Origin of the sequence: uncultured Dialister sp. (genome assembly GCA_900314595.1) — a bacterium.
Taxonomy (GTDB): domain Bacteria; phylum Bacillota; class Negativicutes; order Veillonellales; family Dialisteraceae; genus Dialister.
The window spans coordinates 57,348-102,299 of sequence record OMVW01000004.1 but is presented as its reverse complement, the minus strand read 5'-3'; the positions used below and the strand labels follow the sequence as shown (position 1 = coordinate 102,299).

The window sequence follows — 44,952 nt, the reverse complement described above, 5'->3', positions numbered from 1 at the left end:
TCGATTTCTGCCGCTAACCCAATTATACAGAAAAATTGAACTCCCACCGGTTTTATTTACGGTGGCAACGGCGCCGATATGTGTAATTGGGGAGCTGTCGCCGCAGGCAACTGAGGGGTTGTTCTACAGCTGCCCGGAGATAATGTGAGAATTCCCCATAAATACTCGTGCCGCGCGAGCGGCACACCCGCCCGACAGCCCCGATACTCCCGAGATTCCCGACATTCCCGATTCAAAAGTATTTCTTCCTTCAGTTTCCTTTCAGACAAGAATTTTAAATTTCTAAAAAGCGAAATGACTTTCGAGTGAAGAGAATGACTTGAATGAGAAAAACTGTACATTGGAGTTAATGGTTAATTTCTCCGCCTGTGCACAGTCCCATATATAATTCGTGCCGCGTCAGCGGCACACCTGCCCGACAACCCCGACAATCCCGAGATTCCCGACACTCCCGATTCAAAAGTGTTTCTTCCTTTAATATCCTTATATAAACAAATTTTATTTCCCTGTTTCTAAAAAACAGCAATAAAAAAGCAGCCCTCAATGGACTGCTTTTTCTTTTAAAAGTGATAATTGAGACCAAAGCCGATACCGCCTTCGTTATCGATATCATCCCGATCATAGTACGTATAGTTCACGTCCAGATCCAGGGACGTAGGTACCAGATCCAGCTGGAGACCTGCCTTGTACTGCCGTTCCTCGCTGGAAACGAGGAGGCCTGCATAGGCATCGAGGGGTCCCACTACGTTCGCACGGCCTTCTACCATGCCGAACATCTTTGCATCTCTATCATAGTAATTTCTCGAGCCGGCGCCCAGATAAATGCGGCCGATTTTATATTTGGCATACACATCCGTTTCATCGCCCCGGTGATTCCAGTGACGATATTCCGCGCCAATAGCCAGCTTCGGAACCGGCCTGATTTCCAGGTGACCGCCATGAATGCCGTCAGCTGCCGTATTGTAATTATACCCGGCTTCCACATCCATAATCCCGCCAATGGCAAAAGCGCTCCCTGCGCCTGTGAGAACCAGGACGGCTGCCAGGATTAAAATCTTCTTCATAAGGACTCCTCCTTTCTATAATTCTCTCTTGTAACTATTATATACCCAATTTAGGGAAAACGGATAGAAGAATTATAAATTTTCTATAAATAGCGATTCGAGATATTTGGCATATATCGTGGTCCGTGAAGGATATGGACCCTGCGGAAAATCCATTTTTATGGTGTGCTTCGCGCACAGGTTTAGCACGCAATGGGCATGAATACAAACTCATTCTTGTCCGGTATTCCATATAAAATGGCCCGCTTTCATATTTTTATGCGGGCACCTCCACCTATCACTTACCACTCCATTTCAGACACAATTAAAGTCCCGGCCAAAGCCGGGACTTTTTGCTTAAGCGGTCAATCAAAAGTATTACTGCTGGCTCTTCTTTACATTGGCATTCTTATAACGTGCCTGGCGGGAGAGGACCATCTTTCTCATGCGGAGGCTCTTCGGGGTAACTTCGACCAGTTCATCATCGTTGATCCATTCGAGTGCGGATTCAAGGGTGAATTTGCGGCAAGGCGGCAGCTTGATTGCATCATCGGAGCCGGCTGCACGGGTATTGGTGAGGTGTTTCTTCTTGCAGGGGTTGACGTCCATATCCTGGTCGCGGGCATTTTCACCGACAATCATACCTTCGTATACTTCAACGCCCGGTTCGAGGAAAAGATCACCGCGGTCGAGTACGGAGTTCAGGCCGTATGCAGTGGTGGTGCCTGCTTCGAAAGCAACGAGGGAGCCTCTTGTTCTTTCCGGAATATCTCCCTTGTAAGGAGCATAGCCCTGGAATACATGGTACATAATACCGGTTCCGCGGGTGGTAGTGAGCAGTTCATTTCTGAAACCGATGAGTCCGCGGGCAGGAATGGAGAATTCCATCTTCATGTAGCCGGCCAGTTCATCCATGGAAATCATTTCTGCTCTTCTCGGTCCAAGACCTTCCATAACAGCACCCATGAATTCCTGCGGAACTTCAATGGTCAGTCTTTCGAGCGGTTCACATTTTTTGCCATCGATGGTTTTGTAAATAACCTGGGGTTTGGAAACTTCCAGTTCAAAGCCTTCACGGCGCATGGTTTCGATAAGTACGGAGAGATGAAGTTCGCCGCGGCCGGAAACCTTGAATGCATCGGAAGTATCAGTATCTTCTACGCGGAGAGCCACGTTTGTTTCAATTTCTTTATAGAGACGGGCACGAATGTGACGGGAAGTGACGAAATCGCCTTCTCTGCCGGCAAAGGGGCTCTTGTTGACATGGAATACCATGGACAGGGTCGGTTCGTCGATATGAATGGTGGGGAGAGCTTCCGGATTCACTGCATCAGTTACGGTTTCACCGATATTGATATCTTTGAAACCTGCCATTGCGCAGATATCGCCTGCTTTGACTTCAGCAGCCGGAGTCCGTTTCATTCCCTGCCAGGAGAAGAGGGAACCGATATGGTCGGTGCGGGTTTTTTCTCCATCCGTAATGGCAACGGTCATGCCCTGTTTTGCGGTACCTCTGGTGACACGGCCGATAGCGACCTTGCCCAGGTAATCATCGGCTTCCAGTGTGGTAGCCATGATCTGCAGTCCACCTTCCGGATCCACATCCGGGCAGGGGCAGTATTTCAGGATAGTATCAAAGAGGGGTCCCAGATCTTTGCCTTCATCTTCCATATGAAGTTTGGCAATACCGTTTCTGGCAGAAGCATAAATCAGCGGGAAATCGAGCTGGTCATCATCTGCTTCCAGTTCGATGAAGAGGTCCAGGATTTCGCCTTCCACGTCAGAAATACGCTGGTCAGGACGGTCGATCTTATTGATGACAACGATTGGTTTCAGCTTATGTTCCAGAGCCTTGCGGAGTACGTACTTGGTCTGGGGCATCGGGCCTTCATGAGCATCGACCAGCAGCAGAACGCCGTCTACCATATTGAGGATACGTTCTACTTCACCGCCGAAATCCGCATGCCCTGGGGTATCAACGATGTTGATTTTTACACCATTGTGCATGACAGAGGTATTCTTGGCCAGAATGGTAATGCCTCGCTCTCTTTCCAGCGGGTTGGAGTCCATGACACGTTCTTCCACTTTCTGGTTTTCTCTGAATACATGGCTCTGTTTCAACATAGCGTCCACAAGAGTCGTCTTGCCATGGTCGACGTGAGCGATAATGGCAATATTGCGGATATCTTCTCTTTTCATTTCTTTCTTTTTCTCCCTCGGGTATACAGCAAAAAATTCAATGCATCTTGGTTATTATACCATATAAAGGCAAAGATGTTTATAGAAATTGTCAATACGGTTTATTATAGCATGGTTTATCTGCCAATACAATAATTATGTAAGGGAAACTTTCAACCGGGACAGTTTTTGTCTCGGGGCAATCGGGGGGTATCGGGGCGGTCGGGGCAGTCGGGAAGGATATGGTTCGCTGCGCGAACCAATTTTTATAGTGCGCTCTGCGCACAGCCTTTGGCATACTTAAAATAAAGGAAATAAGGTTTTCTGGAATCATATCTGTTTTGAAATACAAAAAACTCTTTCCTCAATACTTCAAGGTTCAGTGGTCCAACGATTTTAATAAAAATTCATGTTCATTCAGGTTCCTCAAAATCAAAACTCTGCGCCCTTATAATTTTAAGGCGCCGCCTTCCCGAATCCCCGACACCCCGAGTTACCCGACATCCCCGATTCAAAAGTAACATCAAATTCAGTTTCCTTTCTATCCTCATGTTATAATAAAGAATACCTTATATATGTAAAATTTAAATTGAGTCGCCTGTAAAGGAAATAAAAAATGCCAGAATCCATCTATGGAGCCCATAAAGACACACTTCCGAAGATACTTGACGGGCTTGTTTCAAAAATCAAAGCGTTCAGCGATGATTATAAGGAAAAAACCGGTGAGGCTGCTTATGAGCACCTCATTTACCGGGTGAAGTCAGAGGAAAGCATGCGGGAGAAATGCCGTCGGAAAGGGCTTCCCGAGACAGCCAGATCCGCACTGGTGGATATACATGATGCCATAGGCATACGCATTGTCTGCTGCTTCCTCAATGATGTATATGACAATATCGAATTCATTTCCTCCCTTCCGGATGTGGAAATTGTAAACCGCAAGGATTATATCCGGAATTCCAAGCCCAGCGGATACAGGAGCTACCATCTCATTCTCCGCCTTACCGCCCCATTTGAAGATGAGGAAGGAAATAATCCGGGAAAATTTTATGTGGAAGTCCAGCTCAGAACCATTGCCCAGGACTCCTGGGCCAGCCTGGAACACCAGATGAAGTACAAAAAGGATATCAAAAATCCGGAAATGATTACAAGGGAACTCAAGCGCTGCGCCGATGAACTGGCCTCCTGCGACCTATCCATGCAGACGATACGGAACTTAATCAGACAGGAGCATTAAGGGTTAGAGTCATCAGGTGTATTCGTTCTTCGTTGTTCGTGATTCGTGATTCGTTGTGGATATGGTTCCCTTCGGGAACCAATCTTATAAAAAGTAATCTCAGAACTGTCAACAAAATACCGATTCAAACAAGCTGAATCATTTGAGAGATCTTATAAATCTTTTAATAAAAGCTTTTTTCACCCTGGATGAGGGCCGAAGGCTTTAATCAATAAAATTGGTTCCGCAATGCGGAACCATATCCTTCACGAACAACGAACAACGAATAACGAAAAACGATACGGACAGATGACTTGATCCATTGACCAGTTATAAAGGAGAAATTATGAAGCTTTTATACGCCGAAGATGAAAAAGACATGGCAAAGGTAGTCGTGGCCATTATGAAGCACCAGGGGTATGAGGTGGACTGGGCGGAGAATGGAAAGATTGCCGTAGACTTCGCATCAAAGAAGAATTACGATTGTATGATATTTGATATTATGATGCCTGTGATGGACGGAATCGAAGCTTTGAAGGAAATCCGCGCATCCGGCGATGTGACACCTGTCATCATGCTCACGGCAAAGTCGGAAATCGACGACCGTATTTCCGGCCTGGATTCGGGGGCTGATGATTATCTCACAAAGCCTTTTGCCATTGGAGAACTGCTCGCCCGGGTCCGTTCCCTCACAAGAAGGGTGAAAGATTTTACCCCTTCCACTTTAACTGTCGGTTCCACTTCTCTCGATACGGAGGAGCAGGAACTTTCCGCCCACAATGCCATCCGCCTTTCCGGAAAGGAAACAAAGCTTCTGAAGCTTTTCATGCTGAACGAAGGAAAACTTCTTTCCACGAATTATATTTTTGAAAAAATCTGGGAAGACGAAAAAGATGTAGACGAAAGTGTGGTGTGGATTTATATTTCCTACCTTCGTGAGAAACTTTCCGCCATCAATTCGGACCTTGCCATTGAAGGAGAGGAGGGGAAAGATTTCCGCCTCACCCTGAGGAAGGAGGACGCATGAATCCTATCCGCAAACTTCGCCGCCGGTTCATTGCGCTTGCTACCCTGGCCGTCTGCATTATACTCATCGGGGCACTTGGTCTCATCAATGGTATCGGCTACTATACCATGAAGAACCACTGCCTGGATACGATGGCATTTATTTCCGAAAACGGTGGGACCATGCCCTCCCGGTACCACAGGAATCCCTCCCTCTGGATTGAAGATATCCTTCCCGGGTTCACCTGGGCGGAAGATACGCCGGAATTCGCCTTCCAGACCCGGTATTTCTCCATTCATCTCAACGAGAACAGGGAAATTACTGCGGTCAATGTAAAGAATATCTATGCCTTTTCCGAAAAGCAGGCCGTGGAATTCGTAAAAACCGCCCTCCGGGAAGATGATGTGAGCGGTTTCATCACGAAAAACAAGACCCACTATGGATACATGAAAACGCCTCTTGAAGACGGAGGTTCCCTGATCGTCATTATGGACTGCACGAGAGAATTCTCCGATGTTCATACTTTCATGTCCTATTCCATGTGGTTCGGTCTGCTCTGTGTCATCCTTTACGTCATCATTCTGGCGGCTCTTTCTAAAAAAGCCATCGAGCCTTTTGTACGAAATGCGGAAAACCAGAAACGGTTCATCACCAATGCCAGCCATGAGCTGAAGACGCCGCTGGCCATTATTTCCGTCAATGCGGAAGCCATGGAAATGATGGAAGGGAAAAATGAATTCACCGAAGGAATCAGAAAGCAAGTGCGCCGCATGTCCGGCCTCATCAGCCATCTCATCCTCCTCTCCAAAGCAGGAGAAAGCACGAAAGCAGAGCTGAAGCCGGAAGTTTTTAATCTGAAAGATGTGCTGAAACGGAATGTGGAGGAATTTGATGTCCTGGCCCAGGACCAGCAGAAAAAGCTCACTCTTTCCTGCAGCGAAGATTTCAAAGTGAAAACGGATGAAAAATTTCTTTCCGAAATCCTTCATATCCTTCTGGATAACGGAATCAAGTACTGTGACGATGAAGGAACCATCACGGTAAAGGCCGTTCGGAGCAATAAAAAGGAAATAGAACTTTCCGTTTCCAACGATTACAAAGATGGAAAGGACGTGGACTACAAACGGTTCTTCGAACGGTTCTACCGGAATGATGAATCCCATAACAGCAAAAAGTCCGGCTACGGCATAGGTCTCTCCATCGCCAGGGAACTTTCGGGCCTCCTCTCGCTCCCCCTTAACGTCAGCTGGAAAGAGGGAAGGATATATTTTACTCTCATCATCAGGGAAGAAACCTGACCGGTCATTTAGTGCTGAATCGTTGTTCGTTGTTCTTTCTTCGTGATTCGTGATCATGGGCGCCTTAATAATACAGGGCGCCCTTTTTTATATTTTGAAAAAATCTCCCTGTCGGGTCAAATACGTAAAAGGCAAAATCTTCGGCGCTCATAAATTTGCGCCGCACCTTCACTTACCACTTACCACTTTTCACTTATCACTTATTTGTTATAAGGATTTTCTTTTTCAAATGTTTTCTTAATCATTTCATCTTGACAAAAGGTTCCTGCCGCGGTATTCTTTCCCTTGGATGACATGGCAGGCGTCCAATTCACAGGGGCATCCCGGAGGGAGCTTAAAGTGATGAGGATTCCGCGTTGCATGGGAAAGTTTCCCGGGCATCCGCGCAGTAACCGTCCCGGAGCTGCAGCGGGTAAAGAGAGAGAAACCGACCGCAGATGTTTCCAAAAATTTCATATCGCTTGGATTGTAATAACCGAGACGAATGCAGTGATTTCAAAAATACGGGCATCTTTCGGATGCCCTTTTCCTGGTCACCACGTGGCAAAGCAGGCGCTGACGCATTCTCTTTGGAGTGCGTCTTTTTTATTGAAATCCTGTCCCGTTGTTGCAGAAAAGCAGTAGGGAAAGCTGATTTCCCAGGAAAGGATGTCAAAAAATGATTATTGCTCACAAGATCAGCGAACTGAAGGAATTCGTTCACAAGTGCAAGAAGGAAGGCAAATCCATCGGCCTCGTAACAACCATGGGCGCCCTTCATGAAGGCCACGCTTCCCTGATCAAAGCTGCAAGGGCTGAAAACGATATCGTCATTACCACGGTATTCGTCAACCCAACCCAGTTCGGACCAAACGAAGACTATGCAAAGTATCCGAGAACCCTGGAAGCTGATGCAAAAGTTGCTGAAGCTGCCGGCGCAGATTTCCTCTTCAACCCGGCTCCGGAAGAAATGTACCCCCACAAGGACCCCACCTGGGTTGAAGTAGAAGGACCGATTACCAAAGTCCTCTGCGGCCGTACCAGACCGATTCATTTCAGAGGTGTTGCTACGGTATGCACGAAATTCTTCAACCTCACCGAATGTGACCGCGCTTACTATGGCCTGAAAGATGCCCAGCAGACCCAGGTCCTCCAGCGTATGGTAGAAGACCTCTTCATGAACCTCGAACTCCGCATCTGCCCGATCGTCCGTGAAGCAGACGGCCTCGCAAAGAGTTCCAGAAACATTTACCTCTCTGCTGAAGAACATAAAGCAGCCCTCGTTCTTTCCCGTTCCCTGAAGCATGCTAAAGAAGCTTTTGAAAAAGGTGAAAGAAATAAACAGAAACTCATCGACCAGGTAACTGAAGAAATCAAAACTGAACCGATGAGCGACATCGATTATGTAGAAATGTACGGCATGCCGGGCCTGACTGAAATGGGCGAAACCATTGAAGGAAAAGCGCTCCTGGCACTGGCCGTCAAATTCGGCAAGACTAGACTCATTGATAACGTAGTACTGGAGGCATAAGCAATGACTTACACAATGATGCATGGAAAGCTTCACAGGGCAACCGTGACAGAAGCCAACCTGAATTACATGGGAAGCATCACCATCGATCAGGATCTTCTGGATGCTGCAGGCATCCTCCCGGGTGAACTTGTACAGATCACCAACAACAATAATGGCGCCCGTCTGGAAACCTATACCATCCCGGGCAAACGGGGAAGCGGCGTAGTCTGCCTCAATGGCGCAGCTGCCCGCTGCACCCAGGTAGGTGATATCGTCATCATCATGGCCTATGCCCAGATGGATGAAAAAGAAGCCCGCGCTCTTCAGCCGAAAGTCGTCATGCTGGACGAACACAACCGTCCCATGAAGGTCAGAGGCCAGGAAAAGGAAAGAGAAATCGGCTGATTCCCGCATCATTGTGAAACGCCACAATATTTTCAGGGGTCATCAAAAGGACTGGCATGCAGGGTGCATACGAGCCCTTGCATTGCTTTCTCCTCCCCTTTTCTCAAGGAGAATGTAAATGTTACAAAAGATCGTCCGTTTCTGTACGAAATATATGTCCGTCGGCGTTGTGCTGATCGGTATCTTCAGCGTATTCTTCCCGAATGTCCTGAAACCTCTTGCAAAATATATTCCAATCATGCTGGGTGTCATCATGTTCGGTATGGGCATGAGCCTTACGCCAAAGGATTTCAAAAACGTTTTCAAGCAGCCAAAGAATGTAGCTCTGGGGACCCTTCTCCAGTTCATCATCATGCCGGCTCTGGCATTTATCCTGATTAAAGTTTTCGCACTGCCCCCGGCTATCGCTATCGGCGTAGTCCTGGTCGGCTGCTGCCCCGGCGGCACCGCGTCCAATGTCATTTCCTACATTGCCCATGCAGACGTTGCCCTTTCCGTTTCCATGACCATGGTGAATACCATCCTGGCGCCTTTCGTTACCCCATTCCTCATCTGGCTCATTGCCGGTGCCTGGGTTGATATTTCCTTCACTTCCATGATGATGTCTATCGTGAAGATGGTCCTCCTGCCGCTCCTGATCGGCGTAGGGTTCAACTATTTCTTCCCGAAGCAGGTAGAGAAAGTCACCACTGTGACCCCGCTCCTTTCTGCTCTCGTCATCATCTTCACCGTAGGCTGCGTAGTCTCTCTCTCCGGTCATACGATTATTGATAACGGACTTATCATCCTGGCAGTCGTTATCCTTCACAACCTCTTTGGTATGGCTCTCGGCTACTTCTGCGCAAAGAAATTCGGCATGAACAGAGCCCAGATCCGCGCCATGTCCATCGAAGTAGGCATGCAGAACTCCGGCCTCGCTTCCACCCTGGCTCTCATGTACTTCACTGCAGCCGGCGGAATCGCAGGCGCTATCTTCTCCGTATGGCACAATGTGTCCGGCTCCCTCTTTGCTTCCTGGTGTGTCGGCCGGGATGAAGAAGAAGAGATGGAAAACAAGTCTTTTGCCGGTGAAGCTGCGAAGTAAGATTTTAGTTTTTGGTTCTTAGTTATCAGTTATCTCATAGCAGCTGACAAACTAATAAAAAAGCCTTTCAGACGCTGTCAATTCTGAAAGGCTTTTTTGATGAGGAAATATGAAATTGCAGCCTTCTCATCCCCTTTCCCGCCTGCCCCAATCCCCGATTCCTGATTCTCAATCCCTCTTCCGCCAATATAAAAAGTGCCCTTATGCAGGCACTTTTACGAGCAGCGGTTCATTCCGCTTTTTCAACTCCCAGATACTTGTCTCTTCGTTCTGCCGTCTCATTCCAGGTCACAATGATTTCTCCCCCTGCGATAATGACCATGGCAGCCAGGCGGAACCAGATGAAGAGGACAATCAAACCGATGAGGGAGCCATAAGTAATGCCCATGGAGGAAATATGAAGGATATAATATCCATAAGCAGCAGTGAGTCCCAACCAGATGAGGGTCACAAGAAATGAAGCGACAAGTACCCGCTTCCAGCTCGACCGCCTCCCGTCAGGCGCATACTGATAGAAAAACCCCAGAGAAAAAGCGACAATATTGAAAGGAATACCAAATTTCACCACAGTCCACAAATCAAGGAACAGCGCAGGTACCTTAAAATAATAAGCAATAGCATAAACCACGGCATTTCCAAAAACGATGAGCCCCAGAGACAGGATCATGGCAAAGGAAATAAAAAGCGTAAAAATAATGGATTTCGCATTGACCATGATATAGGACTGCCGGTTTCTGTCCCCCAGGAACGCTGCGTCCATGGCGCGAATCAACGTATCCACCCCCTGGGAAGAAGTCCACAGGGCACCGGCAAGACCGACGATCAGCCAGATGGAGCTTCGGGCCTGCAGGATGCGGATAATATTCTGCTCCATCGTGGCCGCCACATCGGCGGGAAGATAGGTCAGAAGACGCAGAATCAGGCTCATCTGGGGAGCTGCAAAGAAAAGAATGGCATTCACCATGAAAATCAGGAAAGGAACAAGGCCCAGGATGAAATAATAGGTGGATTCCGCCGCCAGGGCCGTCACATTGTCATCATTAAACCGCTGGAAGAAACGCTTGAGGAAGAACATCTTCGTCCCGTCCGTTTCCTTTGGATAGAAGTCCTCGATTGTCATGGCCTTCCCTCCCTTCGTACTCTCTCTTAATAAATTCATTATACCTTTTTTCAGAGCTGTTGGCTAATGGGGAAATAGGGGACAGAAGTCAGCAGTCAGCCATTAGCCGTTGGCAGTTAGCGGTTATTGCTCAGTGATAAGTGAAGGTGGCACGGAAGCGCGCCAAATAAAAAAAGAAAACCCATCAGATTCTTCTTGAACCTGATGGGTTTATTTTACGGAATAGCAAGGAATACGTTTCACGCAGGAATTGCGGGCCAAAGACCCGAAGGACCGTTATATAAGATTGGTTTCCGAAGGTCCATATCCTTCACGAATCACGAATCACGATTACGATAAAAGCCGCTGAACCTTTCCTGTCGAAAGTGAATTAACCCCGGAAATACTTCACGCCTGCTTCAATAAGGGGCTGGTATTTATTTCCTGAAATATTCTTTGCAATATTAGTGCCTCTTCTTTCGGTATGGCCCATCTTGCCGAGAACTCTGCCGTCCGGGGAAGTAATGCCTTCGATGGACCAGCAGGAACCATTCGGATTGTACCGGCTGTCGTAAGTGGCATTGCCTTCAAGGTCCGTATACTGGGTGGCAATCTGCCCATTTTCGGCAAGGGCTCTGATCTGTTCATCGGAAGCGATGAACCGGCCTTCGCCATGGCTGATGGCAATGCTGTAGAGATCTCCCGGTTTGCAGAGGGAAAGCCAGGGGGATTTCGTGGAAACCACTTTCGTGGTGACATAACGGGAAAGATGGCGTCCGATGGTATTGAAAGTCAAAGTCGGCGCATCATCGGTCAAAGGCTTGAATTCACCATAAGGTACAAGACCCAGCTTGATGAGTGCCTGGAAACCGTTGCAGATACCAAGGACAAGTCCGTCTCTTTCATGGAGAAGTTTTTCCATGGCATTTTTCAGTGCATCATTTCTGAAAACGGCTGCAATGAACTTGCCAGATCCATCCGGTTCATCGCCTGCAGAGAAGCCGCCCGGGAACATGACAATCTGGGCATGGCGGATGCGTTCTGCCATTTCTTCCACTGCTTCCTTCAGTTCAGCGGAATCCCTGTTCCTGAATACAAATACATCGGCCACGGCCCCTGCCCTTTCAAAGGCCCGGGCACTGTCCACTTCGCAGTTCGTGCCGGGCATGGTGGGGATGAAGACTCTCGGTCTTGCGATATTTGTATGAACGTAGAAGAGAGGATGGAATTTCTTGTCCGGAATGGCCGGCACCTTTTCATCGCTCCCCTTTGCACGGCGCGGGAAAATGGGATCCAGCGGTTCTTCATAGGCTTTGAGGAGATCGGCGAGAAGAATGGTTTCTCCATAGGCCTCCATGGTATTTCCGCCTACGGTGCCAAGGAGTTTCGTATGGGGCTGTTTCGTAAATTCTTTCGCCAGTTCCGGTGTCGTTTCCACGACGATAGCTCCATAGAAGTTGCCAAAGAATTTGGCAAGCGGAAGATTTCCTGTAAATTTCACGCCCAGCTTGTTGCCGAAAGCCATCTTGGCCACAGTGACTGCCACTCCGCCATGGTCTACGGCCTTCATGGCTGCGATATGGCCGGCCTGCACTTCTTTATAGAGGAAATCAGCATGTGCTTTGAATACATCCAGATTCGGCATGCCTTCTTTGTCTTTCGGCATTCCGAAGAGGACAAGGGCATCTCCTTCCTTCTTCAGTTCCTGGCTTACGGCTTCAGAAGCTTTGCCCGGAGCCACTGCGAAGGAGACGAGTGTCGGCGGTACATGAAGATCATTGAAAGTGCCGCTCATGGAGTCCTTGCCGCCGATAGCACCAAGACCCAGGGCTTCCTGCATATGGAAAGCGCCAAGAAGGGCAGCTGCCGGTTTGCCCCAGCTTGTTTTATCGGTCAGTTTTTCGAAATATTCCTGCAGGGTAAGATAAGCTTTTCTCCAGTCAGCGCCAAGGGATACGAGGCGGGTCACAGAGAGAAGCACTGCATAAACAGCTCCATGGAACGGGGACCAGGTAGCAAGGGCAGGGTCAAATCCGTGGGTCATGAAGGATGCGCTGTCCGTTTCGCCCTTCCGTACCGGGAATTTAGCCACCATGCCATCGGTCGGCGTCTTCTGGTACTTGCCGCCAAAGGGCATGAGCACCGTACCGGCACCGACAGTGGAGTCGAACCGTTCAGAAAGTCCCTGCTGGGAACAGTTATTGAGATCTTCCATGGCTTTGAGCCAGGTTTCTTTCACGGATTTTGTTTCTACAGGATGGAAATAGCCTGTTTCATCAGGCTTTGCGATGTAGGCGGATTTCACCTGCTGTGCGCCGTTCGTATCCAGGAAAGCTCTGGAAATATCAACGATCGGTGTACCTCTCCATTTCATGACGAGGCGCTTTGTATCAGTTACATCGGCAATCACGGTAGCTTCCAGGTTTTCTTCTGCTGCATAACGAATGAACTGGTCAGCATCTGCTTTTCTGACAACCACTGCCATTCGTTCCTGGGATTCGGAAATAGCCAGTTCCGTCCCGTCAAGGCCTTCATATTTCTTCGGGACTTTATCCAGGTTAATATCGAGGCCGTCAGTGAGTTCGCCTACAGCTACAGATACGCCGCCGGCACCGAAATCATTGCACCGCTTGATGAGGCGGGTCACTTCACCCCGGCGGAAGAGACACTGGATTTTTCTTTCGGTCAGAGGATTGCCCTTCTGCACTTCAGCGCCGCAGGTTTCGATAGATTCCGTATTCAGTTCCTTGGAAGAGCCCGTTGCACCGCCCATACCGTCACGACCGGTGCGTCCGCCTACAAGAATGACTACATCCCCCGGCTCGGGAGCAAGGCGGATGACGTGGTCTTCCGGAGCTGCGGCTACCAGCGCACCGATTTCCATGCGTTTTGCCACAAATCCCGGATGATAATATTCTTTGACTTCTCCTGTGGCCAGACCAATCTGGTTGCCATAGGAGCTGTACCCTTTGGCTGCCTCGATGGTGATTTTTCTCTGGGGCAGTTTGCCCGGAAGAGTTTCTGAAAGAGGCACTCTGGGGTCACCGGCACCAGTGACACGCATGGCCTGATATACATAAGAACGGCCGGAAAGAGGATCGCGGATACAGCCGCCAAGACAGGTGGCTGCGCCGCCGAACGGTTCGATTTCCGTCGGATGATTGTGGGTTTCATTTTTGAAGAGGAGAAGCCAGTCCTGTACTCCTTCCTCCGTATCCACTTTGACCTTGATGGTGCAGGCATTGATTTCTTCGGACTGATCCAGATTGGCCAGTTTTCCTTCCTTGCGAAGGGCTTTGACTGCAGCGGTAGCCATATCCATAAGGGTCACGGGACGGGTCGTATCTTTCCCGTAAATATGGATTCTTGTTTCTTTATATTCATCCAGAGCTCTGGCGATTGGTGCGCTGTAAGTGCCTTCTTCCACGCCGATATCGGTGAGTTTCGTGGAGAACGTGGTATGGCGGCAGTGATCGGACCAGTAGGTATCGAGCACCTTGACTTCAGTGACAGTAGGATCTCTTTTTTCTTCATCCCGGAAATAATCGCGGATCATGGCCAGGTCATCATGGCTCATGGCAAGGCCCATGGATGCGATGAGATCATCAATTCCTCTATCATCCAGCTTTGTGAGTCCTTCCACTGTGGGAACAGGCTTCGGTTCTTCGATGGGAAGGTCCAGAGTATCTGCCGGAAGAAGAGAAGCTTCTCTCGATTCCACCGGGTTCACCAGGAATTTCAGGATTTTCTCACGATCCCCGTCGATGAAGGAACCCTCAAATACATAAACCAGGGCACAGCGCACTCTGGCACTGTCTTTACCGGTGACAATAGCCAAGCACTGCTCAGCAGAATCTGCTCTCTGGTCATACTGTCCGGGCAGAAACTCCACGCCCAGCACAAAATCTCCTTTCGGAAGCTCAGTGGTCGTGCTGTCTACCGGCGGTTCAGAAAATACAGTGGCTACTGCCTTTTCATAATCTTCATCAGTAAGTCCGTCTACATCATAACGATGGTAAATGGCAGAGCCTGCAATGCGGTCCCCCAGTACCTCGCGGAGCTGGCTCGTCAGGCTTTCTTCACCCTGGCGGAAACCTTCTTTCTTTCGTACATACAAACGTCTGATATCAGACACCTTCAACACTCCTTCCCCAACGCGGGCAGAGCCCGCAACGCTCAAGAAATGGCGAAAAGTTCATGGTCATACATCATTATATTACCACAAAACCTATCTTTTCTGCGATAAAAATATAGGGCGGACCATCAGGCAGATTGGAGAAATAGTGGATGGCAATCGGTAGTCAGTTTTTAGTTTTTAACAGCCAGGCAGAGGAGATTCACAGCCCCGGCCCGATTACAGTAAGAATATGGATTTTCCCATTCTTTATTTGGAAATTCCATATTTCAAAAAGTTCGGAAACAGGAAATAAAAAAGCCGAACCTTTTCCTGCAGCAAGATTCAGCTTTTAATTATTTCCATTAAATCAGAATGTATCCCCTACACTCCTGCCTCTTTTCCATAGAGCCTTTCCATGCCTGATCTCGTAATGAGCCAGACCCTGCCGGACTGACGGCTTTCTTCTCTCGAAAATCTTGGCGGATATCCCTTCTGGCCCCGGCAGGCGGATTTCAGGGTATTGGGTGAGACATGCCACCGCCCGGCCGCTTCCGCAATCGTCATGACCTCGTCTATAACCATAGTCCTCCTTCGGCTTCAGCCTTATCCTTTTTCAACCGTGCTTTCTCTCCTCTTAAGTCCTCCTCCCAGGCCATTGACGGCGTTATACAGATTGATGATGGACAAGATCAGCGCCGCCAGGGAAATGATAAATGATGCTTTTTTCATTGACTCCCCTTCCTTTGACTACCGGAAATCCGCTTCTATTGTTTTTACTCCCTCCTTTGCCTTTTACGGTCATAGTATATCACCCACCTGAGACAACATCTGTCATGATGAATGATATTTCTTGAAAATTCCAATAAAAAATCAGGTTATCCGGAAAACCGGTTAACCTGATGAAATCCATATTTCTCACTATTTACTTTCCGATGCCTGCTTTTCCCGCTCTGCCCTTCTCTTCTGACTGTCACCCAGGATTTCTCCCAGATCCATGTACTGGCGCTTGCCAAGCAGTTCCTCTTTAGCAGCAATTTTTGCCAGGTCGTCAATGGCATAAATAAGGGGTCCTTTGCCTTCATCCGGAGTGAACAGCATGAGCACATCCAGATATTTCCTGTCCTCGCTCGGGAAGAGATAGGCTCTCGTATACATAGGAAGGATAAGTCCTTCTTCGTTATAAATGACCCGGGCGCCGGCAGTCAGTACGTAAGATTCATTGCCTGCAAGACGGCGGAGAGGCTCTTCACTGGATATTTCCACTGTTACGTTCTTTTCAGCCAGAGGACCCATGGCATTGATGGCAAGGCCCATCATGGTCTTTTCCATATCTTTGCGAAGAGTTGATTCCGGATCCAGAAAAGCGCGATTAACCTCAGTAAGGACTTTCCACTGCTCTTCTCCCAGATTCATGGCAAAAAATGGCATCATCATTTTGGCTGACTTCTGGGGAAGCCGGGTCCGGATGATGTAACCGGAAGAGAACTTTTTCGCGCTGTTCAGATTAACCGCAAGCTGCCCCAGCTGGTAAGGCACTTCTCCTCCTGCAAAGGGAATCGTCTGCGTACCAGGAATATCTTTATAGGTAAACCGGTCCGGCAGGTTCTTTTCTGCCAGTGCCTGAAAATCATAGGCCGCAGCGCTTGCGCCCATGAAAAGGACCGCCGTCATAAGGAGGGATGCTATTTTTTTCATCAGCCTTCACTCCTTTTCAATTGATAATATCCATAAAGCAGAACTTTTTCCATTTCCTCAGCAGTGGCATGGCTGCCGATAGTAAGAATGAGGAAATAATTGTCCTTTTCTTTGAAAAGCGCTGAATAAATCCACATGGGGAACGAAAGCCCCTTTTCATTGGTCATGACAATGCGTGCCTCCTGCGCCCAGTGGTATGTGCCATCATCCGCTTTATAGGCGCGCCAGGGCTCGAAAGCCTGAATCCGCACATGCCCCTTGCCGCCCTTTTCTTCCATTACATGGTCAAGGAGATCCTGAAATTCGGACAGCTGAATCTTTGGCAGGCCAAAGAGGGATGTAGGACGTCCTGCATCTTCCCGGAATGCATTTTTCCAGAAAGATGCATTCCTTTTCTTTCCCTCATGAAAGAATTCTTCTTCTGTCCCCCGGATAACAAAAAGGGATGCTGTGTAAAGTCCTTTCACTTTCGATTTTTTCAGCTGGTAAATATGAAGTGAATCATAAGGATATGGCGGTTTTTCGGGATAGAGCTGCATCCCCGGCGGCACCGTAAGGACCGACCACATGGCAGCATTGGCCGTCTTCCCGTAGTCCTTTTGATGAGAGCTGTCTATGAAGAACCGATTGATGGCCGTATGCCCCCCGTCGGTGACCGTGACCTCCCGCCCGAAAGGGATCGTGCCAAGGCCATCGATGGTGAGGTCCTCTGCCGCAGCAAGTGCCACTGCCCCCGCTGCAAGTGCCAGGGCAAGCGTAATATTTCGAAGAGTATGAAGCATACAAACTCCTTCCATGAATCCAGCTTGTTATTTCTTTTATTGTAGAAAAAATTGAAGAATCCCGCAAGTAGGATTTACACCGGACGGAAATATGGAATCCGTATTCTCCACCGCGGAGCGGGCCGGCTGCATTCATGGCTTCCGACGTCATGCCGCCGCAGCATCGTTCTGCAGGATTGTGCTTCATATGACAACATATCGGTCCGGTTCCATAAAACCGGCCTTTGATCCGGGCCATACCATCCCTTTTCCATTCCTTTTCTCCCCTGTATTTGAAAAAAGACAAAAAAACATCGGACAAATTGTCCGATGTTTTTTATTTACGACTGAATCATTCCGCACTTTCTGCAGATGCTGCAGCGGGTTCATCGTTGTGAACCACATTGAGCTTGCGGTAACGGCTCATGCCGGTACCGGCAGGAATGAGTTTGCCGATAATAACGTTTTCTTTCAGGCCCAGCAGCGGATCTTCCTTGCCTTTAATAGCGGCTTCAGTAAGTACGCGGGTGGTTTCCTGGAAGGATGCGGCAGAGAGGAAGGAATCTGTAGCGAGAGCTGCCTTGGTAGTACCGAGAAGCAGATTTTCACCGACAGCTTTCTTCCTGCCTTCGTCTTCAAGACGTCCATTGGTAGCGCGATATGCCACGATATCCACGGTCTCGCCCGGAAGCCAGCCGGAATCGCCCGGTTCAATGATTTTGATCTTGCGGAGCATCTGGTGAACGATGATTTCAATGTGTTTATCATTGATTTCAACGCCCTGGCTGCGATAAACCTTCTGGACTTCTTTAACGATATAGTTCTGGGTGGCCTGTACGCCGAGGACTGCCAGGATATCATGAGGATTGATATTACCTTCAAAGAGGCGGGTGCCTGATTCGATGTGCTGACCTTCAGTGACGGAAATCTTCTTGGCTACCGGAATCTTTTCGCTCTCTGTTTCTTCATCATTGGTAATAGTGATGACCTTGACGTTCGGGTTATCTTCCGCGTTGGTGATGGAAACAGTGCCGGCAATTCTGGAAATAATGGCATTGCCCTTCGGTTTACGTGCTTCGAACAATTCTTCGACACGTGGAAGACCCTGGGTAATATCTTCTGCCGATGCTACGCCGCCGGTATGGAAGGTACGCATGGTCAGCTGGGTACCAGGTTCACCGATGGACTGGGCAGCGATGATTCCCACCGCTTCACCGATTTCCACGTGACGGCCGGTTGCCAGGTTTCTGCCATAGCACTTGGCGCAGACGCCATGAGCGGAGTGGCAGGTCAGGATGGAGCGAACGGTAAGCTTATCATAATATTTCTGGATTTCTTCTGCCTGGTCGTCAGTGATTTCTTCATTCTTCTTAGCAATCACTTCGCCAGTATCCGGATTGACCACATCTTCCAGCGGGCAGCGGCCTGCAATGCGGTCTGCCAGAGATTCGATAGGCTGTCCATTATCATCAATCTTGGTGACTTCTACGCCTTCCATCTGATCCATACGGACACGGATGACCGGAATGTCAGAGGAAAGGATTTTTTCAGCAGCTTCTGCATCGATTACAGTACCAGCAGGAAGGACTACACGGCCTTCACGGTCAAGAGCATCGTCTTCCAGCTTCTTGCCTGCGAAATGGACAGTAAGGTGATGGCGCATAGCACGGTTGTATTCTTTGACTGCGTCAGCTGTACCGAGATCAAAGGTTTGCGGTTTTTCCGCTTCATCCCCCTCCTCGGCAGACGGGATAACGACAGTGATGGATTCCACAAGATGATGGTTGAGAAGGGTCACATCATCGGCATCCAGTGTCTTGCCCTTGACGAGAAGGATATTGCCGTTTCTCCGGTCAATCACATCTTCATCGAGTACTGCACCGAGGAGTTTCGGTTTCAGGCGGAAAATAGTATTCTTGACTTCCGGCTGGGAAGCAATAATGCTCTGTTCCCTGTCGAAGTTCAAAACCTGTACATCACAGTCTTCTTCGCGAACGATGACATCCTGGGATACATCGACCAGACGACGGGTCAGATAGCCGGAGTCTGCGGTACGGAGTGCCGTATCTGCCAGACCTTTACGGGCGCCGTGGGAGGAGGTGAAGTAATCAAGGACTGTCAGGCCTTCACGGAAGTTTGCCTTAACCGGCAGTTCTACTGTCTTACCTGAGGTATCGGCAATCAGGCCGCGCATGCCTGCCAGCTGACGGATCTGGTTATCGTTACCACGGGCACCGGATTGGGCCATCATGGTCAGCGGGTTGAACTTCACCATGGAGCTCTTCATCTTCGCACCGACTTCATCGGTCTTTCTAGACCAGACGGAAACGACCTGCTTGTATCTTTCATCGTTGGTCATGAAGCCGCGGCGGTAAGACTTTTTAATGGCTTCGACCTGTTTGTCCCCATCTGCCAGAATGGCATTCTTTTCCGGAGGTACAGCGACATCGTAAATGCCGATGGAAATACCGGAAACGAGAGCATAATGGAAGCCAAGTGCCTTGACGGAGTCCAGAAGGTCGCCGGTTGCTTTGAATCCCAGTTTCTTGAAGCAGTCGTTGACGAGCTTGCCCATCTGCTTCTTGCCGATTGTAACACCGAGGCCGTTATTCACGACTTCATAATTGTTTCCGTTTTCATCTGTTCTCTTTTCATGACGCTTATAGAAGAAGCGGAGTTCTCTTGGGATGGCATAGTTGAAAATCAGGCGGCCCGGAGTGGTAATGACGAGATCTTTGTCATCATCATTGAAACCATCCGGACGATCTTCTTTCGGAATGCGCACTTTAATGAAATCATGGATGCGGATTTCATGGAGTGCATAAGCCAGCATGACTTCGTCATAACCGATGTAGGCATGGAGACGGGAAGTATCCATTTCGTCTTCTGCCTTTTTCCATTCTTTCATGGGATCGAATTTTGCATGAGGATTAGCTTTCTTTTCCTCTTCTGTAAATTCGACCTTTTTATCATTGGCGGTTTCTACAATGGTAAGGTAGTAGGAACCGAGGATCATATCCTGAGAAGGAATAGCGACAGGTTTGCCATCCTTGGTAGAAAGGATGTTATTGATGGAAAGCATGAGGGTTCTTGCTTCCGCCTGCGCTTCCACGGACAGCGGCAGATGGCAGGCCATCTGGTCACCATCGAAGTCCGCATTGTAGCCGGGGCATACGAGCGGATGCAGCTTGATGGCACGGCCTTCCCAAAGAATCGGTTCGAAGGCCTGAATGCCCAGTCTGTGAAGGGTCGGTGCGCGGTTCAGGAGTACCGGGTGTTCCTTAATGACATCGCCCAGGACATCCCAGACTTCAGGCGCCAGTTTATCGACTTTCTTTCTGGCAGCTTTCAGGTTATTGGCTACGCCTCTCTTAATCAGTTCATGCATGATGAAAGGTTTGAAGAGTTCGATAGCCATAGCCTTCGGCAGGCCGCACTGGTACATTTTCAGTTCCGGACCGACAACGATTACGGAACGGCCGGAATAGTCAACGCGTTTGCCGAGAAGGTTCTGACGGAAACGGCCCTGTTTGCCCTTCAGCATATCGGAGAGGGATTTCAGCGGTCTGTTTCCCGGGCCGGATACGGCGCGTCCCCTGCGGCCGTTGTCGATGAGGGCATCGACGGCTTCCTGGAGCATACGCTTTTCATTTCTGATGATGATTTCCGGTGCACCCAGTTCCATCAGTCTCTTCAGACGGTTGTTTCTGTTGATGACACGGCGATAAAGGTCATTCAGATCGGAGGTAGCGAAACGGCCGCCATCGAGCTGGACCATAGGACGCAGTTCCGGTGGAATGACCGGAAGGACGGTAAGGATCATCCATTCCGGTTTGTTTCCGGAATGAAGGAAAGCTTCGACTTCTTCAAGACGGCGAATGCATTTCACTCTGCGCTGGCCGCTGCCTTCTTCAATTTCTTTCTTCAAAGCAGCTTCGAGTTCTTTCAGATCAAGTTCTTTCAGGAGCTTCTGGATGGCTTCTGCACCCATCTGTGCCTTGAAGGAACCTTTGCCATAGGTGGCAAGGGCTTCCTGGTATTCCTGTTCATTGAGGACCTGCTTTTTCAGAAGGTTCGTTTCACCCGGATCGATAACGATATAGGCTGCGAAATAGAGGACTCTTTCAAGCTGTCTGGGGGAAATTTCAAGGATCAGACCAATCCGGGACGGGGTACCTTTGAAGTACCAGATATGAGATACCGGGCAGGCAAGCTGAATGTGACCCATCCTCTCACGACGTACTTTGGAAGAGGTGACTTCGACACCGCACTTGTCGCAGACGGTGCCTCTGTAACGCATCTTCTTGTATTTGCCGCATTTGCATTCCCAGTCTTTGGTCGGTCCAAAAATCTTTTCACAGAAGAGCCCGTCAGTTTCTGCCTTCAGGGTCCTGTAATTGATTGTTTCCGGCTTCGTTACTTCACCATGAGACCATTCAAGGATCTTTTCCGGAGAGGCGATGCCGATTTTCATGGAATCAAATTCGTTTACATCTAACAATTGAGTAGTCTCCTTTCCGGTTATTCGTCCTGGCCGTCAGTACGGCTCATTTCCATATTCATGTCTTCTTCACCAAAGCCGGCTTCTTCATCCATGGGAGCGTTGACTTCTGCTTCCAGTGTATCATTGAAGGAAGCGACATCATCACTGCCTGCTTCTTCGCCGCCGTTCATGGAGCTTTCCATAGCGTTTCTGGATTCGGTCACAGCAGATTCGCCTTCCATAGCTTCTTTGACGTCTTCTCTGCGCCAGCGTTCTCCGCCACCGCCATAGCCCTGTTCAAGGTCGCTTTCATCCAGTTCTTTCAGGACGACTTCGTCGCCATTTTCGTTGAGGATACGGACATCGAGGCCAATGGACTGGAGTTCCTTCATCAGTACTTTGAAAGATTCCGGAACGCCCGGGCTCGGAATATTTTCGCCCTTGACGATCTTTTCATATGCCTTTACACGACCAATGACATCATCGGACTTCACGGTCAGGATTTCCTGCAGGGTGTAAGCCGCGCCGTATGCTTCCAGTGCCCAGACTTCCATTTCACCGAAGCGCTGGCCGCCGAACTGTGCCTTGCCGCCCAGAGGCTGCTGGGTAACGAGGGAGTATGGACCGGTAGAACGGGCATGAATCTTATCATCGACAAGGTGATGGAGTTTCAGCATGTATTTCCAGCCGATAGTGACCTGATTGTCCAGTTTTTCACCGGTACGTCCGTCATAAAGGTCGGTCTTTGCGTTTGCCGGGAGGCCTGCTGCCTTAAGTGTAGCTGCCAGGTCTTCATCGCGGCAGCCATCGAATACCGGGGTCGCGATGTGGATGCCCGATTCGGTCGGTTCAGGCATGCCGTATTTATCGAAATCATAGCCGCAGTCGATGAGGCGCTGCTTCATTTCTTCATATTTATCCTGGTCTTTCATGGCTTCGTGAATTTCTTCACCCAGCATGTGGCAGGCCCAGGAGAGATGAATTTCCAGGATCTGGCCGATATTCATTCGGGATGGTACGCCCAGAGGATTGAGTACGAGGTCTACCGGACGTCCATCGGGAGTAAACGGCATATCTTCTACAGGAAGGATTCTGGAGCATACGCACTTGTTTCCGTGACGACCGGCCATTTTATCGCCTTCACGAATCTTTCGTTTCTGTGCGATGTATACGACGATCTGCTGGTTGACGCCCGGAGGAAGTTCGTTTCCATTCGGATCTCCGCGGGTGAATCTCTTGACTTCAATGACTTTGCCAAATTCGCCATGAGGAACACGCAGGGAGGTATCGCGGACTTCTCTTTCCTTATCACCAAAGATAGCGCGCAGAAGTCTTTCTTCAGGAGTGAGCTCGGTTTCACCTTTCGGGGTGACTTTGCCGACAAGGATATCTCCCGGTCTGACATCGGCACCTACCATGATGACTCCGTCTTCATCCAGGTATTTCACTGCATCTTCAGAAACGGATGGAAGTTCACGGGTAATGGATTCTTCACCCAGTTTTGTATCGCGGGCATCGCATTGATGTTCTTCAATGTGGATGGAGGTATAAAGGTCATCCTTGCAGAGACGTTCAGAAATCAGAACAGCATCTTCGTGGTTGTACCCTTCCCAGGATACAAAGGCAACGAGCACATTATGGCCGAGGGCCAGTTCTCCCTGGTCGGTAGCCATGCCATCAGCCAGAGTAGCTCCTGCTTCGACACGTTCACCGTTGGATACGCATGGACGCTGGTTAATACAGGTCGACTGGTTGGAGCGCTTGAATTTAATCAGTTCATAAGTATCCAGTTCACCATTATCTGCGCGGACAAGAATCTTATTTCCTGTGACGTGTTCAACAATACCACCGCGTTTGGCAAGGATGCAGACTCCGGAGTCCTGTCCGGCTACCCATTCCATACCGGTTCCGACAAGCGGTGCTTCCGGGCGGAGCAGCGGCACCGCCTGGCGCTGCATATTCGCACCCATGAGGGCACGGTTTGTGTCATCGTGTTCGAGGAACGGGATAAGGGATGTACCGATGGAAACGACCTGTTTTGGAGATACGTCCATGAGGTCTACTTCTTCCGGTTCTGCTTCCAGTACATCCGGACCTCTACGGCTCGCTACATTCTTATGTACGAAATGTCCGTCTTCATCCAGCGGTTCAGAGGCCTGCGCAATGATTTTATCTTCTTCAATATCAGCGGTTACGTACTTGCATTCATCACTAACTGCATGGGTGTCTTTATTGATCAGGCGGTACGGAGTTTCAATCAGGCCGTACTTGTTGATGATACCGTAGTTGGACAGGGAGGAAATCAGGCCGATGTTCGGACCTTCAGGGGTTTCTACCGGACACATACGGCCGTAATGGGAGTAATGAACGTCGCGAACTTCAAACCCTGCGCGTTCACGGGAAAGGCCGCCGGGGCCGAGAGCGGAAAGACGGCGCTTATGGGTCAGTTCAGCCAGCGGATTCGTCTGGTCCATGAACTGTGACAGCTGGGAGGAACCAAAGAATTCCTTGATGGCTGCCACTACGGGGCGGATATTAACGAGGGCCTGCGGGGTCATCTTGTCCTGGTCCTGGGTGGTCATTCTTTCACGAACGACACGTTCCATACGGGTCAGGCCGATACGGAACTGGTTCTGGAGCAGTTCTCCCACGCAGCGGACACGGCGGTTGCCGAGATGATCGATGTCGTCGCTCTTGCCGTAGCCCTGCATCATGTTCAGCAGGTAATCGATGCAGGCAATGATGTCGCACCGTTCAAGAATTCTGTAATTATCTTCACGATTGCCGGAAGAACAGATGACTTTGACCGGGGTACTGTCATCTTTCTGGGTCATCACTTCCACCTGGTCGAAGGAAGAGAATACGCCGCTTTCCTCAATCTTTGCAATGGCTTCATCATCGATGGTGGCATTACCCTCGATGACAACTTCACCGGTTTCCTGATTAACAATGGGTCCTTCAGTCTTGTGGCCGCGGAGGCGGTTCTTCCAGGCCAGCTTCTTGTTCAGCTTGTAGCGGCCTACCTTTGCCAGATCGTAACGGCGGGGATCATAGAAGAAATTATTCAGGAGTGTAGTACCGCTTTCTTCGGTAGCCGGTTCGCCCGGGCGCAGCTTATGGTAAATTTCAATAAGCGCGGTCTTGCGGTCAGTAGTATTATCCTTCTTCAGAGTTTCAATGATGTGGATATCGTGGTTAAAAAGTTCCAGAATTTCATCATTGGAGGAATATCCGAGCGCGCGGACAAGCACGGTAACCGGCATCTTGCGGTTACGATCGATGCGGACGGAAATGGAGCCGGACGGATCAGACTCCAGTTCGATCCAGGCGCCGCGGTTCGGAATCAGCTGGGCACTGTAGATTTCCTTATCAAAGGCATCTCTTTCTTTTTTGTAGTACACGCCGGGAGAACGGACCAGCTGGGATACGATGACACGTTCTGCACCATTGATAACGAACGTACCGGTATCGGTCATAATCGGGAAGTCTCCCATGAAGAGATCCTGTTCCTTTAGTTCACCGGTTTCCTTGTTCTGGAGGCAGACATTGACATAGAGAGGCGCAGAATAAGTCATATCCTTCTCTTTGCATCTTTCGATGCTGTATTTGCCTTCGCGGAACTCATAATTGCCAAAGTAAAGTGCCCACTTATGTGCACCATCTTCAATTGGCGAAATATCCGCAAATACATCCTTCAACCCTTCCTGGCAGAACCATTCGTAGGATTTGGTCTGCAGGTCGAGCAAATGCGGCATTTTCAGAACTTCCTGTGATCTGGCATAGGTGTATCTTTTCTTCTTACCAATCTGCACAGGTCTGAACATTTTGCTTTTGGGCATTCCTCGCCTCACCCTTTCGTAAAAAAATGACTTTCCGAAAGCTGCAGGGACCTGCATCTTTCTTTCAGCCTATTATATAAATAAATAAAAGAAGGAACGTTGCAAAATAAAATTTTACTACAAGTATAAAATAATTGCAATTGTTTCTTCTTGTTTAACATAAAGAAATATTGAATATCTGTATAACAATATTTTCTTTTATAAAATATTTTATTTGAGCTATAGAAATATTTTTGCGTCAAAAAATCTATTGATTTTTTCATACGCTTTGTTCCAGCGTATTGTAGCATGGTTCGTTTCAAATTGCAAGAGAAGATGAAGTCCTTTATGCCCAATCGGTAATTTTGTAAAGTGAAATCAAAAAAAGATTCATTGTAAGTGATAGAAGAAATATAATAAAAAAGGATATCCGTGCGGGGATATCCTTTTTTATTACATACTACTGGTCATTTATTCAATAACCATCAGCAGATCGCCGGATTCGATTCTCTGGCCCGCCTTGACATGAATTTCAGAAATAATACCGTCAATCGGTGCGGTGATGGTGGTTTCCATCTTCATGGCTTCGGTAACGATGACCGGCTGGCCCTTCTTCACGGAAGCGCCCTTGTCTGCCAGGAGTTTCACTACGGATCCGGAAAGGGTTGCGCCGACTTCCCCCGGTACATCCTTGTCCGCTTTTCTGGAAGTGGTAGCAGATTCAGCTACATGCTTGTCATGAATTTTCAGCTCACGGGGCATACCATTCAGTTCGAACTGGATTTCTCTATTTCCATCGCCGTCCGGCTTGGTGATATTGTCCAGTCTGACAAGAAGCATCTTGCCCGGTTCCACGTTGACCCGGATTTCTTCACCCGGTTTCATGCCGAAGAAGTAAGTCGGGGTATCGAGGATGGAAAGATCGCCATACTTGTGGTAACGTTCTACATAGTCGCTGAACACTTTCGGATAGATGCAATAGGAGGAAACGTCTTCTTCCCTGGTGGGAAGGTGTTTTTCCTTCATTTCCATCTTGACCTGTTCAAAATCTACATTGGCCGGTTTGCTTTCAAGATGAGGTTTCTTGCCGCGAAGAATGATCTGCTGCAGCTTTTCCGGGAAGCCGCCATAGGGGATGCCGAGCTTGCCATCGAAGAATTCAACCACAGACTGCGGGAAATCCAGGGTATCGCCCTTTTCATAAATATCTTCTTCCGTCAGATGGTTCTGCACCATAAAGAGCGTCATATCACCCACCACTTTGGAGGAAGGAGTAACCTTGATCATATCGCCAAAGAGCATGTTGACTCTGGAATACATATGGCATACTTCCGGCCACTGATCGCCAAGACCTACAGCGGTTGCCTGCTGGCGGAGGTTCGAATACTGGCCGCCGGGCATTTCATGCTGATACAGGGTGGTATTCGGGGAAGCCATCTTGGAGTCAACGCCCGCATAGTACGGACGAACGCCCTGCCAATAACGATCGATCGTTTCGAGAGCCTCAATATCAAGTTTCGGCTGGCGCGGATTATTCTGGAGTGCATAGTACATGGCAGTCATGGACGGCTGGCTCGTGCCGTTGGAGAAAGCAGAAGTTGCCACGTCCACGATATCCACACCTGCTTCGGCTGCCTTTGCATAGGTATAAAGGGTGCAGCCGCCGCCTTCATGGCTGTGAAGGTGAACCGGCAGATCCACCGCATCCTTCAGAGCGGATACAAGGACATAGGCCGCTTCCGGTTTCAGAAGGCCTGCCATATCCTTGATGGCAATGATGTTGGCGCCGGCGTTTTTCATTTCTTTTGCCAGGTCAGTGTAATATTTCAGAGAATATTTCTGGCGCTTCGGATCCATGATATCACCGGTATAGCAGAAGCAGGCCTCGGCGATTTTGCCCTTCTTGCGGACTTCATCAATGGATACGATCATGTGAGAAAGCTGGTTCAGGCAGTCAAAGATTCTAAATACGTCAATGCCGTTATCCGCTGCCTGGTCGATGAAGTGACGGACTACATTTTCTGCATAGTTGGTGTAACCGACGGTATTGGCGCCGCGGGTAAGCATCTGGAAGAGGATATTCGGAGCCGCTTCCCTCATCTGGCGCAGGCGGTTCCATGGAGATTCATCAAGGAAACGGTATGCCACGTCGAAAGTCGCGCCGCCCCAGTTTTCGAAGGAGAAAAGCTGCGGCACATGAACGGCGGTATAGTGAATGGCGTTCATGATATCGTGAGTCCTGACACGGGTAGCCAAAAGGGACTGATGAGCATCACGGTAGGTGGTATCCATGAACATGAGCTCTTTCTGATCCATTACCCATTTTGCGAATTTTTCCGGTCCCAGTTCATCAAGGAGCTGTTTGGTACCCCGGGGAGCTTCTTCTTTAGAAGCGTCGAGAGCCGGGAGAGGAACAAAATCCGGTTTATCCTGATGACCGGTACCTGCGTAACCGTTGACAGTGATATCAGCAATGTAGGACAGAAGACGGGTACCGCGGTCAGAAATGAGGTCCGGTTCCTGCAGGAGCCACGGGTTCCTGTCGATGTAGTTGACGTCGCACTTGCCTTCCTGGAAGTCACGGGTGCGAAGCATATTCTGGAGGAAATAAATATTTGTCTTTACGCCGGAAATGCGGAATTCATCAAGGCAGCGGAGCATCTTGTGGATGGTATCCTTCGGATGAAGCGCATGGGCAGTGACTTTGACGAGGAGGGAGTCATAGTATGGGGTGATAACTGCGCCCGTATAAGCGGTGCCTGCATCGAGACGGATACCCGGGCCGCCGCCGCTGCGGTAAGCGATAATCTTGCCGGTATCCGGCATGAAGTTATTCTGCGGATCTTCGGTGGTGATACGGCACTGGATAGCCACGCCTTTGTACCAGATTTCATTCTGCTGCCCGATGGCGATTTTCGGCCCATCGATAGCGTACCCTTCAGCGATAAGGATCTGGCTCTTGACGATATCAACGTCCGTAATCATTTCGGTAACGGTGTGTTCTACCTGGACGCGGGGGTTGACTTCGATGAAATAGAAATCCTTTTCATTCTGGTCTACCAGGAATTCGACAGTACCTGCATTCACATAATGAACATGCTTCATCAGCTTGACAGCCGCATTGCAGATGCGCTGGCGAAGTTCTGCCGGCAGAGACCAGGCCGGAGCCATTTCGATGACCTTCTGGTGGCGGCGCTGAATGGAGCAGTCACGTTCAAAAAGATGAACCACATTGCCATGTTCATCCCCCATAATCTGCACTTCGATGTGCTTTGGATTCATGATGCACTTTTCTACATACAGTTCTTCATCACCAAAAGCCATCTTGGCTTCAGACTTTGCGCGGTCATAGGCATCACGGAGATCTTCCATGCGGTCCACGTTTCTGATGCCGCGTCCGCCGCCGCCATTGACAGCCTTAATCATGATCGGGAATCCGTTCTTTTCGGCAAATTCCTTCACTTCTTCGAAATTCTTTACTGCGCCGTTGGTACCCGGAATCATGGGGATACCGGCTTTGGAAGCAGCGATACGGGAATTCACCTTATCGCCGAACATGATAAGATGTTCCACTTTCGGTCCGATGAATGTGATACCTTCTTCTTCGCAGCGCTTTGCAAGCTTTGCGTTTTCAGCGAGGAACCCGTAACCCGGATGGATGGCATCTACATTATGTTCCTTGCAGATGCGGATGATGTCTTCGATATCCAGATAAGCATCAACCGGCTTATCCCCGGCACCTACCAGGTATGCTTCATCCGCCTTATTGCGGTGAAGGGAAAGAATATCTTCCTTGGAATAAATGGCAACGGTGCGGATGCCCATTTCGTTACAGGCCCGGAAAATACGGATGGCGATTTCGCCTCTGTTGGCCACAAGGACCTTGCGGATGTGTTTCATAAAATCCTCCCTCAAGTTTTCATTGAACTGCCTTCAGGATGTACCGAAAGCGGTAATTCTTATAAACAACACGACATGGTGCCGCGGATGATTTCATTTTACAAAGGGAAATCTGAAAAATCAATAGCCTTTTCTGAATAAGTATAAATTTACCCACCGATTCATAAAAGTAATAGGTACATATTTTGAGATAAAATAATAAGAATTCATTTTATACGATTGTTTATCTATCATTTCGTATATTCATTTATTTTTATTTATTATTTTTCGCCGCAAAGATATCATTTTACCTTTAAATTTATTTATTTTATTTTATTATTTCAAATAATATAAATAAAATTATCGATGTGTAGAATTCATATATTTTTAAATAATTCGATATATTGGGGTATATGAGTTCTCTTTTCCCTGTTTCAATAAAAAAAGCCGCACCGGGAGGTGCAGCTCTTTTCAGGATTCCTTATTCTCCAAGAATCTTGTCGCCTTTTGCAATATTTACGCGGACAGTAGCGATGCATTCTTTGAAGCGCTTCATTTCATTTTCCGGAAGGTTGTATTCCATGACTTCTTCAACGCCATTGATGCCGATCACAGCAGGTACGCCGACAAATACATCCTTTTCGCCATATTCCCCATCCAGCTGGACTGAGCAGGGAAGAATTCTCTTTTCATCATGAAGGATGGTACGTACAAGAGTGGCTCCGGCCGAAGCGATGCCATATTCAGTGCAGAATTTGCCGGAGTAAGTCACCCAGCCGCCTTTAATAGCCTTCTGCTGAATCAGGTCTTTATCGAAAACGAAACGCGGATCTTCTTCCATTTCTGCCAGTGGTTTGCCATAGAAACTCATCTGGGACCATGCCACCATCTGGGCATTGCCATGTTCACCCATCATGAATGCGAAGAATCCGCGGCTGTCGAGGCCGGTAGCTGCAGAAATTTCATGGATGAGACGGGAAGAATCGAGAAGAGTACCGGTACCCATGACGCGTCCTCTCGGAAGTCCGGATTTACGCTGGATCAGGTTGGCAATGACATCGCAGGGATTGGTGATATTAACGAAGATGCCGTTGAAGCCGCCGGCCATCACCTTCGGTACATAATCGGCCACCTGCTTCACGCTGTTTTCCAGTTCATCATCCCGGTTGCCCGTAGCGCAGAGAGTGATATCGCCTACCGCATTGACAATGACATCGCAGTCTTTCAGTCCTGCATAATCTGCCACTTTATATACCGTATGATTCGGCATGTACATCACAGCATCATTCAGATCCTGACACTCACTGATTACCTTGGATTCTTTCAGATCGCAGAGAAGGACTTCGTCGGCAATCCCCATCATTCCCAGACAAAATGCCACGTGAGCGCCTACATGGCCCAATCCTACTACGCCTACTATTCTTTTCTTAGCCATAATTTATCCTCCTTCGACTAAATCACCCATTTTTTTAGAGGGTATTGTCAATACATATAACACATCCTTTATTTCCCTGTCAATCCCCCTGGGGAGGTGGCAGGAAATAGAAGATCATCCTGCGAAATCGTCTTTTACAGCTCTTCGTCGGAAATAAACTTGAAACACCCCTGTCCTGCATGAATGAAGCCCTGTCGACATAAAAGAGACACGCCCTCAGCAGGCCTTTTTCATTCCCCCGCAGTCTGCAGTGCGGAGAAGGGACTCAAAGTCAAGTCTCATTTCATGCCTCAGCTCAAAAAGTAATTTTATACTTTTTCAAAAAGTAGTTGAGTACTCAATAGGAAATATGGTATATTGATATAAATAAAATATTTCTTTTTATAAATAAGAGAAAGGAGTCTTCCCTCATGGGTATGCTCAAAGAATTCAAAGATTTCGCTCTCCGCGGCAACGTGGTAGACATGGCAGTCGGCGTAGTTATCGGCGCTGCTTTCGGTAAAATCGTATCCTCCCTCGTCAGCGACATCATTATGCCGCCGATTGGCGCCGTTCTGGGCGGGATTGATTTCTCCAACCTCTTCATTCCCCTCTCTTCCATTCCGGTAAGCACCCTGGCGGAAGCGAAAGAAGCAGGCGTACCGGTCATTGCTTATGGCTCCTTCATCAATAACGTCATCGACTTCCTCATCGTCGCATTTGCAATTTTCCTCTGCATCAAGCAGATCAACCACTTCTTCCCGAAAGCACCGGCCAAAGAACCGAGAAAATGCCCCTACTGCAAAGAAGTCATTGCTGATGATGCTACCCGCTGCCCGCACTGCACCGCAGAACTGAAGTAAGAATTGAGGCAATTGACGAATTAACGGTCTTTCCCATTCAGGATTTTCGTTATTCGTGATTCGTTGTTCGATAACGATTGCCCGCCAAAAACAGGAAAAGACGCCCCTCATCGGACGTCTTTTTTTGATTATTACTTTCAGAAATACGAATCCCCCAGTCTGTGCAAAGTCCCCATACAAAAATTGCGGTTCAACAGAGCCGCCACCTTCACGAAGAACGAACAACGAATCACGAAGAACGATTACCACAAATGACAATAACCGATAAAACGCTGAATGCGCCCATATAAAATGCGGCTCGCCAGAGCAGCAACCTTTACGGACCACGGACCACGATTCACGAATCACGAGCAGCACTATGTCTGCTCTATCATAAGAATGCCGGTTGACACAAGCCCCACGTCTAAAGCCTCCCTTGCGGGAGGCTTCTTTTGGAGACGTTGGATTGTGTAGAAAGATTGGTAACAATGAGCGGAATCACCACGGCCAATGGTGATTTCCTTTTTGTTTACGACTATAGGATACACCTTTGTTCTTATATTGTCAAGCTGTTTTCTTTTGAAAAATAACAATTATTTACAATCATTTTTCCTATTATGTCCTTCAACAGATTCCTGTAATCCATATCTCCTGCCTCTACAGAATCCCGGGATATCGGCTTCACATCAGTGATACATCGTCCTGCATGCATCAGGGTGATATCCGCTTTCTGTTTTCGTCAAAAGAAAAACCGGCCTGAAAGCCGGCTTTTCGATTACGGATTATTCTTCAAGGACTTCGAATTCCTCTTTCGGAGCGCCGCACATGGGGCAGATGTAATCTTCCGGAAGATCTTCAAATTTGGTGCCCGGTTCGATGCCGTTATCCGGATCACCTAAGGCTTCATCATAAATCCATCCACAGATTTTGCATACGTATTTTTTCATAACACGCCTCCATTTGCCTGCATGGCAGGACTTAATATGGCTTGCTGCCATTGATTTTCTCCATTATATCATATTTATCACCGAGTGCCGCTTCAGATTGGAAATTTTCGATTCTCATTCTTTATTAATGTTTGCTATTGATTTCAGGTATAGATATTACCGAATTTTTACTATATGCATTTTAGTTATTTCTAATCTTTACCTATATCAAACAGGAATGAGTCTACCCTTCTTCGAGAAATTACGATATAATATAGATGGAAAAAGTCAATAAGGAAAGACCCTGAAGTCCTGGGGAGCAGGCCGCTCTTTCCCGAATTTATTTTAAAGAAGGAGGAGATTCGAATGTTCCGTTTTACATTGCCCAGAGATATTTACGTCGGTTATGGAGCTATTGAAAAACTTTCAGTCCTGAAGGGCCATAAAAAGGCTTTCATCTGCACCGGCGGCCATTCCATGCGCCGCGGCGGTTTCCTGGATAAGGTAGAAAACACTTTGCACAGCGCGGGTATTGAGACCCGCACCATGGAAGGCATCGAACCGGACCCGTCCATCGAGAAGGTCAGGGAAGGTGCCGCCCTCATGGATGAATTCAAGCCCGATGTGATTGTGGCCATCGGCGGCGGTTCTCCGATTGATGCAGCCAAGGCCATGTGGATTTTCTATGAATATCCGGAAATCACTTTCGATGAAATCAAGACTCCCTTCTCTCTCCCGCCTCTCAGAAATAAGGCAATTTTCGTAGCCATCCCTTCTACTTCGGGGACTGCTACTGAGGTGACTGCTTTCTCTGTCATCACCGATTATTCTACCGGCATCAAGTATCCGCTGGCCGATTTCAATCTCACCCCGGACCTTGCCATCCTGGACCTGGATATCCCGCTCACCATGCCTCCCAAGCTTACTGCCCATACCGGTATGGATGCCCTGACCCATGCGACTGAAGCCTATGTTTCCACGGAAGCCAATGGTTTCACGGATCCTCTGGCCAAGCAGGCGGTGTCCGATATTTTCGACAATATTCTTGAATCCTATCATGGTGACAAAGAGGCCAGAGGCAAAATGCACATCGCCCAGTGCCTGGCAGGTATGGCCTTCTCCAACGGTCTCCTCGGTATCACGCATTCCCTGGCCCACAAGATTGGCGCAGTCTTCCACATCCCCCACGGCTGTGCAAATGCCATCCTCCTGCCTTATGTCATCCAGTTCAATAAGAAAGCCTGCATGACACGCTATGCCGATCTGGCCAGAGTCGCCGGCCTTCCGGGCCGCACCGATGCCCAGCTGGTGCTCTCTTATGAAGAGGCCATCCGCGAACTGGACAGGAAGCTTTCCATCCCGCTGTCCCTGAAAGATTACGGTATCGATGAAAAGCTTTATCTTGAACACAAAGATGCCATTGCCGCCAATGCGGAGCTCGATGCGTGCACGCCGGAAAATCCGAGAAAAGCGGATGCCGAAGCTCTCGGAAAGATTCTTGAATGCGCTTACTATGGGAAGACTGTTAATTTCTGAACGTTTGGCAATTAGCAGTCAGCCGTTAGCAGTTAGATAAGAAGGAGCAGCAGGACCCATTTTCTGCTGCTCTTTTCATTGAAATAAAAATTCACCAGTAGACTGTATCTCTATAAAAACCCGCGGCCCGTCAGGCCGCCTCCTTCACTTACCACTTTCCACTTATCACTTTTACGAAATATAAAAGACCGCAAAACAGCGTCTGTTCCGCGGTCAGCATGGTGCGAGCGAAGGGACTCGAACCCTTATGCATAAAGCGCAGGATCCTAAATCCTGTGCGTCTACCAGTTCCGCCACGCTCGCATGATTATTTTATTATATAAGACCGAATGGGGATGGTCAATAGGGGTATTCAGGGTTATGTTTCGGAAACGGCAGCCCGGATTTCAAAACCCGAAAAATAAATTTCTCTCAGATATGATTATTTCCATCAAAAAAGACATCCCGTCAGGAGATGTCTTTTTATCAACGAAAAGAATTATTCTTCTTCGTCTTCCGGAAGTTCTGCGTTGGTGTACACTTCCTGTACATCGTCCAGTTCTTCCAGTTCGCCGGTGAGGTGATTCATGGTTTCTGCTGCATCGCCTTCCAGCTTGACGTAGGTATCCGGAACCATAGCGACTTCAGATGCTTCTGCTTCGATGCCTTCTTTTTCGAGGGCTTCGGAAACGGTGAGGAAGTCTTCCGGAGTGGTGGTGATTTCGTAGCTGTCTTCGTTGGATGCCACGTCTTCAGCACCTGCGTCGAGAGCTACCATCATGACGGTATCTTCGTCGGCAGCTTCTTTGCTGACGATGATGGAGCCTTTTTTCTTGAACATCCAGGATACGCAGCCCGGGGTTCCTACGGAACCGCCGTGATGAGTAAATGCGTGACGGATGGCAGCGGCTGCCCTGTTTCTGTTATCGGTGTTGCATTCTACGATGACTGCCGCACCACCGGGGCCGTAGCCTTCATAGGTCACTTCATCGAAACCGGCGCCGGATGCTGCGCCTACGCCTTTGGCGATGGCTCTCTGAATATTTTCCTTCGGTACGTTGTTCTGCTTAGCCTTGGTGAGGGCCAGTTTCAGACGCATGTTGCCGACAGGATCTCCGCCGCCCATACGGGCAGCGATGGTAATTTCTTTGGAAATCTTAGTGGTGATTCTTGCGCGGATGGCATCAGTCTTGCCCTTTTTGCGCTTAATGTTTTCCCACTTGGAATGTCCGGACATATTATTCCTCCTTAGTATTCCACCAGGGTTCGCCGAGAAGGCGATCGAGGATGATGGCCACAGCGCTTCTCACGCAGAGGTGATTGTAAGTGCCTGCGCCATAAATTGGTTCCACGATATAATCAAACTGTTTCATCATTTCTTTGGTCATGCCGAAGCCTGTACCGAAGAGGATGAATATGGGTGTATCTTCCTCGTGGATTTTCCTGCGCATTTCTTTGTAGGTAACTGTATTTGGATACACTCTGGCGTCGGTGGTGACAATGGCCGGTTTCTTTCCCGTCTCTTTTTCAATCAGGGAAATGGCGTCTTCAAGGGCCGGGACAAGTTCCGTCTCTTCAAAGGCTTCTTTCCGGTTGGCATTGTAATGAACGCCGCCGCCTGTTTTCCAGTGTGTCATGATGCGGAGAGCCATTTCTCTCTGTGCTTTTACGGGATGCACGATGAAATATTTCTTCACGTCGTAGGTTTTTGCCGTTCTGGCAATATCATGGAGGTCATAATTGGTAAGCGCCGTAGTGACCACTTCCATGTGCTTGTTGTAAATGGGATAGTGGATAAGCCCTATGTATACAGGTGCCAAACTACTCGCCCCTCTCTTCTTCCAATATTTCCGCCATCAGTTTTTTATCTTCTTTGGAAAATTCCTGCCCGTTGAGCAGGTCGGGCCTGCATTTCAAGGTCCGCCGGAGAGCTTCTTTTCTCCTCCATCTGGCAATATTTGCGTGATGGCCGGAAAGGAGCACGTCCGGTACTTTCCACCCATTATATTCAGCCGGTTTCGTGTACTGGGGATACTCGAGAATCGGTTCGTAAAAGGAGTCGGAAGAGGCGCTGCCCGCGTCTCCCAGAACTCCCGGTACCATCCTGGCTACTGCGTCGGATATGACCATGGCGCCCAGTTCGCCGCCGGTCAGGACGTAGTCCCCGATGGAAATCAGTTCATCCGCCAGGTATTCTTCCACCCGGTGGTCCACCCCTTCATAGTGGCCGCAAATCAGGACAAGATGATCATAATCGCGGTAAAGCTCTTTCGCTTTATCCTGATTGAAAGTCTTTCCGGCGGGAGAAAGGAAGATCACCCGGTCTCTTTGACCCTTTTCGGGAAGCACATGATGGCAGGCGTCAAAAAGAGGCTGACACATCATGAGCATGCCTGCTCCGCCCCCGTAGATGGTGTCGTCTACCTGGCGGTGCCGGCTCTTTGTGAAGTCCCTGGGATTGGTAACCGCCATTTCGAGAAGGTTTCCCTCGAGAGCTCTTTTGATGATGCTCTGGTTGAAGAAAGCTTCCAGAAATTCTGGAAACAGGGACAGGATATCAATCTTCACGATGGGCTCCTTTGAATGGGAATCATTCCCACTCCGGCAGGCGCACCGTCATGCGTCCTGCATCGATATCTGTGGAGAGAACGCATGACGGTATGGCCGGAATCAGGATTTCCTTGTGATCTTCGCCTTCAATGACATAGACATTGTTGGCGCCGGTCTCCATGATTTCCTTCAAAGTTCCTACCTTCGTACCGTCTTCCGTAACTACGGCAAGGCCGATGAGCTGGAAATAATAATACGTTCCTTCCGGTCTCTTCGGGAGTTCGCTGAAGGGGACTTCCACGATTTTAGAGACCAGTGTTTCCGCCGTATTCCTGTCATCCACGCCTTCCACATGAAGGATGTAGACATTCTTGTGGGGACGGGCGGATTTCAGGGTATACGGTTTTTCTCCGATATAGATGGTTTTGAGTTTTTTAAAAATCTCCGGCCTGTCCGTATCGGGTAAAATACGCAAATCACCCCGCACACCATGCGGGGCTACGATTCGGCCGACGATTATTTTTTCATCGGGTTTCATATCAGTTACGGAAAGCGATGATCTTTCCGTCTTCAACCAGAATTTCGCCGCCGGTTAAAGCATTCATGTCATCCCCCACATGGATGGTGACAAGGCGGTTCATGGGCTGACGGTTGAGTTCAGCGCCGATGGCAAGTCTTTCGAGGTGATCCTTATCGGAAAGCAGCTTGTCCTTCACCTGCTGCATGCGGGCTTTCTGGGCCTCATACTGCGCGCGAAGGGGTGCTACTGCCTGGATATTGATCTTTGCCTGTTCAGCCAGTTTACCGTTGGCTTCAAATTCCAGCTGTGCCATATCATGTTCGACACGGCTGATATTCTGCCCGATTTCATTGAGCAGAGTGGTCTTCAGCGTCTCGGTGAGCTTGGATTTAACAGCCACCGGTACGAGAATCTGCATTTCTTCCATTGCTGCACCTCTCACATAATATCCACAGCCACTTTGCGGTTTTCACGCAGAGCGCCTGCTTTCACAACCGTGCGGATTGCATTGGCAATGCGGCCTTTTCTGCCGATGACTTTACCCATGTCTTCCGGAGCGACGCGTACCTGGTAAATTTCCAGGCTGCCCTTCTGGACGACAGTGACAGTCACGGCGTCAGGGTTCCTTACGAGAGCCTTGACAAGTGTTTCCACTAATTCTTTCATAGAGGGCCCCCATTATTTCTTTGCTTCTGCAAACTTGGCAAGGATGCCGTTCTTCTTCAGGATGGAACGAACGGTGTCGGTCGGCTGTGCGCCTTTGCCCAGCCAGGAAAGAACCTTTTCTTCATCAATCTTTACCGGAGCATCCAGTTTAGCCGGGTCATACCAGCCGATGGTATCGGTGGGAGCGCCGTTTCTTGCTTCTCTGGAATCGATAACTACGATGCGGTAGAACGGATTCTTCTTTGCGCCCATACGGGTCAGACGAATTTTTAACATTGAAATTTCACCTCCTTGAAATGATCTCGATTATTTATTGAACATCCCGGGGAAACCGGCAAGGCTTCCCAATTTGGATGGATCTAACTTTTTTCCGCCTTTGCCGCCCATTTTGCCTTTCATTTTCTTCATGGTTTTCTGCATTTCGGCAAACTGTTTCATCATGCGGTTTACATCCTGGATCTTCACACCTGCCCCGTTGGCTATACGCTTGCGGCGGCTGCCGTTCAGTATCCTTACGTCCGCCCTTTCTTCAGGGGTCATGGAAAGGATGATGGCTTCTATATGTTTAATTTCTTTTCCGTCAAGGTCAATATCTTTCAGCTGATCCTTGAACTTGCCCATGCCCGGCAGCATGCCGAGAATGGACTGGAAAGAACCGAGTTTTCGTATCTGTTTGAGCTGTTTCAGGAAATCATCCAGCGTGAACTCCCCTTTGCGGAGCTTGCTGGCTGCATCTTTCATAGAGTCTGCATCCATATTCCTCTGGGCTGTCTCGATCAATGTTTCGAGGTCCCCGAGGTCCAGGATTCTTCCTGCCATGCGGTCCGGATGGAAATCTTCCAGTCCGCCGTCCAGTTTTTCAGATACACCGATCATCTTGATCGGCTTGCCGGTGACTGTCTTGATGGAAAGGGCAGCACCGCCTCTGGCATCGCCGTCCATCTTTGTAAGGATGGTCCCGTCAATGCCAAGGTTGTCATCAAAGGCTTTGGCTGTAGTCACTGCATCCTGGCCGGTCATGGAATCCAGGACCAGGAGGATTTCGTGAGGATGAACTTCAGCCTTGATATTTCTAAGTTCCGCCATCAGCTTCTCATCAATGGTGAGACGGCCGGCGGTATCGAGAATCAGCACATCCCGGTTGTAGGCCTTTGCGGTATCTACTGCATAACTTGCGATATGGACAGGGTCCACATTGGGAGGCATGCGGTAAACAGGGACATCGGTCTGCTGGCCGAGGACTTCCAGCTGTTTAATAGCTGCCGGACGGTATACGTCGCAGGCTGCCATAATGGGACGATGGCCTTTTTTCTTGAACATCAGTGCCAGCTTGCCAGCGGTCGTCGTCTTACCGGCGCCCTGAAGGCCTACCAGCATGATGATGGTCAGTCCCGAAGGAGAAAGAGTGATCTTGCTCTGGATACCGCCCAGGAGCTCGGTCAGTTCTTCTTTAACGATTTTGATAACGGTCTGGTCCGGCTTCAGGCTGCCAAATACTTCCTCACCCATTGCCTTTTCGCGGACATGGGCGATGAAATCCTTGGCCACCTTGAAGTTGACATCGGCTTCCAGAAGGGCCCGCCGTACTTCACGGAGCGCTCCATCGATATCACTTTCGGAAAGCTTGCCTTTCCCCCGGAGATCCTTGAACGCGGACTGCAGTTTATCGCCTAAACTTTCAAACGGCATATGGTCACCTTCATTCCGACAAAACCTGTAACAACGTTTCGGCCTCTCCCTGCTTTTCAACAGGGATGAGACTCATGAGCTCCCTGGCGGCCTCTTCTTTCTTTTCCCTGAAAGAGACAAGATGAAGGGCTGCCTCATAGGCGAGGAGCGCCTCCTCGCCATGGCGCATGGCATCATGCACCGCCTGACGGGAAATATGGAAATGCTGGGCGATTTCCGCCAGCGTCAGATTTTCATTATAGTATAAGTCAAGGCAGTCTCTCTGCCTTTCCGTCAGAAGTGCTCCGTAACAGTCCAGGAGCTCTCCCTTCCAAACGATATTTTCTATAGACATAGCATCACCACGACGTGAAATATTATACTAGAACTTCAGATGCTTGTCAAGTGACTTTGCTTTACATAATTTTCTGAACTATATTTCCTGTTTTATATGGCAGTTTACCACGTACAGTCCGAAACAGGAAAGGATTTCATATCCGCCATTTGAAATTTTAAAAAATAAAAACAGGAAAACCACCGGTGCGATGGTTTCCCTGTTTCTTATTTTTACCTTATGATCATACCTGTCCAAGGAATGTCAGGATGACCTGCGCGATAACGGCAGAGCCCAGGTAGGTGCCGATGAAGACTACGCAGCTGATGAGCACGATACGCCAGGAGCTGTCTTTGAAGACGTCCAGATCTTTGCAGATGGAGATGCCCGCATAAGCGAGAATCGGTGTACAGAGCTGGAGGAAACCTACATGTTTAACGACAGAATTGACGAAATCAGCGCCGGGGAAGCCCGGGAAGCTGACGATGGTACCCAGGGTAACGACATAAGCTACGGCAGGAATATTTCCCGGAAGGACTTTGGCAAGGACGATCCCCGCAAGAGCAATAAAGACAAGGACGACCATGCCCAGAGCCCCGTCTACCAGGGTATTTTTTGTGCCAATAACATTGGCCACGAGGGAGAGGAGGCCTGTAATGATGAGGGCCAGTGTGATATCAGACAGTTTTGTCATTTTTTATCCCCCTTTTCTTCTGGATTTTCAACTGCATCGGCTGCTTCGCCTTTGCTGAGATCTCTGGTAACCGGAGCCGGCGGATTTTCGCCATATTTAATGCGATAGCATTTCTTGTAGAGCCATTCAGATACCGGCAGGCCCATCCAGATACTCATGTAAAGACCGTCAAGACCGGAGAGCATGTTGGATGCAGCGCCGAAGGCAGCCATATCTCCTGCCATATTCGGATAGAGGGCAGTAAGAGCGCCCACGGAAGCAGTCATCATGGAAGCAGAGCCTACACCGCTGGCCATGGCAAGGGCGAGTGGAGAAAGAGGTGTATAGGTAGCAATGACAGAAGCCATGAGGCCGAAGAAGATGGTGCCGATAACGGTACCGGAAATATATACGCCCATAACGCCCCGGCCTTCGGCAGAGTCAAGGCCGTATCTTTCGCCGATGAGGGCTACGTTCGGTTCACGGGCAATGGAGTGGGCAGCACCGATGGCTTCCCGCTTCAGACCGAGGAATACGGCCAGCGGAATGCCCAGGAAAATGGTACCCAGGTTGCCGAATTCCTGAAGGATCAGGGCCGGGGATGCGGCGAGAATCTTCGGAAGGGTCGGTCCTACAAGAGTACCGTAGCGGGCCATGAGGAGCATCAGGGTAACACCCAGTAGACTCCCGGCTGCCTTGATTTCTTTATCTGTGGAAATTTTTGTGAAACGGGGCGCAGTGAGTACGCCGAGGATAAGCGCATACATCATAGGCAGGAGGACGATTTTCCCAATGCCTACGTTGAATACGTAGGTGCCGATAAATTCGGATACGATGACCAGCACCAGGACTGTGATATGAAGCCTGAGGTCTTTCATAATTTTTCTCCTTGAATCCGGAAATCCGGAGATTTCCATTTCTACTCTTCTACTATTCTTCTGAACCGCTGAAGTAGCTGTCCATCTTTGCCAGATATTCTTCCTTGGTGAGGATATTCTTGTGTTCGGCAAGAACTTTCTTTCCTAATTTTGCATCATCGTAAAGCAGGTCGATGATGGTCATAGCAAAAGCTTTGCCCGGTGAAAGGAATGCTGCTTCATAATCGGTCACCACGAAGTCCTTTGTATGAAGGCCTCCGTCTGCGCCTCCGATGTATGGATGAATGGCAGGCATGAGATGGGAAATATCGCCCATGTCCGTGGATGCACTGAAGTGGCCGGCATTTTTGATTTCCGTTCCCGGCGCTTCTTCCAGAATATTATCAACGAAGAGTTTGTTCAGATTTTCATCGCAGGAAAGCGGAAGCATGCCCGGAAGGGTATCGATTTCCACTTTGGCTCCGATGGCATCTCCTCCTGCCTTGAGAGCTGCATCTACCCGGTGATGGGTGCGGTCAATGGCATCCATGGTTGCTGCACGAACATAAAGTTCCATGCGCACATCTGCCGGTACGCTGTTTACAAAATCGCCGCCTTTGGTGATGATAGGATGTACCCGCACATGATCTTCATCCTTAAAGGTCTCGCGCAGGGAATTGATGCCCATGATGCCGAGGCATGCCGCATTGAGCGCATTGATTCCATCAAAAGGCGCATTGGCCGCATGGGCCTGTTTTCCGATGTAGCGGACGGTCTTGCCTACAAAGCCGTTGCTGGATTGTCCGATGTACACGGATTTTTCCGGAGCATTGCCCTGGGAGTGCATCATCATGGCCATATCCACATCATCGAAACAGCCGCGGTATACGAGTTCGCTCTTGCCGCCGAGGAAATGAATCTTCCCTTCTTTGCGGAGTTTCTTGCGATAGTCGATTTCGATGTATTCTTCCGCCGGAACAGCAAAGAATACGGCAGTACCTGCCAGTTCCTTCATAACGCCTGCTTTGGCAATACCTGTAAGAGCTGCCAGCATGGCACCCATCTGCAGGAAATGGCCGCAGGTGTGGGCAGCGCCGGTCAAAGGATCCGCCTTTGGGCTGTCCGGCGTGCCTACTGCATCCAGTTCTGCCAGGATGGCTACTGCCGGGCCGTCTTTAGCCCCGTGAATTTCCCCCTTCACTCCATTAATGGCGAGGCCCGTTTCAGGGTCAAGTCCCATTTTTCTCATGTAGGCAGCCATCTTTGCAGCGGTTTTCGTTTCCTTCCAGCCCAGTTCCGGCTCTGCTTCTACGGAAAGTATTTCCCGGATCAGATCGTCTCTCGACGTATCAATGGCTGCACATACAGCTTTTTTCATTTCTTCTTTTGTCATATAAGCCCTCCCCTGAATCAGAAGAAGCCACCCCCTGTGTCTTTTCATCCCCTCCCCATTGACCGGTCTAACGGTTTTGCCGGAGATGTCCCTTCCTTCTGATTTAAAAATCCGCTAAAGTAAAAAGAGCACAAAAAAACGTGGAGTGCACCTTCGCACTTTAGCGTATTAAATTCTGTTTTAATTATACTACTATGAATAATTACATTCAATGGGTACACATTGATAATGGTACTTTCTAAATGAAATAAAAAGGACCGGGGTACTCTGCCCGAACCGGCAAAAGGCCTCCCGCCGCACCATAGAAGGAAAATCCGGTGCCGGGAGGTTCATTTTATGGAAATACCCTGAGTTTTATCAGATTTCCTGCTGTACCCGTTTCGAATAGCCGACTCTCTTTATTTCCATTTTCTTATCCGGTTTCAGGGTAAAAGCGAATACGGCTCCCGGAATGGCCACGACCCATAGAATCTGGAGAGCAGGGACAAGGCCAAAAGTATTGGCAGCCCGGCCGATAACGGGAGTGACGAGTCCGCTGAAGGTGGTAGAAAGGCCAAGGGTAATGCCCGAAGCAAAGGCCACATTCTTTCCCGGGTAATCCTGCCCCAGCACTACGCTTGCACTGAAAGGTGCAAAAAGGGCAAAGGCTGCAGGAAACAGAAAAATCATAGCTGCCGCAATATTTTCGGTATTGATGAGGAGGAACATGGCAGGAATCATAGAGAGGAAAGAGATGCGGAGCATCCGGACACATCCGAGGCGGTCCGCCAGAAGGCCGCCGAACCAGGTGATCACCGTTCCCAGGGAGAAAAGGATGGTGAGGATGAAACTTCCTTCCGAAGGGGAAGCATGCAGGACCTGAATCCAGAAAATAGGAATGAATGTATTGCACACAGTGAAACCGATAGACCGTGCAAAGATGAGGACCGTGAGCTTTCCAAAAGAATTCCAGTTCATTTATGCTGCCTCGGGAAGCCTCACCGTACACACCCTTTCAGAAACCCTGCAGCTTTCAGAAGGGGAAGCTTTATACCTGGGGCCGGAAATCATTCACCGCATCGAAGCTTCGGTAGACACCCATTATTACAATTTCCTTTTTCCTGCCGGAATGCTCCGTTTCTACCCTTCCTGTCCGGCCAATGAAGATCTTTCCAGCTTTTTTGCTGAAAACTCTTTTTCCTTTGCCCACTTGTCCCCGAAGGTTCCCTGGGCTCAAGAATCACTGGAAATATTGAAAGACCTCTCCCGCTTTGAAGAGGACAAGCCCCATTTCTATGCTTATGAAGTACTTCTGCGCCTGTTCAAGCTTCTTCTCCTGAAAAAGCACTCGACCGGCAAAGAGACTCCCCGGCAAGGCGCCAATGCAGAAAAAGCAAAAATCATCCTGAAGTTCATCGCAGACCATTATGACGAAGATATTTCCCTTAAAGATATGGCAGAGAGCACACATCTTAGCGAGTCCGGATGCCTTCGGGCTTTCCGCCTTTCCATGCATACCACCCCCTATCAATACCTGCTCGAATACCGTTTGCAGAAGGCGGCTGAAAAACTCCTTGCCACCGATCTTTCCATAGGGCAAATCGCCCTGGACACCGGTTTTCGTCAGGTCAGCCTCTTTGGAAAATATTTCAAAGCAAAAACAGGCTTCACTCCGAAAGAATACCGGGCCGCCCGGTCATGAAAATCATCCGCACGGAAAATACGAACCGCTCTATTTCTTATAAGGAGACAGGTTATTTTCACATAAAAAAATTTTATAAATAAAAAGAGAAAATAAAATAAGCTTTTTGTACTATATAGATGAAGGGACGGAAAGGGCCCCTGGGAAATCCTTCATAAACCTGTGTGCACAATCGATCGAAACGGGCGGAAGGACGGAACAGATTAATTTCCTCTCTTCTTTGCCGGCAAAACAAAAAATTCCCCCGGTCGAAAGTGAGCGGGAACCAGAAAGCAATCCATCACGACATGAAAAACTTGTAGACCACCTCCGTTCATACGGCAGCTCCGTCCCTGCGTGTAC

At 49.0% G+C, this 44,952-nt stretch carries 36 protein-coding genes and 1 tRNA gene; 10 read left to right on the top strand and 27 right to left on the bottom strand.

Annotation, left to right across the window (positions count from 1 at the left end; all coding sequences use genetic code 11):
* Positions 1 to 560: 560 nt before the first annotated feature.
* Positions 561 to 1,064, bottom strand: a complete 504-nt coding sequence (locus QZN42_RS03080) for a transporter (protein WP_296954262.1) — start codon at positions 1,062 to 1,064, stop codon at positions 561 to 563.
* A 357-nt stretch (positions 1,065 to 1,421) separates the two neighbouring features.
* A complete protein-coding gene (typA, locus tag QZN42_RS03075) occupies positions 1,422 to 3,242 on the bottom strand; it encodes a translational GTPase TypA (RefSeq protein WP_296954261.1) in 1,821 nt (606 codons plus the stop codon).
* Positions 3,243 to 3,837: 595 nt separating this feature from the next.
* Here typA and QZN42_RS03070 point away from each other — a divergent pair.
* From QZN42_RS03070 to QZN42_RS03045, 6 genes are all read left to right on the top strand, one after another.
* Positions 3,838 to 4,455, top strand: a complete 618-nt coding sequence (locus QZN42_RS03070) for a GTP pyrophosphokinase family protein (RefSeq protein ID WP_296954260.1) — start codon at positions 3,838 to 3,840, stop codon at positions 4,453 to 4,455.
* Between the two features lie 325 nt (positions 4,456 to 4,780).
* Entirely contained in the window at positions 4,781 to 5,461 is a 681-nt protein-coding gene (locus tag QZN42_RS03065; protein WP_296954259.1) for a response regulator transcription factor, read from the top strand.
* The gene (locus QZN42_RS03060) at positions 5,458 to 6,738 is read left to right on the top strand and encodes a cell wall metabolism sensor histidine kinase WalK (RefSeq protein ID WP_296954258.1); all 1,281 of its coding nucleotides are present in this window, start codon (positions 5,458 to 5,460) and stop codon (positions 6,736 to 6,738) included. The genes QZN42_RS03065 and QZN42_RS03060 overlap by 4 nt, the downstream gene beginning before the upstream one ends.
* 658 nt (positions 6,739 to 7,396) lie before the next feature.
* Complete coding sequence (panC, locus tag QZN42_RS03055; protein WP_296954257.1) at positions 7,397 to 8,248, top strand: pantoate--beta-alanine ligase; 852 nt, start codon at positions 7,397 to 7,399, stop codon at positions 8,246 to 8,248.
* A 3-nt stretch (positions 8,249 to 8,251) separates the two neighbouring features.
* Positions 8,252 to 8,635, top strand: coding sequence for an aspartate 1-decarboxylase (gene panD, locus QZN42_RS03050; RefSeq protein ID WP_296954256.1), 384 nt, complete (start codon positions 8,252 to 8,254; stop codon positions 8,633 to 8,635).
* A gap of 118 nt (positions 8,636 to 8,753) precedes the next feature.
* Positions 8,754 to 9,719: a bile acid:sodium symporter family protein gene (locus QZN42_RS03045; RefSeq protein ID WP_296954255.1), complete on the top strand. Its 966-nt coding sequence runs from the start codon at positions 8,754 to 8,756 to the stop codon at positions 9,717 to 9,719.
* Positions 9,720 to 9,948: 229 nt separating this feature from the next.
* On the opposite strand, the gene QZN42_RS03040 is transcribed toward QZN42_RS03045, so the two are convergent.
* Positions 9,949 to 10,839: a YihY/virulence factor BrkB family protein gene (locus tag QZN42_RS03040; protein ID WP_296954254.1), complete on the bottom strand. Its 891-nt coding sequence runs from the start codon at positions 10,837 to 10,839 to the stop codon at positions 9,949 to 9,951.
* 370 nt (positions 10,840 to 11,209) lie between these two features.
* A complete protein-coding gene (locus QZN42_RS03035; RefSeq protein ID WP_296954253.1) occupies positions 11,210 to 14,953 on the bottom strand; it encodes a phosphoribosylformylglycinamidine synthase in 3,744 nt (1,247 codons plus the stop codon).
* 152 nt (positions 14,954 to 15,105) lie between these two features.
* Between QZN42_RS03035 and QZN42_RS03030 the strand changes: the two genes are divergently transcribed.
* Positions 15,106 to 15,288 (top strand): hypothetical protein, encoded by a 183-nt coding sequence (locus QZN42_RS03030; protein WP_296954252.1) that lies wholly within the window; start codon positions 15,106 to 15,108, stop codon positions 15,286 to 15,288.
* Between the two features lie 28 nt (positions 15,289 to 15,316).
* Here QZN42_RS03030 and QZN42_RS03025 read toward each other — a convergent pair whose 3' ends face one another.
* The 8 genes from QZN42_RS03025 to QZN42_RS02990 form a co-directional block, all read right to left on the bottom strand.
* Positions 15,317 to 15,517 carry a helix-turn-helix domain-containing protein gene (locus QZN42_RS03025; RefSeq protein WP_296954251.1) on the bottom strand — a complete coding sequence of 67 codons (201 nt, stop codon included), beginning with the start codon at positions 15,515 to 15,517 and terminating at the stop codon, positions 15,317 to 15,319.
* A gap of 21 nt (positions 15,518 to 15,538) precedes the next feature.
* On the bottom strand, positions 15,539 to 15,664 hold the full coding sequence (locus QZN42_RS03020; RefSeq protein WP_296954250.1) for a hypothetical protein: 126 nt from the start codon (positions 15,662 to 15,664) through the stop codon (positions 15,539 to 15,541).
* Positions 15,665 to 15,853: 189 nt separating this feature from the next.
* Positions 15,854 to 16,630 carry a hypothetical protein gene (locus QZN42_RS03015; protein WP_296954249.1) on the bottom strand — a complete coding sequence of 259 codons (777 nt, stop codon included), beginning with the start codon at positions 16,628 to 16,630 and terminating at the stop codon, positions 15,854 to 15,856.
* A complete protein-coding gene (locus QZN42_RS03010; protein ID WP_296954248.1) occupies positions 16,630 to 17,412 on the bottom strand; it encodes a hypothetical protein in 783 nt (260 codons plus the stop codon). Before QZN42_RS03010 ends, QZN42_RS03015 begins: the two co-directional genes overlap by 1 nt.
* Positions 17,413 to 17,743: 331 nt before the next feature.
* Positions 17,744 to 21,892 (bottom strand): DNA-directed RNA polymerase subunit beta', encoded by a 4,149-nt coding sequence (rpoC, locus tag QZN42_RS03005; RefSeq protein ID WP_296954247.1) that lies wholly within the window; start codon positions 21,890 to 21,892, stop codon positions 17,744 to 17,746.
* Positions 21,893 to 21,912: 20 nt separating this feature from the next.
* Positions 21,913 to 25,713 (bottom strand): DNA-directed RNA polymerase subunit beta, encoded by a 3,801-nt coding sequence (gene rpoB, locus QZN42_RS03000; RefSeq protein ID WP_296954246.1) that lies wholly within the window; start codon positions 25,711 to 25,713, stop codon positions 21,913 to 21,915.
* A gap of 450 nt (positions 25,714 to 26,163) precedes the next feature.
* Positions 26,164 to 29,592, bottom strand: a complete 3,429-nt coding sequence (locus QZN42_RS02995) for a pyruvate carboxylase (protein WP_296954245.1) — start codon at positions 29,590 to 29,592, stop codon at positions 26,164 to 26,166.
* Between the two features lie 460 nt (positions 29,593 to 30,052).
* Positions 30,053 to 31,009 carry a lactate/malate family dehydrogenase gene (locus QZN42_RS02990; RefSeq protein ID WP_296954264.1) on the bottom strand — a complete coding sequence of 319 codons (957 nt, stop codon included), beginning with the start codon at positions 31,007 to 31,009 and terminating at the stop codon, positions 30,053 to 30,055.
* 407 nt (positions 31,010 to 31,416) lie between these two features.
* On the opposite strand from QZN42_RS02990, the gene mscL reads away from it, so the two are divergent.
* Positions 31,417 to 31,848, top strand: a complete 432-nt coding sequence (gene mscL / locus QZN42_RS02985) for a large conductance mechanosensitive channel protein MscL (RefSeq protein WP_296954244.1) — start codon at positions 31,417 to 31,419, stop codon at positions 31,846 to 31,848.
* Between the two features lie 761 nt (positions 31,849 to 32,609).
* Here the strand turns inward: mscL and rd are convergent.
* Positions 32,610 to 32,774: a rubredoxin gene (gene rd, locus QZN42_RS02980; protein WP_296954243.1), complete on the bottom strand. Its 165-nt coding sequence runs from the start codon at positions 32,772 to 32,774 to the stop codon at positions 32,610 to 32,612.
* A 345-nt stretch (positions 32,775 to 33,119) separates the two neighbouring features.
* Between rd and QZN42_RS02975 the strand changes: the two genes are divergently transcribed.
* Positions 33,120 to 34,289, top strand: a complete 1,170-nt coding sequence (locus tag QZN42_RS02975) for an iron-containing alcohol dehydrogenase (RefSeq protein WP_296954242.1) — start codon at positions 33,120 to 33,122, stop codon at positions 34,287 to 34,289.
* A 219-nt stretch (positions 34,290 to 34,508) separates the two neighbouring features.
* On the opposite strand, the gene QZN42_RS02970 is transcribed toward QZN42_RS02975, so the two are convergent.
* The 14 genes from QZN42_RS02970 to QZN42_RS02905 form a co-directional block, all read right to left on the bottom strand.
* Positions 34,509 to 34,592, bottom strand: a tRNA-Leu gene (locus tag QZN42_RS02970).
* Positions 34,593 to 34,767: 175 nt separating this feature from the next.
* A complete protein-coding gene (locus QZN42_RS02965; RefSeq protein ID WP_296954241.1) occupies positions 34,768 to 35,505 on the bottom strand; it encodes a YebC/PmpR family DNA-binding transcriptional regulator in 738 nt (245 codons plus the stop codon).
* A gap of 1 nt (position 35,506) precedes the next feature.
* The gene (locus QZN42_RS02960) at positions 35,507 to 36,088 is read right to left on the bottom strand and encodes an RNA methyltransferase (protein WP_296954240.1); all 582 of its coding nucleotides are present in this window, start codon (positions 36,086 to 36,088) and stop codon (positions 35,507 to 35,509) included.
* A gap of 1 nt (position 36,089) precedes the next feature.
* Positions 36,090 to 36,836 carry a tRNA (guanosine(37)-N1)-methyltransferase TrmD gene (trmD, locus tag QZN42_RS02955; RefSeq protein WP_296954239.1) on the bottom strand — a complete coding sequence of 249 codons (747 nt, stop codon included), beginning with the start codon at positions 36,834 to 36,836 and terminating at the stop codon, positions 36,090 to 36,092.
* 22 nt (positions 36,837 to 36,858) lie between these two features.
* A complete protein-coding gene (gene rimM / locus QZN42_RS02950; RefSeq protein ID WP_296954263.1) occupies positions 36,859 to 37,356 on the bottom strand; it encodes a ribosome maturation factor RimM in 498 nt (165 codons plus the stop codon).
* 1 nt (position 37,357) lies between these two features.
* Positions 37,358 to 37,765: a YlqD family protein gene (locus QZN42_RS02945; protein ID WP_296954238.1), complete on the bottom strand. Its 408-nt coding sequence runs from the start codon at positions 37,763 to 37,765 to the stop codon at positions 37,358 to 37,360.
* Between the two features lie 11 nt (positions 37,766 to 37,776).
* Positions 37,777 to 38,004 carry a KH domain-containing protein gene (locus QZN42_RS02940; protein ID WP_296954237.1) on the bottom strand — a complete coding sequence of 76 codons (228 nt, stop codon included), beginning with the start codon at positions 38,002 to 38,004 and terminating at the stop codon, positions 37,777 to 37,779.
* A gap of 12 nt (positions 38,005 to 38,016) precedes the next feature.
* The gene (gene rpsP, locus QZN42_RS02935; protein WP_296954236.1) at positions 38,017 to 38,280 is read right to left on the bottom strand and encodes a 30S ribosomal protein S16; all 264 of its coding nucleotides are present in this window, start codon (positions 38,278 to 38,280) and stop codon (positions 38,017 to 38,019) included.
* A gap of 30 nt (positions 38,281 to 38,310) precedes the next feature.
* Positions 38,311 to 39,693, bottom strand: coding sequence for a signal recognition particle protein (ffh, locus tag QZN42_RS02930; protein WP_296954235.1), 1,383 nt, complete (start codon positions 39,691 to 39,693; stop codon positions 38,311 to 38,313).
* A gap of 10 nt (positions 39,694 to 39,703) precedes the next feature.
* On the bottom strand, positions 39,704 to 40,027 hold the full coding sequence (ylxM, locus tag QZN42_RS02925; RefSeq protein WP_296954234.1) for a YlxM family DNA-binding protein: 324 nt from the start codon (positions 40,025 to 40,027) through the stop codon (positions 39,704 to 39,706).
* A gap of 223 nt (positions 40,028 to 40,250) precedes the next feature.
* Positions 40,251 to 40,700, bottom strand: coding sequence for a DUF340 domain-containing protein (locus QZN42_RS02920; RefSeq protein WP_296954233.1), 450 nt, complete (start codon positions 40,698 to 40,700; stop codon positions 40,251 to 40,253).
* Positions 40,697 to 41,557, bottom strand: a complete 861-nt coding sequence (locus tag QZN42_RS02915; protein ID WP_296954232.1) for a DUF3100 domain-containing protein — start codon at positions 41,555 to 41,557, stop codon at positions 40,697 to 40,699. Before QZN42_RS02915 ends, QZN42_RS02920 begins: the two co-directional genes overlap by 4 nt.
* Positions 41,558 to 41,609: 52 nt before the next feature.
* A complete protein-coding gene (locus QZN42_RS02910; protein ID WP_296954231.1) occupies positions 41,610 to 42,929 on the bottom strand; it encodes an amidohydrolase in 1,320 nt (439 codons plus the stop codon).
* Positions 42,930 to 43,286: 357 nt separating this feature from the next.
* Complete coding sequence (locus QZN42_RS02905; protein ID WP_296954230.1) at positions 43,287 to 43,886, bottom strand: MFS transporter; 600 nt, start codon at positions 43,884 to 43,886, stop codon at positions 43,287 to 43,289.
* On the opposite strand from QZN42_RS02905, the gene QZN42_RS02900 reads away from it, so the two are divergent.
* Entirely contained in the window at positions 43,858 to 44,610 is a 753-nt protein-coding gene (locus QZN42_RS02900; protein ID WP_296954229.1) for a helix-turn-helix domain-containing protein, read from the top strand. The genes QZN42_RS02905 and QZN42_RS02900 overlap by 29 nt on opposite strands.
* Positions 44,611 to 44,952: the final 342 nt, after the last annotated feature.

Bases quoted from the DNA above. Each gene is read 5' to 3' on its own strand.
- QZN42_RS03080 (WP_296954262.1), bottom strand. From the start codon at position 1,064: ATGAAGAAGATTTTAATCCTGGCAGCCGTCCTGGTTCTCACAGGCGCA.
- typA (WP_296954261.1), bottom strand. From the start codon at position 3,242: ATGAAAAGAGAAGATATCCGCAATATTGCCATTATCGCTCACGTCGAC.
- QZN42_RS03070 (WP_296954260.1), top strand. From the start codon at position 3,838: ATGCCAGAATCCATCTATGGAGCCCATAAAGACACACTTCCGAAGATA.
- QZN42_RS03065 (WP_296954259.1), top strand. From the start codon at position 4,781: ATGAAGCTTTTATACGCCGAAGATGAAAAAGACATGGCAAAGGTAGTC.
- QZN42_RS03060 (WP_296954258.1), top strand. From the start codon at position 5,458: ATGAATCCTATCCGCAAACTTCGCCGCCGGTTCATTGCGCTTGCTACC.
- panC (WP_296954257.1), top strand. From the start codon at position 7,397: ATGATTATTGCTCACAAGATCAGCGAACTGAAGGAATTCGTTCACAAG.
- panD (WP_296954256.1), top strand. From the start codon at position 8,252: ATGACTTACACAATGATGCATGGAAAGCTTCACAGGGCAACCGTGACA.
- QZN42_RS03045 (WP_296954255.1), top strand. From the start codon at position 8,754: ATGTTACAAAAGATCGTCCGTTTCTGTACGAAATATATGTCCGTCGGC.
- QZN42_RS03040 (WP_296954254.1), bottom strand. From the start codon at position 10,839: ATGACAATCGAGGACTTCTATCCAAAGGAAACGGACGGGACGAAGATG.
- QZN42_RS03030 (WP_296954252.1), top strand. From the start codon at position 15,106: ATGGCAATCGGTAGTCAGTTTTTAGTTTTTAACAGCCAGGCAGAGGAG.
- QZN42_RS03025 (WP_296954251.1), bottom strand. From the start codon at position 15,517: ATGGTTATAGACGAGGTCATGACGATTGCGGAAGCGGCCGGGCGGTGG.
- QZN42_RS03020 (WP_296954250.1), bottom strand. From the start codon at position 15,664: ATGAAAAAAGCATCATTTATCATTTCCCTGGCGGCGCTGATCTTGTCC.
- QZN42_RS03015 (WP_296954249.1), bottom strand. From the start codon at position 16,630: ATGAAAAAAATAGCATCCCTCCTTATGACGGCGGTCCTTTTCATGGGC.
- QZN42_RS03010 (WP_296954248.1), bottom strand. From the start codon at position 17,412: ATGCTTCATACTCTTCGAAATATTACGCTTGCCCTGGCACTTGCAGCG.
- rpoB (WP_296954246.1), bottom strand. From the start codon at position 25,713: ATGCCCAAAAGCAAAATGTTCAGACCTGTGCAGATTGGTAAGAAGAAA.
- QZN42_RS02995 (WP_296954245.1), bottom strand. From the start codon at position 29,592: ATGAAACACATCCGCAAGGTCCTTGTGGCCAACAGAGGCGAAATCGCC.
- mscL (WP_296954244.1), top strand. From the start codon at position 31,417: ATGGGTATGCTCAAAGAATTCAAAGATTTCGCTCTCCGCGGCAACGTG.
- rd (WP_296954243.1), bottom strand. From the start codon at position 32,774: ATGAAAAAATACGTATGCAAAATCTGTGGATGGATTTATGATGAAGCC.
- QZN42_RS02975 (WP_296954242.1), top strand. From the start codon at position 33,120: ATGTTCCGTTTTACATTGCCCAGAGATATTTACGTCGGTTATGGAGCT.
- QZN42_RS02965 (WP_296954241.1), bottom strand. From the start codon at position 35,505: ATGTCCGGACATTCCAAGTGGGAAAACATTAAGCGCAAAAAGGGCAAG.
- rimM (WP_296954263.1), bottom strand. From the start codon at position 37,356: ATGAAACCCGATGAAAAAATAATCGTCGGCCGAATCGTAGCCCCGCAT.
- QZN42_RS02945 (WP_296954238.1), bottom strand. From the start codon at position 37,765: ATGGAAGAAATGCAGATTCTCGTACCGGTGGCTGTTAAATCCAAGCTC.
- QZN42_RS02940 (WP_296954237.1), bottom strand. From the start codon at position 38,004: ATGAAAGAATTAGTGGAAACACTTGTCAAGGCTCTCGTAAGGAACCCT.
- rpsP (WP_296954236.1), bottom strand. From the start codon at position 38,280: ATGTTAAAAATTCGTCTGACCCGTATGGGCGCAAAGAAGAATCCGTTC.
- ffh (WP_296954235.1), bottom strand. From the start codon at position 39,693: ATGCCGTTTGAAAGTTTAGGCGATAAACTGCAGTCCGCGTTCAAGGAT.
- ylxM (WP_296954234.1), bottom strand. From the start codon at position 40,027: ATGTCTATAGAAAATATCGTTTGGAAGGGAGAGCTCCTGGACTGTTAC.
- QZN42_RS02920 (WP_296954233.1), bottom strand. From the start codon at position 40,700: ATGACAAAACTGTCTGATATCACACTGGCCCTCATCATTACAGGCCTC.
- QZN42_RS02915 (WP_296954232.1), bottom strand. From the start codon at position 41,557: ATGAAAGACCTCAGGCTTCATATCACAGTCCTGGTGCTGGTCATCGTA.
- QZN42_RS02910 (WP_296954231.1), bottom strand. From the start codon at position 42,929: ATGACAAAAGAAGAAATGAAAAAAGCTGTATGTGCAGCCATTGATACG.
- QZN42_RS02905 (WP_296954230.1), bottom strand. From the start codon at position 43,886: ATGAACTGGAATTCTTTTGGAAAGCTCACGGTCCTCATCTTTGCACGG.